This is a genomic window from Falsiroseomonas oleicola (assembly GCF_019029495.1).
In the GTDB taxonomy this organism is placed as follows: Bacteria; Pseudomonadota; Alphaproteobacteria; order Acetobacterales; family Acetobacteraceae; genus Falsiroseomonas; species Falsiroseomonas oleicola.
Genome location: NZ_JAERQM010000004.1, coordinates 56,600 through 113,553, shown reverse-complemented (window position 1 = coordinate 113,553; position 56,954 = coordinate 56,600). Strand labels below are relative to the sequence as shown.

General features: G+C 70.4%; 47 protein-coding genes and 1 pseudogene (2 of these 48 running past the window's edge). 32 read left to right on the top strand and 16 right to left on the bottom strand.

Annotated elements, in window-relative coordinates; genetic code table 11:
* The 4 genes from JJQ90_RS14285 to upp all read left to right on the top strand — a co-directional run.
* Positions 1-1,016 carry the 3' portion of a flagellar motor protein MotA gene (locus tag JJQ90_RS14285; RefSeq protein WP_216876520.1) on the top strand. The gene continues 124 nt to the left of window position 1, outside the view, so 1,016 of the gene's 1,140 nt are visible here — the last part of the coding sequence; the start codon falls outside the window, past its left edge; it ends in the stop codon at positions 1,014-1,016.
* Between the two features lie 444 nt (positions 1,017-1,460).
* Positions 1,461-4,418, top strand: coding sequence for a peptidoglycan -binding protein (locus JJQ90_RS27315; RefSeq protein ID WP_216876518.1), 2,958 nt, complete (start codon positions 1,461-1,463; stop codon positions 4,416-4,418).
* Positions 4,415-5,119, top strand: a complete 705-nt coding sequence (locus JJQ90_RS14275; protein WP_216876516.1) for an MOSC domain-containing protein — start codon at positions 4,415-4,417, stop codon at positions 5,117-5,119. The genes JJQ90_RS27315 and JJQ90_RS14275 overlap by 4 nt, the downstream gene beginning before the upstream one ends.
* An 85-nt stretch (positions 5,120-5,204) precedes the next feature.
* Entirely contained in the window at positions 5,205-5,831 is a 627-nt protein-coding gene (gene upp, locus JJQ90_RS14270; protein WP_216876514.1) for a uracil phosphoribosyltransferase, read from the top strand.
* A gap of 3 nt (positions 5,832-5,834) precedes the next feature.
* Here upp and JJQ90_RS14265 read toward each other — a convergent pair whose 3' ends face one another.
* A complete protein-coding gene (locus JJQ90_RS14265) occupies positions 5,835-6,170 on the bottom strand; it encodes a DUF1491 family protein (protein WP_216876512.1) in 336 nt (111 codons plus the stop codon).
* Positions 6,171-6,275: 105 nt separating this feature from the next.
* Between JJQ90_RS14265 and JJQ90_RS14260 the strand changes: the two genes are divergently transcribed.
* Positions 6,276-6,533: a hypothetical protein gene (locus JJQ90_RS14260; protein WP_216876510.1), complete on the top strand. Its 258-nt coding sequence runs from the start codon at positions 6,276-6,278 to the stop codon at positions 6,531-6,533.
* A gap of 91 nt (positions 6,534-6,624) precedes the next feature.
* On the opposite strand, the gene JJQ90_RS14255 is transcribed toward JJQ90_RS14260, so the two are convergent.
* A complete protein-coding gene (locus tag JJQ90_RS14255) occupies positions 6,625-7,212 on the bottom strand; it encodes a cytochrome b (RefSeq protein ID WP_216876508.1) in 588 nt (195 codons plus the stop codon).
* A gap of 53 nt (positions 7,213-7,265) precedes the next feature.
* Here JJQ90_RS14255 and JJQ90_RS14250 point away from each other — a divergent pair, with 53 nt between their 5' ends.
* Positions 7,266-8,228 carry a hypothetical protein gene (locus tag JJQ90_RS14250; protein ID WP_329959445.1) on the top strand — a complete coding sequence of 321 codons (963 nt, stop codon included), beginning with the start codon at positions 7,266-7,268 and terminating at the stop codon, positions 8,226-8,228.
* Here JJQ90_RS14250 and JJQ90_RS14245 read toward each other — a convergent pair.
* The 8 genes from JJQ90_RS14245 to JJQ90_RS14210 form a co-directional block, all read right to left on the bottom strand.
* On the bottom strand, positions 8,210-9,193 hold the full coding sequence (locus JJQ90_RS14245; RefSeq protein WP_216876506.1) for a ketopantoate reductase family protein: 984 nt from the start codon (positions 9,191-9,193) through the stop codon (positions 8,210-8,212). The two genes, JJQ90_RS14250 and JJQ90_RS14245, sit on opposite strands and share 19 nt — an antisense overlap.
* Before the next feature lie 29 nt (positions 9,194-9,222).
* Positions 9,223-10,317, bottom strand: coding sequence for a BsuBI/PstI family type II restriction endonuclease (locus tag JJQ90_RS14240; protein WP_216876504.1), 1,095 nt, complete (start codon positions 10,315-10,317; stop codon positions 9,223-9,225).
* Positions 10,314-12,065, bottom strand: coding sequence for an Eco57I restriction-modification methylase domain-containing protein (locus JJQ90_RS27495; protein ID WP_216876502.1), 1,752 nt, complete (start codon positions 12,063-12,065; stop codon positions 10,314-10,316). The genes JJQ90_RS14240 and JJQ90_RS27495 overlap by 4 nt, the downstream gene beginning before the upstream one ends.
* Before the next feature lie 170 nt (positions 12,066-12,235).
* A complete protein-coding gene (locus JJQ90_RS14230; RefSeq protein ID WP_216876500.1) occupies positions 12,236-13,537 on the bottom strand; it encodes a hypothetical protein in 1,302 nt (433 codons plus the stop codon).
* The gene (locus JJQ90_RS14225) at positions 13,537-14,718 is read right to left on the bottom strand and encodes a polysaccharide biosynthesis protein (protein ID WP_216876498.1); all 1,182 of its coding nucleotides are present in this window, start codon (positions 14,716-14,718) and stop codon (positions 13,537-13,539) included. The genes JJQ90_RS14230 and JJQ90_RS14225 overlap by 1 nt, the downstream gene beginning before the upstream one ends.
* 86 nt (positions 14,719-14,804) lie before the next feature.
* The gene (locus tag JJQ90_RS14220; protein ID WP_216876496.1) at positions 14,805-15,554 is read right to left on the bottom strand and encodes a WecB/TagA/CpsF family glycosyltransferase; all 750 of its coding nucleotides are present in this window, start codon (positions 15,552-15,554) and stop codon (positions 14,805-14,807) included.
* A gap of 2 nt (positions 15,555-15,556) precedes the next feature.
* A complete protein-coding gene (locus JJQ90_RS14215) occupies positions 15,557-16,300 on the bottom strand; it encodes a polysaccharide biosynthesis/export family protein (RefSeq protein ID WP_216876494.1) in 744 nt (247 codons plus the stop codon).
* Positions 16,300-18,387, bottom strand: coding sequence for a GumC family protein (locus tag JJQ90_RS14210; RefSeq protein WP_216876492.1), 2,088 nt, complete (start codon positions 18,385-18,387; stop codon positions 16,300-16,302). The genes JJQ90_RS14215 and JJQ90_RS14210 overlap by 1 nt, the downstream gene beginning before the upstream one ends.
* 263 nt (positions 18,388-18,650) lie before the next feature.
* Between JJQ90_RS14210 and JJQ90_RS14205 the strand changes: the two genes are divergently transcribed.
* Entirely contained in the window at positions 18,651-19,619 is a 969-nt protein-coding gene (locus JJQ90_RS14205) for an NAD-dependent epimerase/dehydratase family protein (RefSeq protein ID WP_216876490.1), read from the top strand.
* A gap of 195 nt (positions 19,620-19,814) precedes the next feature.
* On the opposite strand, the gene JJQ90_RS14200 is transcribed toward JJQ90_RS14205, so the two are convergent.
* Positions 19,815-21,491, bottom strand: a complete 1,677-nt coding sequence (locus JJQ90_RS14200; RefSeq protein ID WP_216876488.1) for a GMC oxidoreductase — start codon at positions 21,489-21,491, stop codon at positions 19,815-19,817.
* Between the two features lie 176 nt (positions 21,492-21,667).
* Here JJQ90_RS14200 and JJQ90_RS14195 point away from each other — a divergent pair, with 176 nt between their 5' ends.
* Both JJQ90_RS14195 and JJQ90_RS14190 read left to right on the top strand, forming a co-directional pair.
* Entirely contained in the window at positions 21,668-22,537 is an 870-nt protein-coding gene (locus JJQ90_RS14195; protein ID WP_216876486.1) for a hypothetical protein, read from the top strand.
* Positions 22,538-22,558: 21 nt separating this feature from the next.
* Complete coding sequence (locus JJQ90_RS14190) at positions 22,559-24,175, top strand: exopolysaccharide biosynthesis polyprenyl glycosylphosphotransferase (protein ID WP_230410688.1); 1,617 nt, start codon at positions 22,559-22,561, stop codon at positions 24,173-24,175.
* A 217-nt stretch (positions 24,176-24,392) separates the two neighbouring features.
* Here JJQ90_RS14190 and JJQ90_RS27035 read toward each other — a convergent pair.
* Together JJQ90_RS27035 and JJQ90_RS14185 are read right to left on the bottom strand one after the other, a co-directional pair.
* Positions 24,393-24,560, bottom strand: a pseudogene (locus JJQ90_RS27035) (IS3 family transposase); the annotation flags it as partial.
* 148 nt (positions 24,561-24,708) lie between these two features.
* Complete coding sequence (locus tag JJQ90_RS14185) at positions 24,709-25,578, bottom strand: IclR family transcriptional regulator (RefSeq protein ID WP_216876484.1); 870 nt, start codon at positions 25,576-25,578, stop codon at positions 24,709-24,711.
* A 145-nt stretch (positions 25,579-25,723) separates the two neighbouring features.
* On the opposite strand from JJQ90_RS14185, the gene JJQ90_RS14180 reads away from it, so the two are divergent.
* Genes JJQ90_RS14180 through JJQ90_RS14165 form a run of 4 tightly spaced genes read left to right on the top strand, consistent with a single transcriptional unit; the run spans position 25,724 to position 30,207 of the window.
* The gene (locus JJQ90_RS14180; RefSeq protein WP_216876483.1) at positions 25,724-26,629 is read left to right on the top strand and encodes a TauD/TfdA dioxygenase family protein; all 906 of its coding nucleotides are present in this window, start codon (positions 25,724-25,726) and stop codon (positions 26,627-26,629) included.
* Entirely contained in the window at positions 26,626-27,477 is an 852-nt protein-coding gene (locus JJQ90_RS14175) for a fumarylacetoacetate hydrolase family protein (protein ID WP_216876481.1), read from the top strand. The genes JJQ90_RS14180 and JJQ90_RS14175 overlap by 4 nt, the downstream gene beginning before the upstream one ends.
* Positions 27,474-28,583, top strand: coding sequence for an Ldh family oxidoreductase (locus JJQ90_RS14170; RefSeq protein WP_216876479.1), 1,110 nt, complete (start codon positions 27,474-27,476; stop codon positions 28,581-28,583). The genes JJQ90_RS14175 and JJQ90_RS14170 overlap by 4 nt, the downstream gene beginning before the upstream one ends.
* Before the next feature lie 37 nt (positions 28,584-28,620).
* The gene (locus tag JJQ90_RS14165; RefSeq protein ID WP_216876478.1) at positions 28,621-30,207 is read left to right on the top strand and encodes an ABC transporter substrate-binding protein; all 1,587 of its coding nucleotides are present in this window, start codon (positions 28,621-28,623) and stop codon (positions 30,205-30,207) included.
* Between the two features lie 5 nt (positions 30,208-30,212).
* Here the strand turns inward: JJQ90_RS14165 and JJQ90_RS14160 are convergent, their stop codons facing one another.
* A complete protein-coding gene (locus JJQ90_RS14160) occupies positions 30,213-31,055 on the bottom strand; it encodes a serine hydrolase (RefSeq protein WP_216876476.1) in 843 nt (280 codons plus the stop codon).
* A 334-nt stretch (positions 31,056-31,389) separates the two neighbouring features.
* Here JJQ90_RS14160 and JJQ90_RS14155 point away from each other — a divergent pair, with 334 nt between their 5' ends.
* The 12 genes from JJQ90_RS14155 (at position 31,390) to JJQ90_RS14100 (ending at position 45,251) form a co-directional block, all read left to right on the top strand.
* Positions 31,390-32,559 (top strand): thiolase domain-containing protein, encoded by a 1,170-nt coding sequence (locus JJQ90_RS14155; protein ID WP_216876474.1) that lies wholly within the window; start codon positions 31,390-31,392, stop codon positions 32,557-32,559.
* A 5-nt stretch (positions 32,560-32,564) separates the two neighbouring features.
* Entirely contained in the window at positions 32,565-32,957 is a 393-nt protein-coding gene (locus JJQ90_RS14150; protein WP_216876472.1) for a Zn-ribbon domain-containing OB-fold protein, read from the top strand.
* Complete coding sequence (locus JJQ90_RS14145; protein WP_329959444.1) at positions 32,954-35,044, top strand: 3-hydroxyacyl-CoA dehydrogenase NAD-binding domain-containing protein; 2,091 nt, start codon at positions 32,954-32,956, stop codon at positions 35,042-35,044. The genes JJQ90_RS14150 and JJQ90_RS14145 overlap by 4 nt, the downstream gene beginning before the upstream one ends.
* Entirely contained in the window at positions 35,044-36,252 is a 1,209-nt protein-coding gene (locus JJQ90_RS14140; RefSeq protein ID WP_216876470.1) for an acyl-CoA dehydrogenase family protein, read from the top strand. The genes JJQ90_RS14145 and JJQ90_RS14140 overlap by 1 nt, the downstream gene beginning before the upstream one ends.
* Positions 36,253-36,255: 3 nt before the next feature.
* The gene (locus JJQ90_RS14135) at positions 36,256-37,392 is read left to right on the top strand and encodes an acyl-CoA dehydrogenase family protein (protein ID WP_216876468.1); all 1,137 of its coding nucleotides are present in this window, start codon (positions 36,256-36,258) and stop codon (positions 37,390-37,392) included.
* 43 nt (positions 37,393-37,435) lie between these two features.
* On the top strand, positions 37,436-38,392 hold the full coding sequence (locus JJQ90_RS14130) for a tripartite tricarboxylate transporter substrate binding protein (protein ID WP_230410686.1): 957 nt from the start codon (positions 37,436-37,438) through the stop codon (positions 38,390-38,392).
* Positions 38,389-40,506: an acetate--CoA ligase family protein gene (locus JJQ90_RS14125; protein ID WP_230410685.1), complete on the top strand. Its 2,118-nt coding sequence runs from the start codon at positions 38,389-38,391 to the stop codon at positions 40,504-40,506. The genes JJQ90_RS14130 and JJQ90_RS14125 overlap by 4 nt, the downstream gene beginning before the upstream one ends.
* A 75-nt stretch (positions 40,507-40,581) precedes the next feature.
* Entirely contained in the window at positions 40,582-41,208 is a 627-nt protein-coding gene (locus tag JJQ90_RS14120) for a TetR/AcrR family transcriptional regulator (protein WP_216876464.1), read from the top strand.
* Positions 41,209-41,292: 84 nt separating this feature from the next.
* On the top strand, positions 41,293-42,489 hold the full coding sequence (locus tag JJQ90_RS14115; protein ID WP_216876461.1) for a CaiB/BaiF CoA transferase family protein: 1,197 nt from the start codon (positions 41,293-41,295) through the stop codon (positions 42,487-42,489).
* Positions 42,486-43,310: an enoyl-CoA hydratase gene (locus JJQ90_RS14110; RefSeq protein WP_216876459.1), complete on the top strand. Its 825-nt coding sequence runs from the start codon at positions 42,486-42,488 to the stop codon at positions 43,308-43,310. The genes JJQ90_RS14115 and JJQ90_RS14110 overlap by 4 nt, the downstream gene beginning before the upstream one ends.
* 4 nt (positions 43,311-43,314) lie before the next feature.
* A complete protein-coding gene (locus JJQ90_RS14105) occupies positions 43,315-44,148 on the top strand; it encodes an alpha/beta fold hydrolase (protein ID WP_216876457.1) in 834 nt (277 codons plus the stop codon).
* A gap of 128 nt (positions 44,149-44,276) precedes the next feature.
* Entirely contained in the window at positions 44,277-45,251 is a 975-nt protein-coding gene (locus tag JJQ90_RS14100; RefSeq protein ID WP_216876455.1) for a Bug family tripartite tricarboxylate transporter substrate binding protein, read from the top strand.
* A gap of 237 nt (positions 45,252-45,488) precedes the next feature.
* On the opposite strand, the gene JJQ90_RS14095 is transcribed toward JJQ90_RS14100, so the two are convergent.
* Entirely contained in the window at positions 45,489-47,096 is a 1,608-nt protein-coding gene (locus tag JJQ90_RS14095) for an ABC transporter substrate-binding protein (RefSeq protein WP_216876453.1), read from the bottom strand.
* A gap of 228 nt (positions 47,097-47,324) precedes the next feature.
* On the opposite strand from JJQ90_RS14095, the gene JJQ90_RS14090 reads away from it, so the two are divergent.
* The 6 genes from JJQ90_RS14090 (at position 47,325) to JJQ90_RS14065 (ending at position 54,271) form a co-directional block, all read left to right on the top strand.
* Positions 47,325-48,338, top strand: a complete 1,014-nt coding sequence (locus JJQ90_RS14090; protein ID WP_216876451.1) for a Bug family tripartite tricarboxylate transporter substrate binding protein — start codon at positions 47,325-47,327, stop codon at positions 48,336-48,338.
* Positions 48,339-48,372: 34 nt separating this feature from the next.
* Entirely contained in the window at positions 48,373-49,035 is a 663-nt protein-coding gene (locus JJQ90_RS14085) for a TetR/AcrR family transcriptional regulator (protein ID WP_216876450.1), read from the top strand.
* Positions 49,036-49,125: 90 nt separating this feature from the next.
* Positions 49,126-49,896, top strand: a complete 771-nt coding sequence (locus tag JJQ90_RS14080) for an enoyl-CoA hydratase/isomerase family protein (protein WP_216876449.1) — start codon at positions 49,126-49,128, stop codon at positions 49,894-49,896.
* A gap of 1 nt (position 49,897) precedes the next feature.
* Positions 49,898-51,070: an acyl-CoA dehydrogenase family protein gene (locus tag JJQ90_RS14075; protein ID WP_216876448.1), complete on the top strand. Its 1,173-nt coding sequence runs from the start codon at positions 49,898-49,900 to the stop codon at positions 51,068-51,070.
* Between the two features lie 4 nt (positions 51,071-51,074).
* Complete coding sequence (locus tag JJQ90_RS14070) at positions 51,075-52,145, top strand: acyl-CoA dehydrogenase family protein (protein WP_216876447.1); 1,071 nt, start codon at positions 51,075-51,077, stop codon at positions 52,143-52,145.
* A 29-nt stretch (positions 52,146-52,174) separates the two neighbouring features.
* Positions 52,175-54,271, top strand: coding sequence for an acetate--CoA ligase family protein (locus JJQ90_RS14065; RefSeq protein ID WP_230410684.1), 2,097 nt, complete (start codon positions 52,175-52,177; stop codon positions 54,269-54,271).
* Positions 54,272-54,433: 162 nt separating this feature from the next.
* On the opposite strand, the gene JJQ90_RS14060 is transcribed toward JJQ90_RS14065, so the two are convergent.
* Positions 54,434-55,468, bottom strand: a complete 1,035-nt coding sequence (locus tag JJQ90_RS14060; RefSeq protein ID WP_216876445.1) for a LysR family transcriptional regulator — start codon at positions 55,466-55,468, stop codon at positions 54,434-54,436.
* A 30-nt stretch (positions 55,469-55,498) separates the two neighbouring features.
* Between JJQ90_RS14060 and JJQ90_RS14055 the strand changes: the two genes are divergently transcribed.
* A protein-coding gene (locus JJQ90_RS14055; RefSeq protein WP_230410683.1) for an ABC transporter substrate-binding protein crosses the window boundary here: on the top strand, positions 55,499-56,954 show its 5' portion. It continues 137 nt past the right edge of the window; 1,456 of the gene's 1,593 nt are visible here — the first part of the coding sequence; the start codon lies at positions 55,499-55,501; its stop codon lies beyond the right edge, outside the window.

Below are 56,954 nucleotides of genomic sequence, written 5' to 3'. Positions count from 1 at the left end.
TCATCACCCTGGTGCTGCTGCTCGGCATCGCCTGGAACATCCGCCAGGTGCTGGTGCTGACCGCGGAAGTCGAATGGCTGGAAGCCTTCCGCAACCCCAACCCCGGCGCCCCCACCCGCAAGCCCCCCCGCCTGCTCGCCGCCATGGCCAGCATGCTCGCCGGCCGCCGATCCGAACGCCTGTCCCTCTCCGCCATGGCGATGCGCAGCGTGCTGGACGGCATCTCCTCCCGCCTCGATGAAAGCCGCGAACTTTCCCGATACGCCACCGGCCTGCTGATCTTCCTCGGGCTGCTCGGCACCTTCTGGGGGCTGCTGATGACCATCGCCGCGGTCTCCGACGTGATCGGCGGCATGTCGGTGGGCTCGGGCGACATCAACGCGCTGTTCAACCAGCTGAAGACCGGGCTCGCCCAGCCGCTGCGCGGCATGTCGATCGCCTTCTCCTCCTCCATGCTCGGCCTCGCCGGCGCCCTGGTGCTCGGCTTCCTCGACCTGACCGCCGGGCAGGCGCAGAACCGCTTCTACTCCGAGCTTGAGGACTGGCTGGCCGGCGCCACACGCCTGTCCTCCGGCGCCCTCGGCGGCGACGGCGAAGGCTCCATGCCCGCCTACGTCCAGGCCCTGCTCGAACAATCCGCCGAGAACATGGAAGAACTCCAGCGCGCCATCGGCCGCGGCGAAGACGGGCGCGCCCAGTCCAACCAGGCGCTGATGACCCTGACCGAACGCCTCTCCATCCTCGCCGACCAGATGCGCGCCGCCCAGGTGCTGATGAGCCGCATGGCCGAAAGCCAATCCCAGCTCGCCCCCACCCTGCAACGCATGGCCGACGCCAACGCCCAAGGCGCCCTCGACGACGCCTCCCGCAACCACATCCGCAACCAGGAACTCTACCTGGCCCGAATCCTGGAAGAAATGACCCAGGGCCGCATGCAAGCCACCACCGAAATCCGTAACGAAATCAAAATCCTCGCCCGCACCATCGCCGCCCTGGCGGAAGAACCGCCGCGATGAGGGGGGAGGTCGGCGTGGGCTGTCTGCAGGGGGCGCTGCCCCCTGCACCCCCGCCAAAGGGACAGTGGTCCCTTTGGAATCCCGTTAAGGGGCAGGATGGAGGAGGGGCACAGCGGGACCGCATGATCCGCGGTTGCGTCGGCCCCTCCTCCATCCTGCCCCTCATCCAAGGGTTCGAAGGGGCCACTGCCCCTTCGCGGGAGGGTGCAGGGAGGGCGGAGCCCTCCTTGCAAACCACCCACGCCACCCTCCCCTCCTCCTCCCGGCGGGTCTGACGCCATGGCGATGGGGGGGCGCAGGCGGCGGGGTGGGGGGGGGTTGGATGCTTGGCCGGGCTATGTGGATGCGTTGTCCACGTTGCTCATGGTCATCATTTTCGTCTTGTTGGTGTTTGTTTTGGGGCAGGGGTTTTTGTCGGTGGCTTTGTCCTCGCGGGACAGGGCGTTGGATCGGTTGAATCGGCAGGTCAGTGAGTTGTCGGAGTTGTTGTCCCTGGAGCGGGGGCAGGCGGAGGAGTTGCGCGGTTCGCTGGGCCGGCTGACGGAGGATTTGCGGGCGGCGATCGCGGCGCGGGATGGGGCGCTGGAGGGGTTGTCGGCGCTGCGCGAGGAGCGGGACCGTCTGCTGGGGGAGCGGGACGCGGCGCGGGGGGAGCGGTCGCGACTGTCGGCCCGGCTGGCGGATCTGGAGGTTTCGGCGCGGGACGGTGGCGCGCGGATTGCGGAGCTGGAGGCCCGGCTGGCGGAGGCCCAGGCGCGGGCTGAGGCGGCGGGCGGCGATACGGCGCGGACGGTGCGGACGCTGACCGATGCGCAGCGACTGCTGGCGGCGGAGCGTGCGGCGCTGGAGGCGGTGCGCCGCGACCTGGCGACGGCGCGGGGCGAGGTGCAGGTGCTCGGCCGCGATCTGGCGGGGGAGCGTGAGGCGCTGGCGACAGTGCAGCGCGACCTGGCGGAGACCCGCGCGGCGCGGGATGCGGCCTCGCAGGAATTGGCGACGCGGCGGCAGCAGGCGGAGGCTCTGGCGCGGGATCTGGCCGGGGAACGTCAGGCGCGCGGCGCGACGGAGCGCGAATTGGCGGAGGCCCGGGCGCTGTCGGCGGCGGAGCTGGCGGCGAGGCGCCGGGAGCTGGAAGCGCTGTCGGGCGATCTCGCGGCCGCGCGTTCGGCGCTGGAGGTGGCCCGGCGTGACCTGGAGGCACAGACCCAGGCGCGGGCGGCAACGGCGCAGGAACTGGCCGAGGTGCGGGCGCTGACCCAGCGGGAGCTGGAGGCGCGGCAGCGGGCGGCGGAGGCCCTCGCGGGCGAGCTGGCGGCGGCGCGCTCGGCGCTGGAGGTGGCGCGACGGGACCTGGATGCGCAGACCCAGGCGCAGGCCGCGACGGCGCAGGAATTGGCGGAGGTCCGCGCGCTGACGGCGCGGCAGTTGGAGGATCGGCGGCGGGAGGCGGAGGCGTTGGCGCGCGAATTGGCCGAGGCGCGGGCGACCTTGCAGGCGGCGCAGCGCGACCTGACGGCGGCGCAGGCCAATGCGACGGGCGTGGCGCGCGACCTGGCGGCGGAACGGGCGGCGCGCGCGGCGACGGCGCGGGAACTCGCCGAGGCACGGGCGACCGCCACGCGCGACCTGGAGGCGCGGCGGCGGGAGGCGGAGGCGCTGGCGGCACAGCTCGCGGAGGCGCGGGCGAGCCTGGAGGCGGCACGGCGCGATGTGGCGGCGCTGCGGGCAGAGGCGGAGCGGATGGACCAGACCGTCACCGCCGACCGCGCCACGATCCAGGCGCGGCTGTCGGATATCGCGCGGCTGGCCGCGCAGGTCCGCGGGCTGGAGGCGCTGCGCGACCAGTTGGAGCGGCAGGCGGAACAGGCCCTCGCCCGGGCCGGGGATGAGGCGCGGCAGCGCGCCACGGCGGAGACGGCGCGGCAGGAAGCGCTGTCGATGCTGGAGCAGATGACCGGCCGCGCCACCCAGGCGGAACGCGGGCGTGATGCCGCGGCGCAGCTCGCCAGCGAGGCCGGGCGGCGCGCGGCGGAGGAGGAACGCCGGCGGGCGGCGGCGGAGGCGCAGGCCGGGGAATATGGCCGGCTGTCCGAAAGCGCCCGGGTGGAGGTCGCGCGCCTGACCCAGCAGTTGGAATCCCTGCGGGCGGAGCTTTCGCGGGTTGCCCGGGCGCTGGATGCGGCGGAGGCGTCGGAGCGGGACAAGGACGCGCAGATCGTGGCCCTCGGCCAGCGGCTGAACGTGGCGCTGGCGGCGCGGGTGGAGGAGTTGCAGCGCTACCGCTCCGACTTCTTCGGCCGGCTGCGCCAGGTGCTGGGTGACCGGCCGGAGGTGCGGATCGTCGGCGACCGCTTCGTCTTCCAGTCGGAGGTGCTGTTCCCGGTGGGCTCGGCCGATCTGTCCCAGGCCGGCCAGCAGCAGATCCGCGACCTGGGCCATGTGCTGCTGGAGATCGCGCGGCAGTTCCCGGCCGATCTCGGCTGGATCCTGCGGGTGGATGGCCATGCGGATCGCAGCCCGATCCGGGCGGGCGGGCGCTTCCCCAGCAATTGGGAACTGTCCTCGGCGCGGGCCATCGCGGTGGCGCGGCTGCTGATCGATGCCGGGCTGCCCTCCAACAAGGTGGCGGCGGTGGCCTTTGGCGATACCCAGCCGCTGGATGACAGCGACAGCCCGGATGCCCTGGCGCGGAACCGCCGCATCGAGCTGCGGCTGGAACCGGCGCCGACCGGCGCCGCCCCGGTGGGCCCGGCCGGCGAGTTGCGCCGCATATTGGGCGAGGTGGTGGAGGGCCAGGCCTGTGCCCGCCTCTCCGTCACCGAAGCAGGCAATGCCGCCCGCATCACCGGCCTCGCCCGGCGCGGCACGGAGGCGGCGCTGCGCAACGCCCTTCAGGCGCGGGGCGCGCCGGCGGCGGGGATTGAACTGCGCGGCTTCGACGGCCCCTATTGCGAGGTGATCGAGGCGCTGCGTCAGGTGCCGCCGGCGGCGGGGCCTTCCGCGGCGCGGCTGGATCTCGTGGGGCGGGCGCCGCTGGTGCGCGGCACGCCGCTGCGGCTGGATCTCGGCCTGCCGGATTGGGGGGGGCAGGTGGCGCTGCACTACCTCTCCGGCTCCGGCAATGCCTATCGGCTGGAGCACCTGCCGGCGCAGCAGCCGGGGGCGCGGCTGCGGCTGGGTGAACCACGGCCGGGCTTCCCGGGCTGGCTGGTGGATGAGCCCTTCGGCACGGATGTGGTGCTGGCGGTGGTGACGGAGGGGCCGCTGTTCGCCACACCGCGCCCGGATGCCGAGCCCCTGCCCGCCTTCGCCGCCGCGCTCTCCGCCGCGATCGAGACGGCGCGACGGGAGGGTCGGCGCGTCGCGGTGCAACTGCTGCCGGTGGAGACCGTGGCGCGATGAGGGTGGTCGGCAAGGTCGTGGCGCTGGCGCGCTTCCCGGTGAAGTCCATGGCCGGGGAGGCGATGGAGGCGGTGGAGCTGCGCTGGACCGGGCTGGCGGGCGACCGTCCATACGCCTTCGTGCAGCAAGGCAACCACGGCCGCTTTCCCTGGCTGACCGGGCGGGAATTGTCCGAGCTGGTGCGCTATCGCCCGCGCTTCGCGGACCCGGCCGATCCCCGCGCCTCCGCCGTGACCGTGGAGGCGCCGGATGGCACGTCATTCGACCTGCGGGACCCGGCGCTGGCGGCGCGGCTTTCGGCGGAATCGGGCAGGGCCTCGGCGCTGATCCAGATCGGGCGCGGCATCTTCGATTCCATGCCGGTCTCTATCGTCACCACGCAAAGCCTGGCGCGGCTGGAGGTGGCGCATGGCGCGGCGCTGGACCCGCGCCGCTTCCGCATCAATGTGCTGATCGAGAGCGACGAGCCGGAAAGCGCCTGGGCCGGGCGTCGCCTGGCTTTCGGCGATGGCACCGAACTGCTGGTGAACGACCCGATTCCGCGCTGCGCCATGGTGACCATCTGCCCGGACACGGCCCGGCGCGATCCCTCCGTGTTGCGCACCGTGGCGCAGCTTTTCGACAATCACCTCGGCCATTATGCCGCCGCCGCGCGCCTCGGGGTGATCCGCCCCGGCGATACGGTGCGGCTGCTGGACTGAATGGTTTAAACGCATGATTCAGACCTTCGGTGCATTCGCACCTACGGTCATCATGCTTTGACCCCTGCCCCGGAAGTCGCCCCCCATGCTGCATGTCGTCGATCATGTGCTGCTCGCCCACCGGCTGGCGGAGCTGCGCGATGCCGCCACCACCTCCGCCCGCTTCCGCCGGCTGCTGGCCGAGATCGGCGCCATCCTGACGCTGGAGGCGACGCGCGGCCTGCCGGAGCGCATGGCCCGCATCACCACGCCGCTGACCGAGATGGACCACCGCATGCTGGCGGCGCCGGAGCCGGTGCTGGTCGCCGTGCTGCGCGCCGGGCTCGGGCTGATGGAAGGCGGCATGCAGATCCTGCCGGAGGCGCCGGTCGGCCATGTCGGCCTGGTGCGGGACGAGCACACGCTGCGGCCGAGCCAGTACATGCTGCGCATGCCGCCGGAAGTGCGGACCCGCGGCGCCATCCTGTTCGACCCTATGCTGGCCACGGGCGGCAGCGCGGTGGCGGCGGTGCAACGGGTGAAGGAGGCCGGCGCGCCGCATCTGCGCTTCATCTGCGTGGTCGCGGCGCCGGAAGGCGTGGCGCGGCTGGAGGAGGCGCATCCCGATGTGCCGATCTACACCGCCGCGCTGGATGAGCGTCTTGACCACCGCGGCTTCATCGTGCCGGGCCTCGGCGATGCCGGGGATCGCTGCTTCGGGACGGTGGAATAGAGGCTACAGGATTCGCGCCTCGAAGGCGGGTTTCAGGTCGGGGGCATCGAATTCCACCACCCAGAGGTCCGGGTCGCGCTTCACCTGGCGCTCGACATAGGAATCGGCGGTCTCCTGGTCCACCGGGGTGTCGCCGGTGCCGCGCATCCAGGCCGGGCGGCCTTCGGCGTCCCGCACCTGGCTGAGCACCACCAACTCGTCCCGCGCCCGTCGCAGCACGCAGAGAATGCCGCCGCTATCAGCATCGCCCTTGCGCAGCACCGCGCCGGAACGCCCGGCGATGTCGGAAAGCCGCAACGCCATCGACACCCAGATGCCGGCCTTGATCTTTGGATCCATGGCCGCAATGTCGCCGCCACGCCGGGCGGGCGCAAGCCCGGCGCATCCCACCTTGCGAAGCCGCCGCCGCCGCGCCATTCACCCGGCGGATGGAGAGACCGCGCCATGGCGAAGACCCCGGACAAGACTCAGGCGAAGCCCGTCGCCCAGCCGCCCCTGACCGAGGGCCAGCGCGCCTATGAGGCCAAGCGCGCTGCCAAGGCCGGGCTCAGCCTGGACAAGTGGCTGGCGGAGAAGGAGCGCCTGCGCCGCGCCGATGAGGCCGCCGCCGCCAAGCAGGCTGCCGAGGTGGCGAAGGCGGCGCCGGAGGCGAAGGGCTGGCTCGGCCGGCTGCTCGACCGGGCGCATAAGCCGATCAAATAAGACTCAGACCAAGGCCCTGGACAGCTGACCTGTGGGAGGGACCGCCCGGCGCTTGAGGGCCACCAACGCTCGATGAAGTCGAGCGTTGGTATCACAGCATCCGCAGCAGGGTGCCGTCGCGGCGGATGGCGTGGTGGTAGATGGCGCCGCCGATATGCGCGCCCAGCAGGAAGGGAAAGGCCCAGCCGATGAGGCTGTGCATCCAGTGCAGCACCCCGGCCAGGCCCGGCGCCGCCTCCATGAATTTCGGCAGGTCGATGAAGCCGAGGAAGGCCGTCGCGCCCTGCATGGGAAAGCCATAGGCATTGGTGGTGAGGAAGCCGAGCAGCGGCTGCACCACCAGCGCCGCATACAACGCGTGATGCACCAGGGCCGCCACGCGCTGCTGGCTTTCCGGGATATGCGCCGGCAGGGCCGGCGGCTTGCTGATGCCGCGAAAGGCCAGCCGCGCCAGGGCCAGCGCCAGGATCAGCAGGCCGAGGCTTTCATGCAGCGCGTAGAAGGGCATCTTGGCGTCATCCTTCATGAAGCGGATGACAAGCCCGGTGGCGAGCGCGGTGAACAGCAGCGGCACGGTCAGCCAGTGGAACCACTTGGCCAGCGATGCATATTGCCCATCCGGATGCAGCCCATCCTGGCCCTTGATCGGCGCCTGCGGCGTGGCCGTGGACAGCTCCATGTGGTGAAAATCCCTTCCCGCGCCATTCAGTATGCCATGATGTTCCATCCGGCGTGGAAGCGAAACAGGGTGGCATGATCGCGGCGCATGCGGATTGGAGCATGGTGCCCGGCAAGCGCTGGATCGCGCGGGCCGAGCGCCGGGGCGACCGCTGGCTGGCGCAGGTGCCGCGACTGGTCGGCGATGTCACGGACCTTCTGCCGGGGCTGCTGGCGGAGGGCCGGCCGGTGGCACTCGGCCTCGACCTGCCGCTGGGTGTGCCACGGGACTGGGCGCTGGGCCGGGCGGAGCCGGATTTTCCGGCATTCCTCGCCGGGCTGGTTGGCGACCCTGGCTTCTTCAACGTGGCGGCGACGCTCGATAGCGTTTCCCCGGCCCAGCCCTTCTATCCGGCGCGCGGCATCAAGGGCATGACCCGGGCGGCGCATGCGGCGGCGCTGGGGCTGGCCGGACCCGCCGGCCTTTCCCGCCTCTGCGACCGGGCCACGGCCCTGCGGCCGGCCGGCGCGCCGGTGTTCTGGACCCTTGGCGCCAACCAGTCCGGCAAGGCCGCCATCGCCGCCTGGCGGGACTGGATCGCGCCCGCGCTGGCCGCCGACGCGCCCATCTCCCTCTGGCCCTTCGCCGGGCCGCTGCACGGGCTGCTCGCCCCGGGCCGCGCCGCGCTGGCCGAGGTCTATCCGGCGGAGGCGCTGCGCCAGCTCGGCCTGAAGCTGGCCGGCAGCAAGCGGATGCAGGCGCCACGCCGCGTGCTGGCCGAGGCGCTGCGGGCCGCCATGGCCAGGCTGCGCGTGGACCCCTCCCCTGCCCTGGCGGACCTCATCGCCGATGGCTTTGGCGCCGATGCGACCGGGGAGGATCGGATGGACTGTGTGCTCGGCCTGCTGGCGCTGATCGCGGTGCTAGATGGCGCCCAGCCGGACCACATTCCCGACGACCCCTGGATCCGCCGCTGGGAAGGCTGGGTGCTGGGACAGACCGAGATGCCGAGAACGGGCTACGCAATCTCCGGATAGAGCCCCGCCGCCCGCGCCGTCTGCTTGGCCAGCGCCACCAGCAGGTCGAGCTGCGGCGTCGGCGTGCCGGTCAGCCGCGCGAGATGCAGTGGCATCTCGAACAGCCCGTCGATCTCCATGGGCCGTCCCAGCTCCAGATCCTGCAGGATGGAGGGCTTGTGCATCATGTTGGATTGCGACACGCGCTCGATATGCGCATCCGGCAGCGCCACGCCGAGGCTGGCCGCGATGGCCTGCGCCTCCAGCGCGCTGCGCCGACCGGCCTCCCGCAGCAGCGGGTCGGCGAAGCTGTCGCGCACACCACGCCGCGTCAGCACGCAGAGCGGACCATTGGCGAGGTTGCCCAGAAGCTTGGCCCAGACCTCCAGCCGGATCTCCGGCGTCACCGGGCTGGGCATGCCGCCCGCCTCCAGCGCCGCGGAGATCGCCTTGGCGCGGTCGGAGATGCGGCCATCGGGCTCGCCGAGGATGACGCGGATATTGCCGTGCTCGGAATGCACCACGCCGGGGGCGATCACCTCGCTGGCCGAATAGACCACGCCGCCGATGGTGCGTTCCAGGCCGATGGCGGATTCCAGCGCGCCACCGGGATCGACGGCGGGCAGCCGCATGTCGCGATGCGGGCCATCCTGGCCCAGGAAATACCACCAGGGAATGCCGTTCATGACGAAGGCGACGGCGGTGGCCGGCCCCAGCAGCGGCGCGATACCGGCGGCGACATCCGGCAAGGCCGGCGCCTTCACGGTGACGATCACCGCATCCTGCGGCCCGAGGTCGCGCGGATCGGCGCTTGCCCTGGGGCGGCTGTGATGCGTGCCGTCATGCGCCTGCACCGTCAGCCCATTGGCCTGGATCGCGGCGAGATGGGCGCCGCGCGCGACCAGCGACACCTCCGCCCCACCACGCGCCAGGCGCCCCGCCAGATGTCCGCCGATCGCGCCGGCGCCGTAGACGCAAATCTTCATGGAGAGGGAGTCCCTGATCGATGCCGCCGCTACAACAACGCGGCGAGCTTGCGCCTCGCCGTGCCGCTGTCATGCAGTTGCAGAAGCTTATCGGGTTCCGAGACGAACCATGCAAATGACCGCCAGGCGAGCGACGGCATGCCGCGCCGGGCCGGATCGGCGCCACGGTCGCGATAGGCGGTGACGAAGGCGGCGTCCTCGGGCCGGTAGGCGCGAGGGCTGGCGGCGATCAGATCGAGCAGGGCGCGCTGGCGCTGTTCGGTCATGGGACCGTCGGAGGCCACGACCTCCACGAAGACCAGCAGCACCTCCCCCGCACGGCCGGGCGGGTCGAGATCCACCAGCACCACATCCGGCAGCATCGTCGCGGCATCCAGGCTGATGCCGAGCGCGCGGGCCAGCGGCGCATCCCGGAAGGGCATCTTGTTGCCGCTGTCGCTGATCCAGGCGACGCGCGGATTGCCGAGGAAGGCCGGCGCGAAGACCTCCACCACCGCCTTGGTGATGATCGGGCTGGGGCCGGGCGGCAGGATGATGGAAGGGCCGCCGGGACATTGCACGGTGATGTTGTCGCTCGCCGTGCTGGCGCTGTTCCGCACCAGGGCGGCGCGGGCGAGCGCGGCGGGCGAGAGGTTCCGCCGCCGCCATTCCGCCGCCGCCGCCGCCAGCCGCACGGCGTCCAGGCCCGGCTCGAACAGCGCGGCGAAATCCGCCTGCAGGGCGTAGCGGCCGAGCGGCGACGTGGTGGCCAGGCCGCCGCGTTCCACCATGGCGTTGACGCGCACCAGGCCCTGCCGGATCACCTCGTCCCGCAAGGGCTCCCGCGTATTCTCCGCATACCAGCGACCTTCCGGCGACGGCGCCTTGGCCGCGGTCATCGCGACGTAGTAGGCACCGCGCGCCGTGTCGTCGTCCCGCGCGGCCTGGTCGTCGCTCATGCGCACCACATGGCGCGGTGCGATCCAGCGATCGGCACCGGCCACCGCGCCGACATAGAGCGCGGTGAAGACCGTGCGTGCCGTCATCTCCCGGATCAGATAGCCGCGATCCGGCGTGCCTTCGGGAAAGATGGCCAGAAGCCGCGTGCGCATCTCCTGCCAGGGGATCAGCGGCGGCAGGCTCATCCGACCGGCTCGTAGAGGCGCGCGATCGCGGCCTCCACATCCGGCTCCGCCAGCGCGGCCAGCAACTCCTCCGCCGTCGGCAGTGGCATGGCCTCCAGCTCCGAGGCGCTGACCGCGACCGATGCGTTGATACAGCGCAGCACGCGATCCGCCGTGCCGGTGGCGAGGAAGGCGGCGACGGCCGCCAGCGGGACCTTCGGGCCGGCATCGCGCAGCATGGGCAGCACCATGTTGAGATGGTTCTCGACCGTGACGCGGCCATGCCGCGCGATGACCTCGGCGGGCAGTTCGGCCGAGATCAACCGGCGATGCTGTTCCTTCGCCGTGGTCCGCTGCACCAGGATGCAGGGCCGCGTGACGATATTGGGGTCATCCGGCCCGCTCGGCTCGAACCAGGGCGCGTGGTTGCGCTTCGTCGCCCGCAGGATGAAGCGGCCATCCTGGGTGACCGCCTCCGCCCAGATGATGGGAATGCGGTGCCGCCCCGGCCGCGCATGCAGCCGCGCCTTGTGGCGGTTCCAGACCAGCGGGCCGGTCGAGACCGCATAGCCCCAATCGGCCAGGCGCGACGGCATCTGCCGCATGCGTTGGACGAAGGCCGCATCGGCGGCGCTGCGCGGCAGCACCCAGGGACCTTCCGGATCGTCGGGCAGCATCAGCACCCCGGTCGGCAGCCGGATCAGCGCGCCGTGCTCGGCCCGCATCACGGCACAGGTCGCATGGCGTTCCGCGCGGCCGCGCCGGAAGGTGGAGAGCGCCACTTCCTGAAGCACATCCGCGAAGGCCTCCCTGCGGCTTTCGAGCAGGTCGATCGACACGGGCGGGGCCTGTTCCTGCAAAAGCCGGCGCAGTGCCTTGAAGTAGTGCCCGGCCAGGAAGCTCGCGGGGGTGAGGTAGGCGATGATCCCGCCATCCGGCTTCGCCAGATGCACCGCCAGGTCGGTGAACAGCCCGTAGAGGTTGGGGTGGCCATACAGGCTGCGGCCGAAGCGTGCGCGCGTCCCGGGCGTATCCTTCACCTTGCCGAAGGGCGGGTTGCCCATGACGAGATCATGCAGCCCGGCGGCATCCTCGAACCCGCACAGCGCATCCCGCGCCTCGGCGACCGGCCCGAGGCGCCGGCGCGCCGCCGCCACCAGCGGCAGGGCCACCACCTCCACCGCGAGATGGGCCAGCCATGCGGCGAAGCCATCCAGGTCCCAGCCCCGCAGGCGGGAGCCGAGCGCCGCGAGGGCAATGGCGGGTGCGGCACCATCCATGGCGGCGCACATCCGCGCGGCGGCTTCCACGAGGAAGGCGCCGCCGCCGCAGGAGGGATCGATGGCCCGGCCGCTGCGCCAGTCATGGCCGGCGGCCTCCGCCTGGTCGAGCAGGCGCCGGACCAAAGCAGGCGGGGTGTAGAAGATGCCGTGGCTGGTGCGATGCGCCGGCGGCAGGGCCTGGGTGTAGAGCCGGCCGAGCGCCGCCACGGCCTCCGCCACCGGCAGCCGGGCAAGGTCGCGCCCGAAGGCGCGCGCCTCGGCGGTCGTGGGCGGCGACAGCTCGGCCAGCGCCAGGCCCGCGGGAAGGGTCGCGGCCGCGAGCCGGCCGGCAGCCTGCGCCCTGGCGCTGGCCTGCCACCAGGCGAGGGCGGCGACATGGGCGACCGCGCGCGCCGCCTCGACGCTCGCGGCATCGGCCACCGCGGACAAGGCGCGCTGACGGGACAGCAGCGCGGCGCCTGCCTCATCCGCCTTCGCCCTACCCACTGCCCCTGCCCGCGCCATGGATCCCGCCCGCGATTCGCGCGCGATGATGCCCTGCGAACACGCCCCGCGACAGCGGCCCCGGGTGCCGGTGCGGCGGAGGCTGGAGGTCCTTGGCGGGCCGCGGTTGCGGCTGCCTTTGGCGCGCCAGGACCTCGATCACGCGACGCGGCTCAGGCGGAGCGTGAGAAATGCCGGGGCACCGGCACGCGCCCTTGCGCCCAGGCGGGGGTCTCGATGCGGGCGGCTGCCGGCGCCCCCGGCCAGCCTGGCTGATCCCGGGCCATGCCCGCCGCGTCCCGCACCCGCAGCCAATAGGCGATGGCCGCGACGGTCACCACCGGGCCGGGCGCATACATCACCGAATAGACCGCCGAGCACATCAGCTCGAACATCACGTAGTTCAGCAGGGCACAGCGGAAGGGGTCGTCGTCGCGCACGGCGTGGGCCGTGGCCAGGGCCCGCAGATGGACGAAGGCGATCAGGGCGGTGCCGACCAGCCCGTATTCCATGACCACGCCCAGCCAGCCGATGTCGGCCAGGAAGAATTCCGCATTGCCGAGGAAGTCGGCCATGGTGATCGAGGAAAAGGACGAGATCGAGCCGGAGCCGAGCAGCAGCTTCACCGGGTCGCCACTCATCCAGTCCCAGGCCATGGCGACAGAGCGAAGGCGGATGAACAGGGATTCGTCGAAGGTCCGGGCGAGCAGTTCCGGCACCTGCGGCCCGACGATCATGATGACCCCCAGGGCCGGCACCATGGCCAGCGCGCCGAGCCCCCAGCGCCAACGCCCCGGCAGCCGTGCCAGCAGGACCCAGGTCAGGATGATGATCGAGACACCGGTCGGCAACCGCGCCTTGTAGATGGTAATCATGGCGACGATCGCGCCGATCAGCAGCAGGAACTGCCAGAGCCGCCATTCGCGGGCCAGCCGCTGGCCGAGCCAGAACAGCGCGACCTCCGCCAGCATCATCGGCATGCGGATGTAGTTGCCGCGCCCCTCATCCCAGGAGAACAGATTGGCGCCGAATGGGGTCGGCTGGAACGCCTCCGCCGGAACCACCACCCACATCAGCACCATGACCACGAAGGTCGCCACGCCGCAGCCCACCGCGGCGCGTGCCAGTGTTTCCTCCGAGGGCCGCAGCAGGATCAGCGCCGCGGCGAACGAGAAGTAGAAGGTCAGCGGCCATGCCTTCACGGTGGACAGCAGCGCATCCACCAGGCCGTTCGGCAGGTACAGCAGCGACAGCACCGGCGTCAGGAAGATCGTATAGGCGGCCAGCAGCAGATAGGCCGGCCCGTCCGGCAGCCGCAGCGCCAGCATGGCGTAGAGGATCAGCGGGAACAGCAGGACCGGCCAGAGCTTGGCCAGGTAGTAGATCGGGCCGGCTTCCTGCTTGTAGTGGAAGATCTGGAAGAACATCGGCAGCAGCAGCCACCACCACAGACCGCTGGTCCGCCATTTCGACATCATCGGGCGCCCGCGGCGGGGACCAGGTTGGGGGCCAGGTCGCGCAGTCCGCGGCGGACGCCGCTCGCCAGCAGCGTCACCTGCACCACCCCCCCCAGGGCGATGGCGAGCAGCGCCCCCGGCGCGTCCAGCAGCAGCAGCATCGGCGCCATCGCCAGGGCGCAGACCAGGGCGCCGCCGATCTCCGCCATGGCCAGGGCGCGCAGCCGCCCCAGCACCTGAAGGCCCGCGAGGCCGGCCACCCAGAAGCAACTGATCGCCATGACCACCGACCAGAGCAGCACCAGCTTCTCCAGCCCCGCATAGCGACCGCCGAAGACCCAGGCGGCGATCCAGGGCCAGAGGGCCGCGACGACGCCCCCCAGCAGCAGCGTGGCGCAGGCCGGCCCCAGGGCGCCGATCGTCAGCAGGCGCCAGAAGCCCGCCGCATCCCCCTCATGCCGCAGCCGTGCCAGCGGGCGCCGTGCCGCGGCACCGAAGGCGCCTGCCAGCAGCGTCGCCGGGCGCAGCATGGCCTGCGCCGCCGCCAGCCCGGCCAGCGCCGCCGCGCCGAACCAGGCGGGAACGACGAAGATGTACAGCCGGGTGAAGACCTCATTGCCCAGCCCCGCCGCCAGCGACCAGCGCGACCGCCGCGCCAGCGCCCGCCAGCGCCGCCGCGCCCCCGCGCCGAAATCCATCGGCCACGGGCCGCCCAGGCGGCGGATCACGATGGCACCCGCGACCCCCTGCGCCAGCCCGTTCAACGCCAGCAGCAGCGGCACCGAGGGCGTGCGACCCAGCACCAGCTCCGCCCCCATGCCACAGCCCACGGCCAGCAGCGGTGCCGCCGAGATCGCGGCGGCGGCGCCCAGCGCGCCATGCGTGGTCGCCAGGACGCGCGCATGCAGCGCCAGGATGGTGCAGGGCAGGAACAGCGCCGCGATCCACAGCCCGAGCGTCGCGCCCAGCCAGGGCACCACCAGCAGCGTCAGCAGCCCCATCAGCAGGGCCAGCAGCAGGTTGCCCGACAGCAGCACCCGTTCCGCCCGCCTCCGGCCCGGGGAGGGCGCGGGCGGCAGCCGGTAGAGGTGGACGGAGGTGAAGGCCGCCGCCAGCGTGCCCGCGACCAGCGCGGAATTGGCCCAGAACACGTAGCTGCCAAGCTGCTCGGCGCTGCCGCGGCGGATCAGCCACAGCACGGTGCCGAGCGACAGCAGCGCGGTCAGCCCCTGCTCCGCGCCCGCCAGCCCATAGCGCAGCCCGGCCGCGCGAAGGCGCTGCGGGTTCAGATGAGGCCCCGTTGGCGTCGCGCCTGGATGGCGAGGCGGAGCAGCGGCAGCAGGTCGGCGGCATAGCGGCGGCCGAGCCGGCGCGGCTCGGTCACGGCGCGGTGCAGCCATTCCAGCCCATGCCGGCGCATCCAGGGCGGCGCGCGCGGGGTCAGCCCGGCGGCGAAGAGCAGGCCACTGCCCACCGCCAGGCCGGTGCCGCGCGCCAGCCCCCGCGCCGCCACGGCCTGGAGCAGGCGTTCCGAGCGTGGCGCGCCGGTGGCCACGAAGACGAGCCGGGCCGGATGGGCCTCGATGAAGGCGATCGCCGCATCGCGTGCCGCCGGACTGTCCATAAAGCCCATCGGCGGTTCGTGCTGGGCCAGGTGGTGCAGGCCGAAACGCGCGGTCAGCGCCGCGACCAGAAGCGGTCCGCCACCGATGATGGTGACATGGTCCTCCGGCCGCAGCACGCCGCGGAGCAGTTCCAGGCACAGGTCGCTGCCCGCCGCGATCGGCACCGCCTGCCCGGTCGCCCAGCGATGCAGCCGGGCCAGGATGCCGCTGTCGTTCAGCCGCAGCCAGGCGCCGTCATGCGCAGCGCGCAGTTGGGTGGAAGGGTCCTCCGCCAGCACGAGGATCTGCGCATTGATGGTGGCGACATAGGCGAAGTTCGCCGCCGGGTCGCGCGCCGCGATGGCGGCGGTCGCGGCGGCGAGGTCCAGCGCGGCGACCGGCACCCGGCCGAGCAGGTTGATCTCCCGCATCGTCACAACCCGGCGCCGCTCGCCGGGTTGCGGTTCACGGCATAGGAGAAGCTGCGTGAGAAGGGGACGATGCGGTTGATCGCCAGATCGACCCACTGCCCGACCTCGCCCAGGCGCGAACGCGGCACGAAGACGATGTCGCCGGAGGCCAGCGGCACGTCGCCGGTCACCTCCGCCCCCGACAGGAAGGCGTTCAGGTTCACGGTGCGCAGCATCGGCCGGTCCGTCGGCGAACGCCGGATCAGCACCACCTGGTCCATCCGTCCCTCCTCGTCGAGTCCGCCGGCCAGGGCCACCATCTCCGCCAGCCCCTGCCGCCCGGTCAGCGGATAGGCGCCGGCGCGGCGGACGGAACCGCCGACGAAGACCATGGCGGAACCGGCCTGTTCCAGCCCCGCGGTGACGATCGGCGTGGTCAGGATGCGGCGGGAGGCCTCGGCGATGGCGACCTCCAGCTCCGCGGTGGTGCGCCCGCCCGCCTCCACCCGCCCGGCGACGCGCAGCGAGATGGTGCCGTCCGGGGCGACCAGCGCGATCTCATTCACCTCCGGCGTCAGCAGGAACTGCACCTTCACCCGGTCGCCCGCGCCGAAACGGTAGGGGGCGGGCGCGTCGGTCCAGGCGGCGAAGCCTTCCGGCATGCGTTCCTGCGGCCGCACCGATTGGGTCGTGGCGAAATTGGCAGTGCCCGGGGCACAGGCCGCGAGGCCGAGCAGCGCGAGCAGCAGGCCGGGAACCAGGCGCATCACGCCACCAGCCGGGCGAGCCGCGCCGGTACGGGCGCACGCTCCCCGCTCATGACGAAGCCGACCAGCCGTCCACCGGCCGCGAGCACCGCGTCGCGGGCGGCGCGGGCGACGGCCTTGTCCGTGCCATCGGCGCGCAGCGCCAGCACATTCGCATCCACCAGGGCGGTCAGGCGGCGCATGGCATAGCCCTCGGCATCCGTCGGGGCGACCAGGATCACGAGGTCGAGGTCGTGGCGCAACCGGTCGAGCAGTGCGACGGTGCGCTCCATCCCCGCATGCGGGTCGCCCAACAGGCTCTCCCGCGCGCCATAGGCGACCCAGAGATTCGGCAAGACGGTGTTGAAGGCGAGGAGCTGTTCCGGGTCCTGCGGCTCATGCACCGGGTGGGAACCCATGGCGGCCATGAAGTCCCGGCCATCGCTCTGCAGGTCCGCCAACAGGGTTCGCAGGCCGCGCGTGCGGGCGGCCTCCGCGGCCATGGCCAGGGCAATGGCGCCGCGGCCGTCATCCTCCCCGGTCGCGACGAACTGGATCAGCGAGAGCCTTTCCCCACTCTCCCGCGCATCGAGCAGCATGGCGGTGAGGTCGGTGATGGCGGGCGTGGCCTTGCCACCGGCCAGCCGTGCCTCGGGCGCGATCGAGGCGAGGCCGGGCATGCCGAGGCCGCGGGCGGCCTCATCCGTGGTGGCGAAGCTGCGGCGGAACAGGGTCAGCAGCACCGCCGTCGCGCCCGCCGAGACCACACCGCCAACCAGACCCATGACGATCAGGGCCAGGCTCAGGTCGCGCGGCCGTGCCGCGGCCAGCGGCTGCTGCGCGACGATCACGGAAGGCGAGCGGGAGCGCCGCGCATCTTCCCCGATCCGGGCGCCGGTCTCGCGCCCGGCGACCTGGCGGAAGGAGGCATCCAGCGCGTCGCGCCGCCGGCCCATGTCGTTCAGCGTGGCTTCGCTGCGCAGCAGGGCGGCGGCCCGCGCCTCCGCCTCGCCGGCCTGGCGTTCGAGTTCCGCCATCTGCCGGCCGGTCGCATCGGCCTCGACCTCCAGCGTCGCGATACGCAGGGAAAGCTGCTCCACGGCCGGGTTGCGCACCTGGCGCACCGTTTCGAACCGGGTGTTGCGGTTGGTGGCGATGCTCTGCTGCAGCGTGGCGATGCGCTGGTCCAGGTCGCGCAACGGTGGCCAGTCGGGGGCATATTGCGCGGCCATGCGGCGGCGTTCCAGCACCAGGCGGGTCAGCTCGTTGCGGCTTTCGTCATTGGGCGCGAGGTTCGTGGTCTCCGACGCCGCGACGACTCGGGCGGGATAGACGGCCAGCGCCGACCGCGCCGCCCGCAGCTGCGCATCCGTCGCGGCCTTGCGTTCGCGCAGGGTGTCGATGCGGCTGACGATGCTGGCGATCCGCGTATTGGCCAGTTCGATATCCTGCGGCAGGTGCAGGATGCGTGTCTCGGTGCGCAGCCTGGCGATGGCCTCGTCCAGCTCGCGCAGATCGGCCGCCATGCGCTCCGTCTCGACCGAAAGCAGTTGGGCATCGGCCTGCGCGAAGATCGACTGGCGATGCGCCAGATAGGCGTCGAAGACGCGCTGCATGGCGACCACCGCGCGTTCGCTGTCGGGCAGTGCCACCACGACGCGCAGCAGGTTGGAGGTGTTGGAGGACAGCACCATCATGGCGGCGCGGAGCCGCCGCGCGGTTTGCGGGATGGAGACCTGGGCCGCCGGCAGCAGGCCGAACAGGCGAGGCGCACCGGCATCGGGGAAGATCGCCTGCAGGCCGTCGCCGCTGAGGGCGCGGCGGAGCACGACATCGGAGATCAGCAGATCAACCTCGGACTGCACCACCTTGGGCATGTCGACGCTGACGACGTTGGGCCCCGTGCCCGTCAGATCCGTGGCGCCCACGCTCTCACGGCTGACCTGGACCAGCAGCAGGCCCTCCGCCGGCCAGCGCAGGGGTATCAAGGCGGCCGCGACCAGCGCGATGACGACCGGCGCCAGGAAGGCCAGCAGGATCAGCCGCCAGCGGATGAAGATCGTGGTGAGGATATCGCGCGGTGCCAGGCCGAGGCTGGATGGCGGCAAGATGCGCGGCGCCGCCTCCTGCAAGGCGGCACGCCGAGGCGCGCTCGGGACCAAGTTCATTAGCGGAAATCCCGGGACAATATCCCAAACCTAGGTCCAAGGTGAGGTTTCAAGAAATCGATCTGGCTCACCCAAGCTGCCGCATCGACATGTTACCGTAGCGAGCTGCACGCACACAGCTTTTTATTGTTGCCATGCGGCATCGCGATTGCCAATCCATAATTGGCGCCACCATCCCCCCGAAAGGCACGAACTTGCAGAAGATGGACGATCAAATTCTCATCCTGGGTGCAGGCGGCTTCATCGGCCGGCACATGCTGGCCGGACTGTCCCGCGCCGGCTTCGCGGTGGTGGCGGGGACGCGCAGGCCGCTCGCGGCCCCGGCCTCGACCACGGGTGCGACCCCGGCCTTCGAATGGCGCGCGGTGGATGCCGGCGACCCTGCCTCGCTGCGCGCCGCGCTGGCCGGTGTCCGCGCCGTGGTGAATTGCGTCGCGACCGAGCCTGCCGCCATGGCGGCGGCAACCCGGCATCTGGCGGCCGAGGCCGGGTCGCGCCGGATCGTCCATCTCAGCAGCATGGCGGTCTATGGCGCCGCGACCGGGCTGGTCGATGAGGACGCGCCGCTGACCCCCCAGGGCGCCTATGGCGAGAGCAAGGCCGAGAGCGAGCGCCTGCTGACCGCCCACGCCAAGGCGGGCGGGGAGGTGGTGATGCTGCGACCGGGCTGCGTGCATGGCCCGGGTTCCGAAAGCTGGACGGCAAGGCCCGGCCGACTGCTGCGCGCGGGGCGCCTGGGCGATCTCGGGCCCGGCGGCGACGGCATCTGCAACCTGACGGCGGTGGACGACCTGGTGGCCGCGACGGCGGCGGCGCTGCGCCTGCCGGCCGCGCCAGGCCTGGTCTTCAACATCTCGGACCCCGCGCCGGGCGACTGGAACAGCTATTTCCTGGCCCTGGCCCAGGCGATCGGCGCCACGCCGCTGCGCCGTATCGCGGGCCGGCAGATGACCATCGAGAAGCTGGCCGCCTATCCCCTGAAGGTGTTGGAAATCGCCGGGCGCAAGGCGCGGCTGCGCATGCCGGACCCCATCCCGCCCTCTCTGCAACGGGTGTTCCAGCAGGACATCACGCTGGACCACCGCCGGGCGGATGCCGGTTTGGGCTTCGCGCGCACGCCGCCCGCCGCGGCGCTGGCCGCCGCCGCCGCCTGGTTCAACGCCGCGGGATAATACCAGCGGACCGGTCTCTTGACCGGTCCGAGCGCCCGAATGGGCGCCGCCGCTTATGCATCGCGCCAGAGGCGCGCCTCCGGCGCGACGAAGCCAAGGAAACCGGAGGTTTCCGCCCGTCACGCCTTGGGCGTGCCTCCGGCACGACTGAGGGGGCCCAGAGCGGTCACGCGATAGGGCCATCAGTATAGATCATCAGCCCGCCGCGATCGGCGGCGGCGCCAATTCCCGCTTCAGCCGCGCCGCCAGCCGCAGCGCCAGCGCCACCACGGTCAGGGTCGGATTCGCCTGGCCGGAGGTGGGGAAGACCGCGGCGCCGGCGATCCACAGATTCGCCATGCCATGCACCCGGCATTCGGCGTCCACAACGCCCTCGGCCGGCGTGGCGCCCATGCGCGCCGTGCCGATATGGTGCCCGCCATAGGCGCCGTCGCGCAGCATGTCATGCGCCACCTCCGCCGGGTCCGCCTGAAGGCTGCCATGCCCCCAGCGCGCCAGATCCTCGGCCAGCAGCCGGAAGCAGGTCTGCGCCGTGCGGATATCCCCCTCCGTGCAGCGCCAGTCGACGCGCAGCCGCGGCATGCCCAGCGCATCCCGGGACTCCGCCAAGGTCACGCGGCTGTCCGGATTGGGTTCCTGCTCGCCGTGATAGTCGAGGGAATAGACGTTGCGCGGCGGGCGCACGATGATCGACGGGAACTTGCGCGCGGCGAGCCGGCGCTTGCGCAGCATGGTCCAGGCGAAGCCCGTGGCGCTGAACGGGTCGGTCAGCAGGTTGCGCACATGGCGCAGCGCCACACCCTTGCCGCCGGCCGGCTCGGCCAACCGCTTGCGGTATTCATAGGGCAGCAGCCCCCGCGCCAGGTAGAGCGCCGACAGCACGCCGCTGCCATGGGCCGGATCCGGAATCCGGGGGAAGTGCAGCCGCATCACCGCATTGCCGATGCGGTGCTTGCTCTGGGCGGCCTCCGTCACCTGAAGCCGGCGGCGGAGATAGGTTCCGTCCTCCGCCACCTCATAGCCAGGCCGCACCCGGTCGGGCGGCACATGCAGCCGCAGCCGGCCGGAGGTGCCGGCGATGTGCGACATGTAGTAGCGCCCGACCAGGCCCTGGCGATTGCCGATGCCGTCCTGATGCCCCGCCCCGCGGGACGCCAGCATGAGGCGCGGAGTCTCAAGCCCACCCAGGGCGAGAACCACCTGGGTTGCCCGCACCGCCACCCGCCGCCCATCCAGGGTGCGCAGGTGCAGGGTTCGCACCGAATGCGCCCCCTCCCCCAGCTCGATCGCGGTGCAATTGGTGCCGAGCAGAACGCGGAGGGCCTCGCTCGCGGCCAGGCGGTGGCGGTAGCGGGCGGCGAAATTGGTGGGCAGCGAGAATCGCTCGATGGCGTCGGTGGTGAAGTCCCGCGGTGTGAAGCCGGCGACCATCGGGCGCATGCCGCCCGGCACCGCGCTGGCGGCGTTGTAGTCGAAGGCGCCCGCCTCGCAGATCGCGTTGGCCTGCGGATACCAGGCCGTGAGCGCTTCATGGCCGAAGGGCCAACCGGAATGCGGAATCCAGGGCCGCGCCCGCAAATCCAGCGGATCGAGCGGGATGCAACGACCGCCCCAGAGGGTGGTGGAGCCGCCGAACTGCCGCTGCCGATAGGTGTCGGTGGGCGGATGCAGCGCGGTGTCGGCGACCTCTCCGGCATAGAGCGCCTGCGTGGCCGCCTCCGCCTGGTCACGCCCGGACTCGACGAGCACCACGCGTATCGGTCCGCGCAGGAATTGCAAGGCGAGAGTCACGCCGGCCGCACCGGCACCGACGATGCAAAGCTCGGCATCCAGCGCCGTGTCTTGTTCCAGCGTCGCGGCATCAATGATCATGACGTCAGGATGGCCCGATGTGATTCGTTAAGAAATAGCTACGTCTCCTGTTCAGGAGAAGCGCGCCGCGATATGGATAAGTCATGGAAGCACGCCGTGCCATTGCCCAGTTTGTACGCGACCATCCCATTTTATGGGATTTGTTGCACCCGACTTATGATCGATGCCGTCAGTTCATGCGGGATGCGCGAATCCGCCGTCTTGCCGATCGGCTCGCGCCCTCCGATGCGGCCGGGCAGACGCTGCTGGCTGAGGCGATGCAGCGCGGCGGGCCACTCGGCGTCGGCAAGATCGGCGGGCTGGAGGCGGAGGCGGCCGGCTTTTTCCTGACCGGCCGGCCGCGCGGCAAGCCCTATCCGGAACGGCTGCGCCAGCAGATGTTCCTGAATGTCGGGCTGTTCCCCGTGGATGACGGGTCGCTGGACCGCTTCTGCACGGCGCTGATCGAGGCGGCCGGGCAACTCGATATCCTCGGCCTCATGGGGTATCCGGGGGAGACGGAGGTCATCACGCGGCATGCGAAGACGGCGCGGCTGATTTCGCTCCGGGCGCTCGACCCCTGGTATTTTCCCGATCCCTGGTCGCGGCATCTGCAGGGCCGACGCGTGACGGTGCTGTCCCCCTTCGCGGCGACGATAGCACGACAGTTCCAGCGCCGAACGGAGATCTGGCCGGGCCGGGACGTGCTGCCGGATTTCCAACTCCGCACCGTGGCCATGCCGCTGTCGCCAGGGTTGCAGCCGCCCAGTGAGCCGAGCTGGGAGGCGCGGCTGGACGCCATCAAGGCCGCGATCGATGCCGAGCCCTATGAGGTGGTACTGGCCGGCGCGGGTGGCATCTCCATTCTTGTCGCGGCGCATGCGAAGCGTGCGGGGGCCATCGGTTTCCACATGGGCGGGCCGACCCAGGTCCTCTTCGGCGTGCGTGGGCGCAGGTGGGACAAGGACCCGTTCTTCACCTCCGCCATGAACGCGGCCTGGGTGCGCCCGAGTGGAGAGGAATCGCCCCCGACGGCGGGCAGGATCGAGCGCGGTGCCTACTGGTAGGTGTGGCGACCGTCCCAGTGGTTGAAAAAAAGAGATAATTTTTTACTAACAAGACGCCTGCATTGTGTGCATATTGTACGTCGCGTTTTGAAGTGCCTATTTTTGAAGCATTTTGTATCGAACCCTTGCGTCCGCTTGGTGGCGGCAGGTAGCGGCAGATCGATGGCGACAGGCACGATGGCAGTGGCAGGAATGATCGACGATCAGAGGCGCGTGTCGTTGGTCCGCTGGACTTTTGGACTCATCAACCGCCTGGTGGGTACGTCGGATATCGTGCTGATCGGTATTGCGGCAGTGCTCTCGGCGCATATCCCCGCTGTTGGCTATGCCAATCCCCTTTCGGCACTTCAGATACTGCTGCTCGCCTCGGCGCAGGGCATGATCTACCTGGCGGTATTGACCCGGATGCAGGCCTACCGTGTCGAACGCTACACGGACCGTCTGGCAGCCAGCATCTATATGCTGTCGGGACTGGTGCCCGCCTGGATGGCAGGCTTCCTGGTGCTCGTCGCCTTCCGGCCCGAGACCTTGTCCGCCCCGCAATGGCTATTGGCCTGGAATGCCTTGACCTTCTGCCTGTTGCTGGCCAGTCGGCAGGTGCAGGCCACGCTGCTGCGGGACGAAGCGAGACGGCACCTGCTGCGTCGGCGCGTCGTGATCATCGGCGCGAATGCGGTGGCGGAGCATGTCATCCGGGACCTTTCGAGCCAGGCCAAGGGCGAGACCTACGAGATCGTCGCCCTGTTCCGCGCCGAATCGGAATCGCCCGGCATGGCAAGCGTTGGCGGGGTGCCGGTCTCCGGCAGTCTGGCCGATCTGCGGAACTACGCGCAGAGCAACACCATCGACACCCTGGTCATCGCCCTTCCATGGTCGGCGCGCGAGTTGCATGGCCTCGCGGAGCAGGTCAGTTGGATCGCGGCCGATATCATCATCCCCTTCGAGCAGAAAAGCCTGAACACCAGCTTCGCCCGCGTCATGCGCCTGGGCGACATGCCGGCCCTGCTGCTGATGAGCCGCCCGTTCAAGGGCTCCCAGGGCGTCCTCAAGGTGGTCGAGGATTATGCGGTGGCCAGCCTGGCGATCATCCTGCTGACACCCGTCATGCTTGTGGTGGCTTTGGCGATCCGCCTGGAAAGCCCCGGGCCGGTCCTGTTCCGCCAGCAGCGGCCGGGCTTCGGCACCAGGCCCTTCACCATCCTCAAGTTCCGCACGATGTATGTGGATCCCCAGGATGATGCGACCATCGGCACCACTGGGCCAAACGACAGGCGCGTGACGCGCGTGGGTGCGATCCTGCGGCGGTTGAGCCTGGACGAGTTGCCGCAGATCCTCAACGTGCTGCGCGGCGAGATGTCGATCGTCGGACCGCGGCCCTATGTCGCGGATATGCTGGTGGGCAATGAGCGCTATTCCGACCTGGTCCGCGACTATGCGGAGCGGCACAGGGTGAAGCCCGGGATCACCGGATACGCCCAGGCGCATGGCCTGCGAAGCTACGCGCTGCGTGAGGAGGCCAATGCGCGCAAGAGCATCGAGATGGACCTGCATTACATGCGGAACTGGTCCTTGTGGCTCGACATCGTCATCATGATCAGAACCCTGGTCGTGGGGATGGCGGGGCGGAACGTCTTCTAGCTTGAGGTCGGCCAGCGCGTGGCCGCATCGCTTTGCCACGCGGGCACCGTCGAGGCGATGGAGCGCGGCTTGGAGGCCTGGGGCGGCAAGCGGCGGTCTGCTCGTCCCGGCCGATCACATGTGCCTCAACCTTGCCCTGTTGATACGCAGCGAACAATCGAGTGCAATGTGGACTTGCCCCGCTTTTGTGGAGAGGCATTGGGTCAGGCAGCGCTATCTTCTCGAACTGCGCAGCGCTTGTGAAGTCGAGCGCGGAATGGCGCCGGACAGGGTTGTGGAAGCCGTCGATATATCGGCCGGTAGCGGCTGCGGCGTCGGTGCCTGTCTCGAAAGCGGTGCGCCAGACGAGCCCGGATTTCAGCGCCTTGAAGAACGTCTCGACCAAAAGTCGCAACCGAGTGGATCCTGATCGCGCTCGCCTACAACTGCCGCAGGCTACACCGCCTGCGGCTCGCCTGACGCCACCACCATTGTCGGCGTCATTCGCCGCGCATGATCCCTTCCAGGCAGGGCGTGGTGCGAGGGGCTCCGCCTCAGGCCAGCTTCGATGAGAGCTGGACTGCACCGGCCTGCAGCCGCTTCACAAGACGCTCCGCATCCTGCCCCGCAAAGTCATCCGCCGCCATGATGCGCGTGAGGCTGCCCACAACCTGGGAGCCGTCGCGTGATCGCACAGGCACCGACACCGCCGCCAGATGGCGGTTGAAGCGGCCGACGGTCGTCACCTGCCCGTCCCGCCGGATGCGCTCCAGCCGCTGTCGCACGGCGGCCAGGTCCTTGCCCAGCCCGGCTGCCGCCATCTCCGCCTGACGTTGCAGGAACAGGGCACGGATGCGCGGCGCCGGCAGGCTGGCCAGGATGGCGAGCGAGGCGGCGCCCTGGAACAGGGGCAGCGGCAGGCCACGGGCGCGCAGGATGCTGATGCGGCCGCCGCCGGCCACGATCGCCTCCGGCCCCTCCCGGTGCACGCACAGCACCTTGTCGCGGTACAGGCTGCACAGCAGGACCATGCTGTTGGGCACCTCCGCCGCCAGTTCCGGCAGCACCGCCTCGCCCGCCTGCAGCAGCGGGTCCGCGATGCGCATCAGCCGTTCCAGCTCCACGATGCGCGGGCCGAGCGAATAGCGGCCCTGGGAGGCCTGGGCGAGGAGGCCGGCGTCGCAGAGGGCCTTCACGTAGCGATAGGCGGTCGATTTCGTATAGCCGAGCCGCGCCTGCAGATCGTCCACGCGGATCACCGGTAGATCCGGCGTGAACTGGTCCAACACCTCCAGCATCCGCACCAGGCTGCCGGCGCCGGCCCGGTTTGCCTCGGCAGCGGTCGCCTCGGCAGCGGTCGCCTCGGCGGCCGGGGCAGCTTGTGCCGGGTCCGGCAGGGGCGGGCGGGTCGGATCGAGGGGCATGAAGGTGACCATAGCGTGAAAGTGGGTTGCGGGCGACGAGGAGTCAGGCCTATTTTTCCCAAAATACGGGAAACCGCCATGTTCCCACCTGATGCGAATCAGGCTGGTTCGGGCTGAAACCCGCGCCATTTCTGAGGAGGAAGCCATGCTCGATATCCGCCCCACGGGCGATGTGCTCGGCGCGACCGTCACCGGCATCGACCTGTCCCAGCCCATGTCCGCCCCGGATTTCAGCGCCATCCTGCGCGCGCTCGGCGAGCATGGGGTGCTCCGCTTTCCGGACCAGCTTCTGCAACCGGCGGCGCTGCGCGACTTCTCCGCCCGCTTCGGCAGCATCCAGGCTTCGGTCACCGGCAAGTTCCAGGACCCGGAGGTGCCGGAGGTCGGCATCCTCTCCAACATCGTGGAGAATGGGCAGCCGATCGGCATCGCCGATGCCGGCCAGGACTGGCACACGGACATGTCCTACCGGGACACGATGGGCTTCGTGAACGTGCTGAACGCCCACAAGGTGCCGGTGCGCGACGGCAAGCCGCTGGGCAATACGCTCTTCGCCAATATGCATGCGGCCTATGAGGCGCTGGACCCCGCCCTGAAGCGGCGGCTGGAAGGCATGACGGCGACGCATGACTTCAACAAGTTCTGGGAAGGTATGCTCGCCAAGGGCAGCGGTCGCGGCCCGCTGACCCCGGCGCAGCGCGCCAGCCGCCCGCCCTCGGTTCATCCGGTCTTCCTGACGCATCCGATCACCGGCCGGAAGGTGCTGTACTGCAACCCCGGCTACGCCGTGCGGATCAACGAGCTGGACGAGGCCGAGAGCGACCGGGTGCTGGACCAGCTCTTCGCGCATCAGCTGGAGCCGCGCTTCATCTACACCCATGTCTGGGCGGAGCGTGACCTGCTGATCTGGGACAATATCGGCACGTTGCACAATGCCCTGCCGGATTACCGGGCCGATGAGCCGCGCATGATGAAGCGCTGCCAGGTGATGGCGGACCGCGTCTTCCAGCCGGGCTTCGTGCCCGAGCGCGCCATGGCCGACGCCCGATGAGGCTGCTGAGCTTCGAGACCGCCGCCGGCGCCAGCTATGGCGCCGCGGTTCCCTCCGGCGTGGTCGATCTCGGCCGCCGCCTGGGCGCGCGATACCCGACGCTGCGCGCGCTGCTGGCCGGCGGCGCGCCCGCGCTGGAGGCCGCGCGCGCGGAGCAGGGCGTGGATCATGCGCTGGATGCGGTGACCTTCCTGCCGGTGGTGCCGGATGCGCGGAAGATCATCGGAATCGGCCTCAACTACCGGTCCCATGTGGCGGAGGAAGCGGGCCGCGCGCCTCCGCCCTTCCCGCGCGTCTTCGGCCGCTGGAACGATTCCGTGGTGGGCCATGGCGCGGCGCTGTGGCGGCCCCAGGCCTCCGAGCATTTCGACTATGAGGGCGAGCTGGCGCTGGTGATCGGCAAGGCCGGGCGGCACATCACCAAGGACCGCGCCTTCGACCACATCGCGGGCTATGCCTGCTTCACCGATGGCAGCCTGCGGGACTGGCAGAAGCACACCACGACCGCCGGCAAGAACTTCTACCGCTCCGGCGCCTGTGGCCCCTATCTGGTGACGGCGGATGAGGTGGGCGATGCGACGCAGCTGACGCTGGTATCCCGGCTGAACGGCCGCGAGGTGCAGCGCGCCTCCACCGGCGACCTGATCTACGACATCCCGACGCTGCTGGCCTATGTCTCCGCCATGACGGTGCTGGAGCCAGGCGACATCATCGCCACCGGCACGCCGGAAGGCGTCGGCTCCCGCCGCACGCCGCCACTCTGGATGCGCGCCGGCGATGTGTTCGAGGTGGAGATCACCGGGCTCGGCACGCTGCGAAACCCGGTGGTGGAGGAGCGGGCGGCATGAGCGCCGTCGCGACGGATGCGATGCTGATGGTGCCGGCGGCGCGCGTGCATGCGCAGATCCTGGCCATCCTCCACAGCTGGGGCATGGCGACGGATCTGGCGGCGACGACGGCGGAGATGATGGTCGAGACCGATCTTCTCGGCGTCGATTCGCACGGCCTCTCCATGCTGATGACCTATGAGCAGCGGTATCGGGAGGGCAAGTTGGACCTGCAGGCCCGACCGCACGTCGTGCGGCAAGGGCCGGCGACGGCGCTGGTTGATGCAGGCGCGGGGCTCGGCCATCCGGTCTCGGTCTTCGCCATGAACCTGGCCGTCGACAAGGCCATGCAGACCGGCGTGGCCGTGGTGGGCGTGCGCAACTCGCACCATTTCGGCGCGGCCGGAATCTATGCGCGCATCGCGGCGAAGCGCGGCGCCGTCGGCATGGTCACCAGCGCCACGCGCGGCATCGCCATGGTGCCGACGGGGGGCGCGGTGCCGGTGCTGGGCACCAACCCGCTGGCCTTTGCCGCGCCGACCGAACGCAACCCGCCCTTCGTGCTGGACATGGCGACCACCACCGTCGCCGCCGGCAAGGTGAAGGTCCACCATCTGAACGACCGCCCGGTGCCGGCCGGCTGGGTGATGGACGGCGCGGGCGCCAGCGTGACGGACCCGCACCTTGCGCATGACTATGTCATGAAGCGGCCGCAGGGCGGGCTCACGCCGCTCGGCGGCACGCCGGAGATGGCGAGCCACAAGGGCTATGGCCTGGCGATGATGGTGCACATCCTGGGCGGCACGCTGGTCGGTGCCAGCTTCTCCCCCATCCGCAACCGCACGCAGTCGGAGAAGGACCCCGACGGGCTCGGCCATTTCTTCATGGCGCTCAACCCCGCGGCCTTCCGCGAGGAGGGCGAATTCGAGCACGACCTCGACGAGGCCATCGACGTGCTGCGCGCCACGCCCGCATGCGATCCGGCACGCCCGGTGCAGGTGGCGGGGGACCCGGAGGAAGCAGCCCGCGCCAGGCGGCTGCGCGACGGCATCCCGGTGCCGCCCGCGCTCGATCGCCATATCCGCGCCATCTGCGAACGCGGAGGCGCCGACTACCTGCTGGGCTGAAAGACGCCCGACCAAGAAAAGAAAAGGGAGAGAAACAATGAAAACCGGAAGCCTGAAGGCCCTGCTGCTGGCCGGCTGCCTGGCGGGTGCAGGCCTGCCGCAACCAGCCGCCGCGCAGACGCTTCGCATGGCGGTCGGTGCGCAGGTCACATCGCTAGATCCACACTATCACAACATCTCCCCCAACAACGCCTTCGCCGCGACGATCTTCTCCAACCTGATGGAGATGGATCCCAATTCGCGGCCGGTCGCCGCGCTGGCCGAAAGCTGGCGCCCGGTCGGCGAGGATGTGTGGGAGTTGAAGTTGCGGGCCGGCGTGACCTTCCACGACGGCACGCCCTTCACGGCGGACGACGTCGCCTTCACGCTGGACCGCATCCCGAAGGTGGCGAACAGCCCCGGCTCCTTCCGCACCTATACGCATGCGATCATCGGGGTGGAGGTGGTGGACCCGCTGACGGTGCGGCTGCGCACCCAGGGCCCGGACCCGGTGCTGCCGGCCAACCTGTCCCAGGTGCCGATGCTGTCGCGCAAGATCCATGAAGGCGCCAGCACCGAGGACTTCAATTCCGGCCGAGTCGCCATCGGTACCGGCCCGTATCGCATGAGCGGCGGCCGGTCGGTCGACCGGATGGAGCTGCAGCGGAACGACAGCTACTGGGGCGGGCGGGAGCCGTGGGAGCGGGTGGAATACCGCATGGTGACCAACGCCGCGGCGCGCACCTCCACGCTGCTGGCCGGCGATGTGGACTTCATCGACCAGGTGCCGACCGCCGACCTGGCGCGGATGCGGCAGGACGCGAATATTCGCATTTCCGAGATCGACAGCCTGCGGCTGATCTATTTCCACTTCGACCACATGCGTGACGGGCCTTCGCCCTTCATCACCGACAATGCCGGCCAGCCGCTGCCACGCAACCCGCTGCGCGACGTGCGTGTCCGCCGGGCGCTCGCTTTGGCGATTGACCGTGCTGCGATCGTCGAGCGGGTGATGGAGGGCAATGCGGCGCCGATCAACCAGTTCATGCCGGCGGGTGGCTTCGGCCATGTGCCGGAACTGGCGCCGCCGCCGCCGGCGGACCCGGCCGCCGCGCGCCGCCTGCTGGCGGAAGCCGGCTATCCGGAGGGCTTCCGCATCACCCTGCACGGGCCGAATGACCGCTACCCGAATGATGCCCGCATCGTGCAGGCGGTGGCGCAGATGTGGTCCCGGATCGGCGTGCGTACCGCGGTGGATGTGCAGCCCTTCTCCAACTTCGTCACCCGCGCATCGCGCCAGGAATTCTCCTCATTCCTCGTGTCCTGGGGAAGTTCCACCGGCGAGCCCTCGGGCGGGATGCGCTCGGTGCTGGCCAGCTATGAGCGCACCCGGGGCATGGGCGCGGTCAATCGCGGCCGCTACGCCAACCCGCGCTTCGACGCATTGCTGACGCGCGGCATGCGAGAGCTGGACGACGCGAAGCGCGAGGCGGTGCTTCAGGAAGCGATGCGCCTGGCGATGGACGATCAGGCGATCATCCCGATGCATGTCCAGCGCAACGTCTGGGCGATGCGCCAGGGCTTCACGCACACGCCGCGCACCGATGAGCGGACCCGGCCGCAGGATGTGCGGCCGGCCGGCTGAAGCGCCTACCGCAAGGCATCCCAGCAGCCGCGCGCGATGCGGCCGATGCTGGCGAAGGAGGCAGCGAAGCCGGGCAGACCGTCCGGCATCGTCTCCGGCACCCAATCCGTCGCGGCGGCCAGGATGAACAGGGGCCGGCCGCCGTCGAAGACGATGCCCGCATCCATCCGCCCACGCCGGCCGCGCCCGGTCTTGTGCGCGACCTTCGTGCCATAGGGCAGCAGCGAGGGAATCAGATTCCGCAGAATCTGCCAGCTCAGGATATCCATCGCCAGGCGGCACAATTCCAGCGTGCTGCCGAGGCGCTTCGCCGCGGCCGCATCCTCCGTCCCCCGCAGGATCAGGTCCAGCAACAGGACCTGGTCGGATTGCGTCGTCGTCGCCACCGCCTCCGGCGGATGGTCCCAGCCGATGCCGAGCGGCGGGATCAGGCCGCGGTGGTCGGTGCCGACCATGCCGATGCCGTGGCAATAGCCCGTCATCGTCTCCGGCCCCAGCCGTTCCAGCACCGCCTGCGTGCAGACATTGTCGCTGGTGATCATCATGTTCACCAGCACGTCCCGGAAGGGGATGACGCAGCCTGGCGTCATGTAGCGATAGGTGCCGGAGGCGACGTCCTTCTGCAGCCGCGCCTCGATCTCCACCGGATCATCCAGCCGCAGGCGGCCTTCATGCACGGCGGCCAGCGCCGCCATCATGATGGAGATCTTGCGCACGCTGGCGGAGGGCATCGGCACGTCCCCCTCATGATGCGCCTCCGCGCCGCGGCGCAGATCCTTCACATGCCAGCGTGTCGTGAAGGGATAGAAATCACTGATGGTCCGAAGGCGCGCGGCCAAGTCCTGCATGTCTGTCTCCTCCGAGCCGCAGTCTATCGCCGCCTTCGATCGGCGCCAGGGTGATTGAGAGCCGGCTGTCGAAAACATGAGGTGGCTTGCGACCGGCATTTCCGCGATGCCCCGCAGGCCGTCCGGGCACATCATTTCGCAGCGAAGCGGACGGATCAAACAGGCTTGCCGCCGCGGGGCATTGCTGCTTACCTGCTCTCGACCGACCGGCCGGTCGGCCTGTGTTCGGAAACACGATCGAAAGGTGATGCGACCTGATGCCGTCGGAAGCGGGCAATCCCCTGCGCAGCAACGCGCACCAATCGGCCGTGCGCGCGCTTCATGGGGCCTGGCGGTGAGCCTCCGTGGCGCGGCCTGCATCGTGGGCGCCTACGAGCATCCGACGCGGAAGGCGCCGGACACCTCGCTGGCGCAGTTGCATGCGGAGGTGGCGCTCGGCGCGCTGTCTGACGCCGGGCTGACGCTGCGCGACGTCGATGGCTATTTCTGCGCCGGTGACGCGCCGGGCCTCGGCCCCCTGTCGATGGTGGACTACCTCAACCTGCGCGTCCGGCATGTGGATTCCACCGATGTCGGCGGCTCCTCCTACCTTCTGCATGTCGCGCATGCCGCACAGGCCATCGCCGCCGGGAAATGCGACATCGCGCTGATCACGCTGGCGGGCCGTCCGCGCAGCGAGGGGGTTGCCACCGGCACCACGGCGCGCGCCGGCAATCCGGCGCAGCCGGATGTGCAGTGGGAATACCCCTACGGCCCCACCATCGCGAACATGTACGCGATGTGCGCGACCCGCCACATGCATGAATTCGGCACCACCTCCGAACAGCTCGCCTGGATCAAGGTCGCCGCCAGCCACCATGCCCAGCACAACCCGCATGCCATGCTGCGGGAGGTGGTGACGGTGGAGGATGTGGTGAATTCCCCGCTGGTCGCCGCCCCGCTGCACCGTCTCGATTGCTGCGTCATCAGCGATGGCGGCGGTGCATTGGTGGTCGCGCGGCCGGAGATCGCGCGCAGCCTCCAGCGCCCGGTGGTCATGCTGCGTGGTGCCGGTGAGGCGGTGAAGGGCCAGATGGGCGGGGATGTGGACCTCACCTTCACCGGCGCGCGCTGGTCCGGCCCGCGCGCCTTTGCCGAGGCCGGCGTGACCCCCGCCGATATCCGCTACGCCAGCATCTATGACAGCTTCACCATCACCGTGCTCATGCATCTGGAGGATCTGGGCTTCTGCGAGAAGGGCCAGGGTGGCCGCTTCGTCGCCGATGGCAACCTCATCTCCGGCGTCGGGCGCCTGCCCTTCAACACGGATGGCGGTGGGCTCTGCAACAACCATCCCTCGAATCGCGGCGGCATGACCAAGGTGATCGAGGCCGTGCGGCAATTGCGCGGGGAGGCGCACCCGGCGGTGCAGGTGAAGGATTGTGCGCTGGCGCTGGCGCATGGCACCGGCGGGTCGCTCGGCACCCGCCATGGCAGCGCAACCCTGATCCTGGAGCGGATGTAACCCGCATGGCTGGCCGCAGCATTCCCTTTTCCCCGGCCTCGCCGGATTCGGCACCCTTCTGGCAGGCAGCCGGCGAAGGCCGCCTGCTGCTGCGCCGCTGCGACGCCTGCAAGCGCGTGCATTGGTATCCCCGCCCGATCTGCCCGCATTGCGGCGGCGCCACGGCATGGCAGGAAGCCTCCGGCCGCGGCACCATCTACAGCCACAGCGTGATGCGTCGCGCGCCGGAACCCTATGCCATCGCCTATGTGCGGTTGGAGGAGGGCACGACGATGATGACGAACATCGTCGATTGCGAATTCGACGCCATCCATGTCGGCCAGCCCGTGCGCGTGATCTTCGTGCCGCGGGACGGCGCGCCCCCGATGCCGATGTTCACGCCGGAAGCCGCCGCGTGAGCGAGCCGGTGCGGATGCGCATGGCGGCCGATGGCATCGCCGTGCTGACCCTCGACAACCCGCCCGTGAACACGCTGGCGACGCCGCTGCGCACGGCGCTGGACTCGGCGCTGCGCCGCTGCGGTGCCGATCCGGCGGTGCGCGGCATCGTGCTGGCCAGCGCCGGACGCATGTTCAGCGCTGGCGCGGAGATGCGCGAATTCGGCAAGCCCCGCATACCGCCGCTGCTGCGCGACCTGATCGAGCTGATCGAGACGCTGGGCAAGCCGGTGGTGGCCGCGCTGCATGGCCGCGTGCTCGGCGGCGGGCTGGAACTGGCGCTGGGCTGCCATGCCCGCGTGGCGGCGCCCGGAACGCTGCTCGGCCTGCCGGAGGTCAAGCGCGGCATCCTGCCCGGCGGCGGCGGCACGCAACGCCTGCCTCGGCTGGTGGGTGCCGAGGCCGCGCTGCGGATGATCGCGAGCGGCGAGCCGGTGACGGCGGAGGCGGCGCTGGAGATGGGGCTGGTGGAGGCGGTGGCCGATGGCGATCTTCCGGACGCCGCCTGCCGCTTCCTCGCCACCGCCCTGGCGGAAGGCCGCCCCCTGCCCCTGGCACGCGACCGCAGCGCTCCGCATGACCCGCAGTCGCTGGCCGCGGCGATCGCGGAGGTCCGCAAGCGCGCGCGCGGCCAGGCCGCCCCGCTGGCCTGCGCCGAGGCGGTGCGCCTCGCCACCGAATTGCCGCTGGAGGAAGGCCTGGATCGCGAGCGCGCGCTGTTCCAGGAGTTGGTGCAGGGCGAGCAGTCCCGCGCCCTGCGCCACCTGTTCTTCGCGGAGCGGGAGGCCCAGAAGGTGGCCGGCATTCCGGCGGATATCGCGCCGCCGCCGGTGCGCCGTGCTGCGGTGATCGGGGCCGGCACCATGGGCGGCGGCATCGCCATGTGCTTCGCCAATGCGGGCATCCCCGTCACCGTCATCGACATGGATGCGGCCGCCCTGCAACGTGGCCTCGATCGCTGCGCGCAGAACTGGCAGCGCAGCGTGCAGGGTGGCCGGCTGGATCAGGCGGAGATGGAGCGGCGCCGCGCGCTGCTGTCCGGCAGCACCGATCTCGCAGCCCTGGCCGGCGCGGATGTGGTGGTGGAGGCGGTGTTCGAGGATATGGCGCTGAAGCAGCGCATCTTTGCCGAGATCGACCGCCTGGCCGGTGCGGGCGCGCTGCTCGCCTCCAACACCTCGACGCTCGACATCGACCGTATGGCCGCGGCGACGGCACGGCCGGGCGACGTGCTGGGCCTGCATTTCTTCAGCCCGGCCAATGTGATGAAGCTGCTGGAAATCGTCCGCGGCAAGGCGACCAGCGGCCTGTCGCTCGCCCGCGGCGTGGCGCTCGGCGGGTTGCTCGGCAAGGTGCCGGTGGTGGTCGGCAATTGCGACGGCTTCGTCGCCAACCGCATGACCGGACGCCGCGGCGCGCAGGCCGAACGCCTGTTGCAGGAAGGCGCCCTGCCGCAACAGGTCGATGCCGCGATGACGGAATTCGGCTACCCGATGGGCCCCTTCGCGGTGGGCGACCTGGCCGGCCTCGATATCGGCGCGGCGGCCCGGCGACGGCGCGGCGCGGTCTTCCCGGTTGCAGATGCGCTGGTGGCCGAGGGGCGGCTCGGCCAGAAGACCGGCCGCGGCTACTACCGCTACGCGGAGGGCAGCCGCAAGGCGGAGCCGGACCCGGAGGTGGCGGCGCTGATCGCGCGCGTGGCGGCCGGGCTGGGCGTGCCGCAGCGCCGCCATGACGCGGCGGAGATTCGCGAACGCCTGATCCTGCCCATGGTGAATGAGGGTGCGCGCATCCTGGAGGAGGGCATCGCCGCCCGCGCCTCCGACATCGACGTGATCTTCGTGCATGCCTTCGGCTGGCCCGCCTGGCGCGGCGGGCCGATGCTCTGGGCCGACGGGCTCGGGCTGGCGACGGTGCGCGACCGGCTGGCGCATTACGCGGCGCTGACGGGGGATGAGACATTGCAACCCGCGCCGCTGATCCAGCGCCTGGCCGCCGCCGGCGGCAGCCTGCTGGGCGGTGCGCCGCGCGCCGGGGAGTCCGCCTGATGGATCTGCGATTCACCGCGGAGGAACGCGCCTTCCGCGCCGAGGTGCGCGACTTCATAGAGGCCAACCTGCCGGCCGAGACGCGCCAGCGCATGATCGAGGGCCGCGTGCCGACCAAGGCGCAGACCGTCGCCTGGCAGCGCATCCTGAACGCCCGCGGCTGGGCCGTGCCGGACTGGCCGGAGGAACATGGCGGCACTGGCTGGACCGCCGTGCAGCGCTACATATTCCGCGAGGAATTGCAGCAGACCCCGGCGCCGCAGCCGCTCGGCTTCAACACCAACATGGTCGGCCCCATCATCATCGCCTTCGGGACGGAGGCGCAGAAGCGGCACTTCCTGCCGCGCATCCGCAACATCGATGACTGGTGGTGTCAGGGCTTCTCCGAGCCCGGCGCGGGCTCCGACCTCGCCTCGTTGAAGACGCGGGCGGTACGGGATGGTGACCATTACGTGGTGGATGGCCAGAAGACCTGGACCACCTATGCCCAGAACGCCGACTGGATCTTCTGCCTGGTCCGCACCAACCCGCAGGCCGCGAAGCGGCAGGAGGGAATCTCCTTCCTGCTGATCGACATGCGAAGCCCGGGCATCACCGTGCGACCCGTCATCACCATTGATGGCGGGCATGAGGTGAACGAGGTCTTCTTCGACAATGTCCGCGTGCCCGTCAGCAATCTGGTCGGCGAGGAGAATCGCGGATGGGATTGCGCCAAGCTTCTGCTCGGCCATGAACGCACCGGCGCGGCGCGCGTCGGTGTCAGCAAGGAACGGCTGCGGCGGCTGAAATTCATGGCCGGCGAGGCACAGGAGAACGGCCGCCCACTGATCGAGCAGCAGCGCATCCGGGAAAAAATCGCCGCCATCGAGGTGGAGCTGAAGGCGCTGGAGATGACAGTGCTGCACGTGCTGGCCGGCGGCCGCCGCGCCGGGGAATCGCGCCAGGCGGACCCGGCCTCCTCCATCCTGAAGCTGCGCGGCTCGGAGATCGCGCAATCCATCACGGAGCTGATGATGGAAGTCGCCGGCCCCTACGGCCTGGCGGCGCCAGGTGACCCGGATGCGGAAGGCAGCAATGCGCCGGAACTGATGCCCGAATGGGCACGCAGCGCCGCGCCGCTCTATTTCAACTGGCGCAAGCTCTCGATCTTCGGCGGCACGAACGAGATCCAGCGGCAGATCATGGCCAAGGCCTTCATGGGACTCTGACGCATGGATTTCGACCTGACGGAGGAACAGCGGCTGCTGCAGTCCAACCTGCGGCGGTTGTTGGCCGATCACTACGCCTTCAACCGCCGCGCCAACTACCAGACGGAGGCGCCGGGCTGGAGCCGCGCGATGTGGGGCCGCTACGCCGAGCTCGGCCTGCTGGGCCTGCCCTTCGCCGAGGAGGATGGCGGATTCGGCGGTGGCCCGGTGGAGACGATGCTGGTGGCGGAGGCGCTGGGCGAGGTGTTGGCGCTGGAGCCCTGGCTGAGCACCGTCGTGCTCGGCGGCGGGCTGCTGCGCCACGGCGCCGATGCGGCGCTGCGCCAGCGCATGGTGCCCGCCATCGCCGCCGGCGAGGCGCTGCTCGCCTTCGCCCAGGCCGAGCCGCAATCCCGCTACAGCCTGTCCGACATCACCACCACGGCGCGGCGCGACGGCGATGGCTGGGTGCTGGAAGGCCGCAAGAGCGTGGTGCTGCATGGCGACACGGCGGACTGGCTGCTGGTGACCGCGCGCAGCGCCGGGGCGCGGCATGATCGCGGCGGCATCGGCGTCTTCCTGCTGCGCGGCGATGCGCCGGGCGTGCTGCGGCAGGGCTATGCCATGGTCGATGGCCAGCGCGGCGCGGAGATCACCCTCTCCGCCGCCCGGGCCGAGGCTGTGCTGGGCAATGCCGAGGATGGTCTGGCCTTGGTCGAGCGCGTGGTGGATGAGGCGATCGCGGCGCTGGCGGCCGAAGCGGTCGGCACCATGTCCGCCCTGCATGCGATGACGCTGGACTACCTGAAGACGCGCAAGCAGTTCGGCGCGCCGATCGGCAGCTTTCAGGTGCTGCAGCATCGTGCCTCCGACATGATGGTGGCGCTGGAACAGGCGCGCAGCATGGCGATGTACGCGACCATGATGCTGGAGGAACCCGCGGCGGCGCGGCGCGCGGCGCTCTCGGCCGTGAAGGTGCAGATCGGCCGTTCCGCGCGGCTGATCGGCCAGCAGGCGGTGCAGATGCATGGCGGCATCGGCATCGCCACGGAATACGCCGCCGGCCACGCCTTCAAGCGGCTCGCCGCGATCGACACGACCTTCGGTGATGCCGACCACCATCTGCGCGCGCTGGCGGCGGAGGTCTCCGCCGCCGCCTGACGCATTGAGCAAGGAGGAAACAATGAAGAACAGCAGAACAACCTTGACGCGACGCGCTGTGTTGGCCGCGGCGGCCGGCGGTCTTGCCCTGCCAGCCCTGGCCCAACCGCGCGCTGGCTTTCCCAACCGTCCGGTCCGCATCTTCGCCGCCTGGGCGCCCGGCCCCAATGTCTATACGCGCGTGCTGGCGGATCTGGTCGGGCCGAAGCTGGGCCAGCCGGTGGTGATCGAGAACCGCGCCGGCGCCAACGGCACGCTGGCCGCCCGTGCCCTGTCATCGGAGCCGGCGGATGGTCACACGCTGGCGCAGATCCCCGGCTCCGTCTTCCGCGTGCCCTATATGATGCCGCGCATGCCCTATGATCCGGTGGAGGATTTCACCTACATCATCTGCCTCACGGGCTACACTTTCGGCCTGGTCGTGCGCGCGGATTCGCCCCACAGGACCTGGGCGGATTTCCTGGCGGCGAGCAAGCGCCAGCCCGGGCGCATCTCCTACGGCTCGCCCGGCGTCGGCACCGAATCGCATGTGGTGATGGACCGCATCGCGGAGATCGAGAAGGTCGAATGGCTGCATGCGCCGTATCGCGGCGGCAGCGAACTGACCAGCGCGCTGCTCAGCGGCACGATCGATGCGGTGGCAACGGCCAGCCATTGGTCCTCCCTGGTACTGGATGGCCGGCTGCGGCTGCTGAATGTCTGGACGCCGCAGCGCATCGCCCGCTACCCTGATGCGCCGACGCTGAAGGATCTCGGCTACGATATCGTCGCCACATCGCCCTATGGCCTCGCCGGGCCGAAGGGCATGGACCCGGGCGTCGTGAAGGTGCTCCACGACGCCTTCAAGGAAGCGCTCTACCACCCGGACTCCCTCGCCTATCTGCAGGGGCTCGACCAGCCCGTGATGTATATGGACAGCGCGGCCTATGGGGACTTCGCGCGCCAGCAGGTGGTCAAGGAACAGGCCATCGTGCAGCGCCTGAACCTGCGGATCGAATGAGCATGGACACCATGGCGGAGCAGGCGGCACGGCCGCAGGGGCTGGACGCGCTGTTCCGGCCGCGCAGCATCGCGGTGCTGGGCGCTTCGAGCGACCCGCGCAAGATCGGCGGCAGGCCGGTGGACTATCTGCTGCAGGGCGGCTTCACCGGCGCCATCTATCCGGTGAACCCGGCGCAGCCGACGGTCCAGGGCCTGCCCGCCTATCCCAGGCTGGAGGATCTGCCCGTCCCGGCCGACCTCGTCGTCATCGCCCTGCCGGCGCGCATGGCGGAGGAGGCGGTGGAGTCCTGCATCCGCTGCGGCGCCGGCGCCATCCTGATGTTCACCTCCGGCTTCGGGGAGGTGGATGAGGTGGGGCGCGCGCGGCAGGACGCGATGGCGGCGCGCTGCCGGCAGGCCGGCATCCGCATGCTGGGGCCGAACTGCCTCGGCCTGTTCAATCCGGCGGATGGCGTGTTCTGCACCTTCTCGGCGTCCCTGCAGGGCACCTGGCCGAAGCCGGGCGGCATCGCCATCGCCAGCCAGAGCGGCGCCTTCGGCACCTATTGCTACACGCTGCTGCACCAGCGCGGCGCCGGGATCAGCCATTTCGTCGCAACCGGCAACGAGGCGGATGTCGATGTCGCCGCCTGCATCGCCTGGTTCGCCGAGGATCCGGCGACGCAGGTCATCGTCATCTCCATAGAGGGTTGCCGCGACGGTGCGCGGATGCGCGCGGCGCTGGCCCTGGCGTCGGCGCGCGGCAAGCCCGTGGTGGCGATGAAGGTGGGCACCTCCGCGCTCGGGGCTGATGCCGCGGCGTCCCACACCGGCGCGCTTGCCGGCACCGATGCGGCCTATGACTCGGCCTTCGCCGAGGCCGGCGTGCATCGCGCCCAGTCGATCGAGGAAATGGTCGATGTGGCGCTGGCCTGCGCCGCCGGGATCCTGCCGCCGGGCAACCGGCTCGGCGTCATCACGATCTCGGGCGGCGTCGGCGTGCTGCTGGCGGACCATGCGGAGGCTCGTGGGCTGGCCATGCCTGCGCTGCCCGCCGCGGCGCAGTCCCGCATCCTGGAACTGGTGCCCTTCGCCAATCCGCGCAATCCGGTGGATGCCACGGCGCAGGTGGTGAACGACCGAACGCTGCTCGGCCGCATGATCGACATCATGATGGAAGGCGATGGCTTCGACATTGTCATCGCCTTCCTGGCGCTGATGGGGCTGAGTGAGCGGGCGATGGAGACGCTGCGCCCGATGCTTGCCAGGTTGCGGGCCGCGCATCCGGACAAGCTGTTCATCCTGTGCTTCGTCTGCCCGCCAGCGACGCGGCTGGATCTGGAGGCGATGGGCTTCCTGGTGATCGAGGATCCGAGCCGCGCGATGACCGTGGCCGGCGCCCTGGCCCGGTTGCGCGCCCGCCCTGCCCCGCTGCCGGCCGCGCCACTGCCGCCGGCACTGTCCCTGCCGCCCGGCCCGCTGGACGAGGCCGCAGCGAAGCGCCTGCTGGGGGAGGCCGGAATTCCCTTCGCCCCGGAACGTACCGCCCGCAGCGTGATGGAAGCGGTGGCGGCGGCCGAGGCGCTGGGCTTCCCGGTGGCGCTCAAGGTGCTCTCGGTCGATCTCGCGCATAAATCCGACGTCGGCGGCGTGCGGTTGAACCTGCGCGACGCAACGGAGGTCGCGGCCGCCTGGGAAGCGATGATGCGGGAGGTCGCCGCCAAGGCGCCACAGGCCCGGCTGGACGGCGCGCTGGTGGCGCCGATGATCACCGGCGGGGTGGAGACGGTGCTGGGCGTCACCATCGACCCGGTCTTCGGCCCGCTCGTGATGTTCGGCCTCGGCGGTGTCTTCGTCGAGGTGTTCCGCGACGTGGTGTTCCGCCTGACACCGCTGACGCGGGAGGCGGCGCTCGCGCAGTTCCACGGCATTCGCGGCCTGCCGCTGCTGCAGGGCGCGCGCGGCCGTCCACCGATGGATTTGCAGGCTCTGGCGGATGCGCTGGTGGCGCTGGCCGGCTTCGCCCTGCGGCACCGGGATTCGCTGGCCAGCGTCGAGATCAACCCCTTCATCGCGCTGCCGCAAGGCGGCGTCGCGGTGGATGCGGTGATCCTGCGGCGCGAAGCCGGTTGACAGGGCCGGCCCGCCGCCGCAAGGGTCCGCGCCGGGCCGGCCGACATCGGTCAAGGCCGGATGACCGGAAAGCCCATGGAAGACCTCAGCGAGCTTCTCAGCTTCAGCACATCGCAAGGCCCGCCGCCGGAACGGATGCTCCAGATCCTGACCGCGGCGGCGAAGCTGTTCGCCACCCAGGGCTTCGACCGCACCTCGATGCGCGACATCGCGCAGGAATGCGGAATCTCCAAGGCCACGCTGTACCACTACTTCCCGGACAAGGATTCCATCATCCGCCCGATGGTGATGGGCACCACGCGGTCCATCTTCCAGCACGTCTCCGCGCTGGATGATCCGGAACGACCGCCGCTGGAGCGCCTGCGCACGCTGATGGTGGAGACGGCGACCTTCTTCGAGCGCTATCGCTGGGCCTGGATCGCCGGTTCCGCCATCTTCTGGAACGATCCGCAGGTCCGCCGCCGCAAGCAGCGGCTGGAGTGGCGCGACCGGTATGAGACGCTGCTGCGCAGCATCATCGAGGAAGCCATCCGCCGCGGCGACATGCGGCCGATGGATGTGGCGCTGGCCGGGCGGCTGGTGGCCAGCACGCTGAGCTGGCTGCCCCGCTGGTACAACCCGGAGGGTCCGCTGACTGCGCCCGAGATCGCCGACCAGTTCTACGGCATGATCGTCGCCGGCTTCATGCCCCGCCCTGGCTGAACACGCCCCTCTTGCCAAGGTGGCGCGGCTGCGCGCCTAATCGACCGACCGGTCGGTCGACGGCCGAGGCAAGGGAGGTTGTTGATGCCGGAAGCCCCTCATGAAGCACCCGCCGCGGGGCCGCTCGCGGGCCTTCGCGTGCTGGACCTGACGCTGGCCCGCGCCGGTCCGACCTGCGTGCGCCACCTGGCCGACTGGGGCGCGGATGTGATCCGGATCGAGCCGCCGGCGGGGCCGGGCGAGGATGTCGCCGGGCGCCGTCACGGCGCCGATTTCCAGAACCTGCACCGCAACAAGCGCGCCATCCAGCTCGACCTGAAAAGCCCCGCAGGCCACGCCGCCTTCCTGCGCCTGCTGCGGGATGCCGATGTGGTGGTGGAAAACATGCGGCCCGCCGTGAAGCGGCGCCTGCGCATCGCCTGGCCGGATGTCCATGCCGTCAATCCGCGCATCGTCTATGGCAGCATCAGCGGCTTCGGCCAGGACGGCCCCTATGCCGATCGCGCCGGTGTGGACCAGATCGCGCAGGGGATGAGCGGCCTGATGTCGATCACCGGCCTGCCGGGCCAGGGACCGGTGCGGGCCGGCATCGCGGTGGCGGACCTCACCGCCGGCAACCTGCTTGCGCTCGGCATCATAATGGCGCTGTTCGAACGCACGCGGACGGGGCTGGGCCGCTGGGTCACCACCTCGCTGCTGCAGGCGCAGGTCTTCATGCTGGATTTCCAGGCGGCGCGCTGGCTGGTGGACCAGGAGGTGGCCGGCCAGGCGGGCAACGACCACCCGACCGGCATCCCGACCGGCGTCTTCCCCACCCGCGACGGCCACATCAACATCGCCGCCAGTTCCAGCCGCCTGTTCACCCGCTTCTGCGCCGCCATCGGCCGGCCCGACTGGGCGGAGAAGCCTGGCTGGACAACGCAGGCCGGCCGCAGCGCCGATCGCCTGGCCATCAACGCCGCCATCGCGGAGGTGACGCGCACCCAGCCCGCCGCGCATTGGATCGAGCTGTTCGAGGAAGCCGGCATTCCCTGCGGGCCGATCTACGCCATCGACCAGGTCTTCGCCGATCCGCAGGTGCAGCATCTCGGCCTGGCGATGCCGATGCAGAGCCCGGCGCTCGGGCGCGTCGATGTGGTGAGCTCGGCGCTCGACGTCTCGGGCCATGCGCGCGCCGTCCGGCGGCCGACGCCCGAGGCCGGCGAACATACGCGGGAGGTGCTGCGCGAGGCCGGGCTGAGCGAGGCCGAGATCGATGCCGTGACCGGAGCCGCGCCATGAAGCGCTTCACCGATCTCGGTACGCCGCGCGCCTTCGCGGAGGGGCGGATGCTGGCGGCGCAGGCCGGCGGCATCGGCCTGGTCACCTTCAACCAGCCGGAGAAGCGCAACGCCATCTCCGTCGAGATGTGGCAGGGGCTGGCAGAGATTCTGCAGGGCATGGAAGCGGATCCCGCGGTGCGCGTCGTCATCCTCACCGGCGCCGGCGACCAGGCCTTCGTCTCCGGCGCCGATATCAGCCAGTTCGACAAGCAGCGCGGCGACCATGCGGCGCAGCGGGACTATGCGGCGCGCATCCAGACGGGCCGCGATGCGCTGCGCCGCTTCGGCAAGCCGATGATCGCGGCGATCCGCGGCTACTGCCTGGGCGGCGGGCTGGCCATCGCCATGGCGGCGGATCTGCGCCTGGCCGGCAGCGGCAGCCGCTTCGGCATCCCCGCCGCGCGGCTCGGCATCGCCTATGGCTTCGAGGGGCTGCGCCTGCTGGTCTCCCTGATCGGCCCGGCCCGCGCCCGCATGCTGTTGCTCAGCACGCGCCGCATCGGGGCGGAGGAGGCGGAGCGGATCGGCCTGATCAACCAGGTCGTGCCCGATGATGCGCTGGAGGCGGAGGCGCTGGCCCTGGCAGCCGAGATCGCCCAGAACGCGCCGCTGGCCATCCAGGCGGCCCGGCTCGGCATTGCGGCGGTGCTGCAGGACCCGGCGCAGCGCGACCTGGCGCGGCTGGAGGCCTTGGCCGCCACCTGCGCCGACAGCGCGGATTACCGCGAAGGCCGCACCGCCTTCATGGAGAAGCGCCTGCCACGCTTCACCGGGTGCTGAGCCGATGGAGCGCGAGGAGGCCGCCACGCTGCTGGACCGGCTGGACCGCGAGGCCGCGCGCTGGTCCACGCCCTGCGGCGAGGGGGTGATGATCTGGCGCGGCTGGGGCGAAGGGCCGCCCTTGCTGCTGCTGCATGGCTGGGGCGGGTCCTGGATGCACTGGGCGCGCAACATCCCGGTTCTCGCGCGACGCCATCGCCTGCTGGTGCCGGATCTGCCCGGCATGGGGGATTCGGACCTGGCGCCGCCCGGCACGCTGCATGCGGGCCTTGCGGCGATGCTGGGCCAGGGGCTGCGGCGGATCCTCGGTGCCGATGCGCGTTATGCGGTCGTCGGCTTCTCCTTCGGTGGCGCGCTCGCCGTGCTGCTGGCGGCGGCGGAGCGGGAGGCCGTGCACCGCCTGGTGCTCGCGGCGCCCGGTGGGCTCGGCGCGTTCACCCCGCGGCCAACGCGGCGCCTGCGCGGATTGCCGCCGGAAGCCCGCGCCGAGGCGCTGCGCGCGAACATCCTGAGCCTGATGCTGGCGGATCCCGATTCCGTGGATGGGCTGGCGATGGAGATCGAGGACCGCAACGCCAGCAGGCTGCGCGCCACGCCGCTGCCGCGCGAGGGACTTGACCTCGGCGCCGCTCTGCCACGCCTTGCGGTGGCGCCGCTGGTGGTCTGGGGCAGCCGCGACAATTTCTGCGCGGACATGCTGCCGGAGCGGATGACGCGGCTGCATGCGCTGCGCCCCGATGCCCGGATTCACCTGCTGGATGGCGCCGGGCATTGGGTGGCGCATGAGGCCGCGGCGGATTTCGACGCGCTGCTGCTGAGCCTGCCGCAGATCGCTTGACCGCTGCCGGAACCCGGGTTTAGCGTTTCGACCGACCGGCCGGTCGAAGCGTCGTCAAGGACGCCGGGTCGGTGGAGGAACGCGCCGATGCGCGCCTGGGCGCCTTCGGCCATGCCAGGGAGGAAGCCATGATCACACGTCGTCTGCTGACAGGTACCGCGCTGTCGCTCGCCGCCACCGCTACGGCCCGTGCGGATCCCGCCTGGCCGACGCGGACGATCCGCATGCTGGTCGGTTCCGCCGCGGGCGGATCACAGGACCTGACGGCGCGGCTCGTCGCCCCCGGCATCTCTGCCCGCCTCGGCCAGAATGTGGTGGTCGAGAACAAGGGCGGTGGTGCCGGCATGCTGACCTTCGAACCGGTCGCCCGCGCCACGGCCGATGGCTACACCATCTGCACCGGGAACATGGGCTCGTTGATCATCAACACGATCACCGAGCCGAGCCTGCCGATCAAGCCGATGGACGACCTCGCGCCGGTCTCGCTGGTGGCGGATGTGATGACGGTGCTGGTGGTGCCGGCAAGCCGCCCCTGGCGCAGCGTGGCGGACCTTGTGGCGGCGGCACGGGCCCGGCCGGGTCAGCTGTCCTGGGCGCATCCCGGCGTCGGTTCCAGCCCCTGGCTCGCCGGGTTGCTGCTGGATAAGGATGCGGGGATCGAGACCATCCAGATACCCTACCGCGGCGGCGCGCCGGCGCTGGTCGATGTGATGGCCGGCCGCATCGATTTCTGCTTCGCCACCACGCCAACCGCATTGCCGCAGATCCGCGATGGTACCCTGCGCGCCCTGGCGGCGCCGACGCCGGAGCGGCTGGCATTGCTGCCGGATGTAGCGACGATGCAGCAGCAGGGCTTCCGCGACTTCGTGGTCAGCGGCTGGTTTGGCATCATGACAACGAAGGGCACGCCGCCGGCGGTGATCGAGAAGCTGAACCGCGCGATCAACGCCACCACCGCCGACCCTTCCGTGGTCGCGACCTTCGAGCGCGAGGGCATGGCCCCGCTGCACAGCACGGCCGAGGAGTTCGCGCGGCGCGGCGCGGCGGAACGGGCGAAATGGGCGCCGATCGCACTGGCGGCGATTGAGCGCAGTCGCCGCTGAGGCGTGGCCCTGCGCACGCGGCATGGGGGTCGGGGTGAGGCGGTCGTATCCGCGCACCCCAACCTCCGCTCCAGGCCCCCGGCCGGCGCCAGGCCGAAGGGCGTTGCCCTGCCGGGCCGTCCCGCCACGGCACAACCAGTCCTAGTGTTCTCTATTGGAGCAACACTGTGGCCAGAGCGCAGGAGGCTGCGGCGCCGAGATCCGGCGACCGCAAACCTCCTGCGACCTGCGGCAGCCTCAGCGGGTGGTGCGGCGCACCGCGGCGGGCTCGTTCCGCTCATCGGCGCGGGCCGTATAGGTCAAGTCGCGGCGCATCGCCCACAGCGCGTTCTGCAGGTACAGCGGCACCAGCGCGACGTCATCGATCGCGGCCAGGCTCGCCTGCTGCAGCAGGCGGTCGCGCTTCGCATCATCCATCTCGCGCTCCGCCTCGCCGGTCAGGCGATCCACCTCCGCATTGCTGTAATGGGTGCGGTTGGCGGCGCCGTGGCCACGCTCGCGGTCTCGACTGCGCAGCACCGAATTCAGCAGGACGGAGGCATCGCCGGTGGAATTGCCCCAGGTCAGCAGCGCCGCCGGAAACTCCCGACGCGTGGCGCGGCCTATGAAGGTGGCATAGGGCTGCGCCTCCACCGTGGTGCGGATGCCGATGCGGGTCCACATCTGGCCGATCGCCTGCACGACGCGCGAATCATTCATGTAGCGGTCGTTGGACCCCGCAAGCGTCATCTGGAAGCCCTGCGGGTAGCCGGCCTCGGCCAGCAGGCGGCGCGCGGCTTCGGGATCCGCCGCCGGAACCGGATGGTTGTCGATATGGCTGAAGGCACCGGGCGGCATGAACTGGCCGGTGGCGAGCGCGGCCTTCTGCATCACGCGGTCCACGATCATCCGCCGGTCGATTGCCAGCGACAGCGCCTGCCGCACGCGGCGATCCGCCAGCGGGTTGCGCGCCAGCGCGCCGCCATCCGCCGCGGCCATCTGCGGCACCGGCGGTGTACGCTCCGCATCCAGTGTGATGTACATGACGCGCAGGCTCGTCGTCTCCGCCACGCGGAAGCGGCTGTCGGCGCGCAGGCGGTCGAGATCCGCCGTCGGGATCTGGTCGATGAAATCGACATCCCCGGCCAGCAGCGCCGCGGTGCGCGCGCCGTCATTCGAGATCATGCGGTAGTTCACGCTGGCCCATTCGGGCTTCTCGCCCCAATAGCCCTCATTCCGCGCCACCTGCAGCCGGTCGCCGGGCGTGTAGCTGCCGAAGCGGAACGGGCCGGTGCCAATGGCGACGCGGCCGCTGTTGAAATCGGCCGTCGTCGCATCCGCATGCAGGCTTCGGCCGAGCATCGGTACCTGGCTGAGATAGACCGGAAGCAGCGGCGCAGGGGCGCGCGTGTACAGGCGGATCGTGCGGGCATCCACCACCTCCACCCGGCTGACCGGGCGGACATGGGTGGTGAAGGATGCGCCGGGGCCGGTGATGGTGGGGATGCGTGCCAGCGTGAAGGCCACGTCATCGGCGGTGAAGGGCGTGCCGTCATGGAAGCGGATCCCCTCCCGCAGCCGGAATTCCCAGCCTTCCTCGCCCATGGCGCGCCAGCTCTCGGCCAGCCCCGGGCGCAGCTGCGCCTGCGCATCGGTCATCAGCAGCGTGTCGAACAGCATCTGCGAGACTTCGCTGTTGCTGCGCAGCAGATGGTAATGCGGATCGATGGAGGATACTGGCGAGCCGACGCCCATGGTGAGCGTCTGCGCGGCGGCCAGCCCGACCCCGAGCGGCACTGCCGCCAGCCCTGCGACGATCCGGCGCAGGGCACCGAGGCCCTTCCTGCGACGAGCATGTTGGAGCATCTGCAGTTTCCTCCCACGGCGCCGTTCCGGCGCTCATCCATACCGACCGATCGGTTGGTTGCCGGAGACTATGCGCGTGCCGCGGCTGCCGCAAGCCGTCACGGCGCGCGGCCTGGCGACTTGCGTCGCCGGGCGTGATGGCGCTATGCGGTCCGGGACCGACCGCTCGGTTGGTCCGAATGCGGCGCCGGTGAAGGAGCGTCGCCGGAACGGGGAAGGAACATCAACATGACCGCGCAGGACCGCAACCGGGACAAGGGCGACCTCGGCCGCCGCGGCGCTTTCGCCGCCGCCGTCACGCTCGCCACCGCAGCCCTGCTGCCGCGCGGTGGCCTGGCGCAATCCTACCCCACGCGGCCGCTCCGCATGATCGTGCCCTTCGTGCCGGGCGGCGGCGCGGACCTGACGGCGCGCTTCGTGGCGGAACCGCTGGGCGCGGAGCTGGGCCAGACCGTGGTGGTGGAGAATCGCGGCGGCGCCGGCGGCACCATCGGCACCGCCGCGGTGGCGCAGGCACCCGCGGATGGCTACACGCTGCTCTACGGCACGCCGGGGCCTCTGGTCACCAATCGCTTCCTGATGGCCAACCTGCCCTATGACCCGGACCGCGACTTCGCCCCGGTCAGCCTGCTGACGCAGGGCGCCTACCTGATGGTGGTGAACAAGGACGTCCCGGCCCGCAGCGTGGCGGAACTGATCGCGCTGGCCAAGGCGCGGCCCGGGGAGCTCACTTTCGCCAGTTCCGGCATCGGCGCGGGCAGCCATCTTTCGGGTGAATTGCTGTGCATGCAGGCCGGAATCCGCATGTCGCACGTACCCTATCGCGGCACCGGCCTGGCGCTGCAGGATGTGGCGGCCGGGCGGGTCGATATCTCGATCGACACCTACGGGCCGATGATCCCGCTGATCGAGGCCGGCAATCTGCGCCCCATCGCCGTGACCAGCGCCCGCCGTTCGCCCGACCTGCCGGAGGTTCCAACGGTGGCGGAGACGCTCCCGGGCTTCGAGGTCACGGTGATGAACTATGTCTGCGTCCGTTCCGGCACGCCGCGGCCCATTATCCAGCGGCTGAACCAGGCCTTGGTGAAGGTGCTTGCAGACCCGGCGCTGCGTGAGAGAATGCGGGCGGCCGGCGCATCTCCGCCGGTTTCGAGCACGCCGGAGGAACTGGGTGGCCTACTCCGAAACGAAGTCGCGAAGTGGGGCGAAGTCATCCGCCGCGTCGGCATCACGCCGCGCTAGCCCGCGCAAGCGCGAGGTCGCGCCGCCCCCGCCAGTGGACGACCTGGCGGGCCTGCTGGGGCTAGACGGCAATGGGGAGGTGCCGAGCGGCCGCATCATCCAGATCTACGAGGTGGCCTGCCGGCAATTCGCCCAACGGGGGTTCGATGGCGTCTCCATGCGCGACATCGCGGCGGAGTGCGGAATCTCCAAGGCCACGCTGTACCACTACTTCCCGGACAAGGATTCGATCCTGCGGCCGCTGGCCATGGGCGCGACCAAATCGATCTACCTGCATGTCGCGCGTCATGATGATGCCACGCTGCCGGCCGTGGACCGGCTGCGGCGCTTCATCGTGGAGACGGCAACCTTCTTCGAGGCCTTCCGCTGGGCCTGGATCGCGGGCTCCACCGCCTTCTGGTCGGACCCGGAAGCGCGGGCACGCAAGGAACGCGTCGCCTGGCGCGACCGCTACGAGCAGTTGCTGCGGGACATCCTGCAGGCGGGCATCGATTCGGGCGAGTTGAAGATCGGCGACGTGAAGATCGCCGGCCGGCTGGTGCTCGGTACCATCAACTGGATGCCGCGCTGGTACAACCCGGCCGGGCCATTGAAGGCGCCCGAGATCGCGGGCCAGTTCTGCAACCTGCTGCTGGACGGCCTGCGCGCGGCGCCACCCGCCAAGGCCGTTCGCCAGAGGAAGAAGGCCGTAGAGTAGTCCTCGCATTTTCGCCACTTGCGCCCTGGCTGGCCTGCGCATAGCCTCCCGACCGATCGGTCGGCTGCCGAGCCAGGAGGAACCAACGCCATGTCGTCGGATGTCGTGAAGCTGGAAGTCTCGGACTACGTGGCAGTGGCAACGCTGAACCGGCCGCCGGTCAACGCGGTGAACGCCGAGATGCGCAACCGCATCATCGAGATCTTCGACGAGGTGACGGACCGCGACGACATCCGCGTGGTGGTGCTCACCGGCCAGGGCCGGATCTTCTGCGCCGGCGCCGACCTGAAGCAGCGGCCCGACCCGAGCAAGGCCGGCACCTTCTGGCACCACAACCGCATCACGCGGGAGACGGGGAACGCCATCAAGGAATGCGCGAAGCCGGTGATCGCGGCGGTGAATGGCGCGGCGCTCGGCGCGGGCTTCGGGCTGATGGCCGCCTGCGACATCATGCTGGCCTCCGACACCGCGGTGTTCGGCATGCCGGAGATCGATGTCGGCCTGGCCGGCGGCGCCGCAATGATCAACGAGCTCTTCGGCAAATCCTATGCGCGCCGCCTGATGTTCACCGGGGACCGGCTGCCGGCCAGCGAGTTGTACCGCCTCGGCGTCATCGATTCCGTCTGGCCGGTGGAGGAGCTGATGACCGCCGCCATGGCGATGGCCACGCGCATCGCGCAGAAAAGCCCGCTCGGCATCAAGTACGCCAAGAACAGCTGCAACATGGTGGAGCTGATGCCGGCGAAGGACGCCTATCGCTTCGAGCAGAACTTCACCTACGAGCTGGCGAAGACGGAGGATGCGAAGGAGGCCCGCGCTGCCCAGCTCGAGAAGCGCAAGCCCGTCTTCAAGGGCCGCTGAGATGGAAGTGGACTACGCGGCCTTCCGGCGCGAGGTGACGGAATTCGCGCGGACGCGCTGCCCGCCCGAGATCCGCGCCGTCGTCGCCACCTATCGCAAGCTGTCGCGCAAGATCTGGCAGCCCTGGCAGCAGATCCTGCATGCGCATGGCTGGGGTGCGCCGAGCTGGCCGAAGCGGTTCGGCGGCACCGGCTGGGACCCGCAACAGCGGCACATCTTCGACGAGGTGATGGCGGAGAATGATTGCCCGCCGCAGTACCATCACGGGCTGCGCCATATCGGCCCCGTCATCATCGAATTCGGCACGCCGGAACAGCAGGCGCGCTTCCTGCCCGGCATCCTCAGCGGCGAGGATTGGTGGTGCCAGGGCTATTCCGAACCCGGCGCCGGATCGGACCTTGCCTCGCTGCGCACCGCGGCGCGACGCGAGGGCGATGACTACATCGTGGACGGCCAGAAGACCTGGACCTCCCACGCGCATGAGTCGGACTGGATGTACACGCTGGTCCGCACCGCCAAGGAGGCGAAGAAGCAGCAAGGCATCACCATGCTGCTGATCCCGCTGGACTCGCCCGGCATCACCATCCGGCCGATCCGTACCATTGATGGCTGGCACCATGTGAACGAGGTGTTCCTCGACAAGGTGCGCGTGCCCGTCGCCAACCGCATCGGCGAGGAAGGCGAGGGTTGGACCTATGGCAAGTTCCTGCTGGAACGCGAGCGCCTCGGCGGCGCCAATGTCGCGCCGGCGCTGAAGAACCTGGAACGCACGCGCGAACTGGTCGCACAGGAACTGACCGGCGAAACGCATCGTGCGAAGCGGGCGGCGCTGGAGCTGCGGCTGCTGCTGGCGGAGGCGGAGCTGCGCGGGGCGCTGGCGCTGGGCAAGGAAGCGGTGGCGGCGGTGATGGAAGGCCGGCCGCTCGGCCTGCTGCCTTCCGTGCTCAAGCTCTCCACCAGCGTCACGCATCAGCATGTGGCGGAGGTGGCGATGGATGCCGTCGGCGAACGCCTGGCGCCGCGCTTCCGCCGCATCGATGGCAGCGGGCCGAATGCCGAAGCGCCCGGCATCGAATGGGTGCAGAACTACATGTATATGCGTGTGCGCACGATCTATGGCGGCAGCAGCGAGGTGCAGAAGAACGTGATCGCCAAGCAGCTTTTCGGATCCTGACGCCATGCCCTTCACCGCGAGTCCGCTGGTCGGCGGCGATGCCTATGAGATGGCGCAACGCCTGGCGCTGGAGGCTGATGCGGAACTTTCCGCCCTGTCCGAGGCGGGCGAGCAGGCGGCCTGCCTGCGCCGGCATTGGGATGCGATCGCCGGCCTCGGCTGGATGGCGACCATGGTCGCGGAGGATGCGGGCGGCGCCGGCGGCGACCTGTCCGATGTCGCGGCGCTGGCCTGTGGTGCCGGGCGCGGCGGGCTGCCGCTGCCCATCGCGACGGCCTGCGTCGTGACCCCTGCCCTGCTGGCCGCCGCGAGTGCGCGCGACATGCTCGCACAGGTGGCGGAGGGATCGGCGCGGATCTGCTTGATCCTGCCCGATGCCGCGCAGGATCCCGGCGCGGCCGGGCTGCGCTTCGACCGGACGCTGGAAGGCGGCGTTGTGGGCGTGGAGACACCGCCGGATCCCACGCATCTGTTGCTGGCCACAGCCGCCGGCGAACTCCTGCTGCTGCCGGTCGACTCGTCCGGCATCACCCAGAACCTGTCGCTGCGGATCGACGGGCGGCTCGCCGCCGATTGGCATTGCGCGGGCGTGGCGGTGGCGCCGGATCAGGTGCTGGCGCGCGGCATCGCCGATCACGTGGCGCGTGCGCGCGACCTCGGGGCGCTGCTGACCTGCATCGAGGGTGTCTCCGCCATGGGCGCGATCATCGAGCAGACAATCGCCTTTCTCTCCGATCGCGTACAGTTCAACGCGCCGCTCGCCTCCTACCAGGCACTGCGGCATCGCGTGGCGGAGATGTATGTGGAGTATGAGAACCTGCGGGGGCTGGTGGCGCATGCGCTGCGTGAGGCAGCGGCGGCGGATGCGCTGCCCTGGCGCGACATCGCCTTCGCCAAGCTGCGGCTCGGCGAGGCCGGGCGTCTGGTGGCGCATGAGACCATCCAGATGCATGGCGGCATGGGTCTGACTGAAGGTGTCGCCGCCATCCGCCTGGCACGCCGCGTGATGATGGCGGAGTTCGAATTCGGCGACCGCAGCTTCCAGGCGAGCCGCCTGCTGGCGCAGGCCGCGTGACGGAGGCCGGGATGCACCCGCTGGAGAAGATGTTTCGCCCCGCCTCGGTCGCGGTGATCGGCGCCTCGAACGACCCGGACAAGCTGGGCGGTCGCACGCTGCTGCATCTGCGGGAACTCGGCTATCGTGGCCGCATCTATCCGATCAACGTCACCTCGAAGCAGGTCCAGGGCCTGCCCGCCTGGCCAAGCGTGCGCGACCTGCCGGAAGTGCCGGACTCGGCATTGATGCTGCTGCCCGCTCCGCTGGTGGAGCCGGCGCTGGAGGATTGTGCGGCGAAGGGCATCCTGCATGTGCAGGTGTTGTCCTCCGGCTTTGCCGAGGAAGGCGCCGAGGGGGCCGCGATGCAGGACCGCGTGGCGGCGCTGGCGCGCCGGCATGGCATGCGGATCACGGGCCCGAATGCGCTGGGCAGCATCAGCCCGCCGGATGGTTTCTTCGGCACCTTCTCCTCCCTGCTCGCCACCGCGCAGCCGGGGCCGGGCGTGATCGGCGTCGCCACGCAGAGTGGCGCCTATGGCAGCCACATCTACGCCGCGGCCCATCTGCGCGGCATCGGCATCAGCCGCGCTATCGCCACGGGCAACGAGGCCGATATCGATGTGGCCGCGGCCATCGACTACCTGGCGGAGGATGCGGGCACGCGGGTGATCTGCGCCTCGCTCGAGGGCTGCAAGGATGGTGCGGCGCTGCGGCGCGCGCTACTGAAGGCAGCTGCGGCACGCAAGCCGGTGATCGTCATGAAGGTTGGCACCACGGAGGTCGGCGCCGCGGCGGCCGCGACGCATACCGGATCGCTGGCCGGGGAGGATCGCATCTTCAGCGCGGTGTTCCGCGAATGCGGCGCCTATCGCACCCAGTCGATCGAGGAGATGATCGACATCGCCTATCTCTGCGCCATCGCGCCGCTGCCGCCGAATGATGCGGTGGGCGTGCTGACCGTCTCCGGCGGCATCGGCGTGCTGATGGCCGATGCCTGCATCGAGGCAGGGCTGGCCGTGCCACCGATGCCCGATGCGACCATGGCGCGCATCCGGGAGATCCAGCCTGTGGCGGGCGGCCGCAACCCGATCGACACGACCGCGCAGATCAATGGCCGCATGCATGTATTCGAGGCGATCAGCCAGGAGATGCTGCGCGGCGCGGAACTGGGCAGCTTCCTGTTCTATCTCGCGCATCTCGGCCGCAACGTCCCGCGCTTCCCGCCGCTGGAGCAGACCTTGACCAGGTTGCGGCAGGCGGCGCCGGACCGGCTCGTGGTCGCGGTGATGACCTCGGTCGAGGAGATCCGCGCCAGGCTGGAGGCGCTGGGTGTGCCCGTCTTCGAGGATCCGACGCGCGCTGTGAAGGCCGTGACCGGCGCCGCACGGCTGCAGGCACTGCAGCAGGCGGCGGCCGCTGCACCGGAGAAGACCATGACGATGGCGCCGCGGCGGATCATCGCGGGGAACGAGGCCGCGGCAAAGGCGCTGCTGGCCGGGATCGGCGTGCCGGTGCTGCCCGAACACGCCTGCGGCTATGCCGATCAGGCCGTGCGCGCGGCGGAGGCGGTGGGTTTTCCCGTGGTGATGAAGATCCTGTCGGATGACATCGCCCACAAGACCGAGATCGGCGGCGTGCTGCTGGACGTGGCGGATGCGACCGCGGTGCAGCAGGGTTTCGGCACGCTGATGGACCGCGCCCGCCTCGCCTGCCCGGAAGCAAAGCTCGATGGCGTCCTGGTCGCGCCGATGGTGCGCGGCGGCGTCGAGACGATCATCGGCGTTCAGCGGGACCCGATCTTCGGACCGATGGTGATGTTCGGCCTTGGCGGCGTCTCGGTGGAACTGTTTCGCGACGTGGCCTTCGCCTCCGCACCGTTGAGTGCCGCCCGGGCGGCGGCGCTTGTGCAATCCGTTCAGGGAAGTCGGCTTCTGGACGGCTGGCGCGGCGCGCCGGCGCTGGACAAGGCGGAGCTGATTGCCGCGCTATGCACGGTTTCAGCCCTCGCCGCGGCGCAGACGGACATCGACAGTATCGAGATCAATCCCTTCCTGGTGAGGGCGCAGGGGAGTGTGGCGCTGGATGCCCTGGTGCAGCTGCGCGCGCCGCAAGTCCAGCCTTCAACGCCGGCAACGATATTCTGACGCGCCGATTGATTCGGGCCGGCTCCTGCGCCTCTTCCGTCAATGGGACGCCCTCCGGCGCCTCGCGCTTCGTCTGGCTGCAACAGCAGCATGTTCGTAAGCTTGTCGACGAGGCCCCTGGCGCGCGGGCGTGACGGTGAGGTCCTGCCTGGATCCGGAATTTCACCCACCGCTGGGACCGCCGGCCTCGATCGACGATCCCGTCGCCTGGCGCAGCACCGTTTCCGCCACGATGCCGCGTAGCCAGGCGAGCCCGGCGTCACCATCCACCGCCTTGAGCCACGCCATGTCGAGACGATGCAGACGCTCCGGAAGAGGAGATGGCAGGATGTGCAGGCGCAGTGCCTTCGCGAAAGGGGCCACGGCACCCAGCGGCAGGGTGGTTATCAGGTCGGTCGCCGCGACGAGATGCAGTGCCGCCATGAAGTGGGGCACCGTCACGGCGATCCGCCGGCTCAATCCCTGCGCCTCCAGCGCCTGGTCCATCCAGCTCCGGCGCTCCGGGAAGGAGGAGATGCGGATGTGGCGGTGGGTGAGAAAGGCGGCCATGTCGAAGCGATGCTTCGCGTCCCAGCACCGCCGCGCCAGCACGCAGACATGCGGATCCTGCCTCAGGCTCTGCCGATGGCAACGTTGTGGCACCTCGTCGATCTGGCCAAGCGCCATATCCGCCCGGCCCTCATCCAGCAGCCGGGGCAACACCGGGCCATCCTGGCTCTGGCCGCGTGGGAGGTGGATCGCTTCCAGCGAAACCCCCGGGGCGGATCTGTCGAGCGTCTGGAGCACCAAAGGCAGCAGCGTCGCGGACACATAGTCGTTCATGCCAATGCGAAAGTGCCGCGCGCTGTACTCCGGACGAAAGGGCTCCGGCGGAAGGACGGCTCTCTCCAAAGCCGCAAGGGCCGCCACAGCAGCCTGGCACAATTCGGTGCCGCGCGGTGTGGGCACCAGAACGCCCGGCCCCCGCACGAAGAGCTGGTCCGCAAAGGCGAGGCGAAGACGCTGCAGCGCATGGCTCATCGCCGGCTGGGAAAGGCCGATCATGCGGCCGGCCGCGGTTATGCCGCGACATTGCCACAGCGCGTTCAGCGCCTTCAGCAGGTTGAGGTCCAGCGCCAGGAGCGACCGGACAGGAGGTGGTTCATTCATCCGCTGCATGCTCCGCATATCTAGCATCGATTTGACGGATTGCGCCAAGCCGATGACAGTTTCGCCAGGATCGAGGAGATGCCCACGATGACAGAGATCTGGCGCCGAATGCTGCTCGCGGCCGGCCTCGCCTCCCTGGCGGCCGTGACCGCCGGCCCGGGCCGGGCCGAGACCTTGTCCATCGGCATGGCCGGCGCCGTGACCTCGGTGGATCCGCATTTCCACAATGCCTCGCCCAACAACAGCATCGCCATGCAGATCTTCGATCGGCTGGTGGAGCGCGCCGCGGATGGCAGCCTGGCGCCGGGCCTGTCCGAGTCCTGGCGGCCGGTCTCGGAAACGGTGTGGGAATTCCGCCTGCGACCTGGCGTGACCTGGCATGATGGAAGCCCCCTGACCGCCGACGACATCGCCTTCAGCTTCACGCGCGCGCGCAACGTGCCGAACAGCCCCGGCGGCTTCGGCGGATTCCTGCGCAGTGTCGCCAGTGTCACCGGCATCGACGCGACGACGCTGCGGATCGAGACGAACGGCCCCGCGCCGGGCCTGCCGGGCGACCTCGTCAATGTCGCGGTGATCGCGCGCCATGTCGGCAGCGATGCGACGACCGCGGATTACAATGCCGGCCGTGCCGCCATCGGCACCGGCGCCTTCCGCCTGCGTGCATTCCGGCCCGGCGAGCGCGTGGAGCTGGAGCGCAACCCGGCGTGGTGGGGCACGCCACCGGCCTGGGATGCGGCGACCTACCGCATGATGCCGAATGCCGGGGGCCGCACCGCCGCGCTGCTGGCCGGCGATGTGGATATGGTCGAGATGCCCGGCGCTTCCGACCTGCCGCGGCTGCGTGGCTCGGCGGACCTCACGGTGGTCAGCGCCCCGGGCCTGCGCGTGATCTATCTGGCGCCGCAGCATGGCGCGGCGGTGCCGGCGCCCTTCGTCACGGCGGCGGATGGCGGTCACTTGGCCGGCAACCCCCTGGCGCGGCAGGAGGTGCGGCAGGCGCTGTCGCTTGCCATCAATCGCGGCGGCCTTGCCGAGCGCGTGCTGCAAGGCACCGCGGTGCAGACGGCACAGATTCTGCCGCTGGGCACCTTCTCGGCGGTGCCGGCGTTGACCGTCGATGCGCCCGCGCCGGATCGGGCCCGGACGCTGCTCGCCGCCGCCGGCTATCCGAACGGCTTCCGCCTGACCCTGCATGTGCCAACCGACCGCTACCCCGGCGCCACGGCGGTGGCGCAGGCGGTCGCGCAGATGTGGACGCGCATCGGCGTGCGCACCAGCGTCGCCTCCCTGCCATGGAGCGCCTATGCGGCGCAGCGCGGCAGCTTCGCGATCCACCTCGTGGGCCTCGGCAATGCGACCTTTGACGCCACCTCGATGCTGGTGAATGTGCTCGGCACGCCGGATCGCGCGCGCAACATCGGGGCCGGGAACACCACCGGCTATGGCAATGCCGAGCTCGACAGCCTCGTCGCGCGTGCCGCCGGCACCTTCGACAACGCAGCGCGGGAGGAGATGCTGCGGGAGGCCACGC

Excerpts from the sequence above, each read along its gene's own strand:
- JJQ90_RS14275 (WP_216876516.1), top strand. The coding sequence starts at position 4,415 with ATGAGGGTGGTCGGCAAGGTCGTGGCGCTGGCGCGCTTCCCGGTGAAG.
- upp (WP_216876514.1), top strand. The coding sequence starts at position 5,205 with ATGCTGCATGTCGTCGATCATGTGCTGCTCGCCCACCGGCTGGCGGAG.
- JJQ90_RS14265 (WP_216876512.1), bottom strand. The coding sequence starts at position 6,170 with ATGGATCCAAAGATCAAGGCCGGCATCTGGGTGTCGATGGCGTTGCGG.
- JJQ90_RS14260 (WP_216876510.1), top strand. The coding sequence starts at position 6,276 with ATGGCGAAGACCCCGGACAAGACTCAGGCGAAGCCCGTCGCCCAGCCG.
- JJQ90_RS14255 (WP_216876508.1), bottom strand. The coding sequence starts at position 7,212 with ATGGAGCTGTCCACGGCCACGCCGCAGGCGCCGATCAAGGGCCAGGAT.
- JJQ90_RS14245 (WP_216876506.1), bottom strand. The coding sequence starts at position 9,193 with ATGAAGATTTGCGTCTACGGCGCCGGCGCGATCGGCGGACATCTGGCG.
- JJQ90_RS14240 (WP_216876504.1), bottom strand. The coding sequence starts at position 10,317 with ATGAGCCTGCCGCCGCTGATCCCCTGGCAGGAGATGCGCACGCGGCTT.
- JJQ90_RS14230 (WP_216876500.1), bottom strand. The coding sequence starts at position 13,537 with ATGTCGAAATGGCGGACCAGCGGTCTGTGGTGGTGGCTGCTGCTGCCG.
- JJQ90_RS14220 (WP_216876496.1), bottom strand. The coding sequence starts at position 15,554 with ATGCGGGAGATCAACCTGCTCGGCCGGGTGCCGGTCGCCGCGCTGGAC.
- JJQ90_RS14215 (WP_216876494.1), bottom strand. The coding sequence starts at position 16,300 with ATGCGCCTGGTTCCCGGCCTGCTGCTCGCGCTGCTCGGCCTCGCGGCC.
- JJQ90_RS14205 (WP_216876490.1), top strand. The coding sequence starts at position 18,651 with ATGGACGATCAAATTCTCATCCTGGGTGCAGGCGGCTTCATCGGCCGG.
- JJQ90_RS14200 (WP_216876488.1), bottom strand. The coding sequence starts at position 21,491 with ATGATCATTGATGCCGCGACGCTGGAACAAGACACGGCGCTGGATGCC.
- JJQ90_RS14195 (WP_216876486.1), top strand. The coding sequence starts at position 21,668 with ATGCGGGATGCGCGAATCCGCCGTCTTGCCGATCGGCTCGCGCCCTCC.
- JJQ90_RS14185 (WP_216876484.1), bottom strand. The coding sequence starts at position 25,578 with ATGCCCCTCGATCCGACCCGCCCGCCCCTGCCGGACCCGGCACAAGCT.
- JJQ90_RS14180 (WP_216876483.1), top strand. The coding sequence starts at position 25,724 with ATGCTCGATATCCGCCCCACGGGCGATGTGCTCGGCGCGACCGTCACC.
- JJQ90_RS14175 (WP_216876481.1), top strand. The coding sequence starts at position 26,626 with ATGAGGCTGCTGAGCTTCGAGACCGCCGCCGGCGCCAGCTATGGCGCC.
- JJQ90_RS14170 (WP_216876479.1), top strand. The coding sequence starts at position 27,474 with ATGAGCGCCGTCGCGACGGATGCGATGCTGATGGTGCCGGCGGCGCGC.
- JJQ90_RS14165 (WP_216876478.1), top strand. The coding sequence starts at position 28,621 with ATGAAAACCGGAAGCCTGAAGGCCCTGCTGCTGGCCGGCTGCCTGGCG.
- JJQ90_RS14160 (WP_216876476.1), bottom strand. The coding sequence starts at position 31,055 with ATGCAGGACTTGGCCGCGCGCCTTCGGACCATCAGTGATTTCTATCCC.
- JJQ90_RS14150 (WP_216876472.1), top strand. The coding sequence starts at position 32,565 with ATGGCTGGCCGCAGCATTCCCTTTTCCCCGGCCTCGCCGGATTCGGCA.
- JJQ90_RS14140 (WP_216876470.1), top strand. The coding sequence starts at position 35,044 with ATGGATCTGCGATTCACCGCGGAGGAACGCGCCTTCCGCGCCGAGGTG.
- JJQ90_RS14135 (WP_216876468.1), top strand. The coding sequence starts at position 36,256 with ATGGATTTCGACCTGACGGAGGAACAGCGGCTGCTGCAGTCCAACCTG.
- JJQ90_RS14125 (WP_230410685.1), top strand. The coding sequence starts at position 38,389 with ATGAGCATGGACACCATGGCGGAGCAGGCGGCACGGCCGCAGGGGCTG.
- JJQ90_RS14120 (WP_216876464.1), top strand. The coding sequence starts at position 40,582 with ATGGAAGACCTCAGCGAGCTTCTCAGCTTCAGCACATCGCAAGGCCCG.
- JJQ90_RS14115 (WP_216876461.1), top strand. The coding sequence starts at position 41,293 with ATGCCGGAAGCCCCTCATGAAGCACCCGCCGCGGGGCCGCTCGCGGGC.
- JJQ90_RS14110 (WP_216876459.1), top strand. The coding sequence starts at position 42,486 with ATGAAGCGCTTCACCGATCTCGGTACGCCGCGCGCCTTCGCGGAGGGG.
- JJQ90_RS14105 (WP_216876457.1), top strand. The coding sequence starts at position 43,315 with ATGGAGCGCGAGGAGGCCGCCACGCTGCTGGACCGGCTGGACCGCGAG.
- JJQ90_RS14100 (WP_216876455.1), top strand. The coding sequence starts at position 44,277 with ATGATCACACGTCGTCTGCTGACAGGTACCGCGCTGTCGCTCGCCGCC.
- JJQ90_RS14095 (WP_216876453.1), bottom strand. The coding sequence starts at position 47,096 with ATGCTCCAACATGCTCGTCGCAGGAAGGGCCTCGGTGCCCTGCGCCGG.
- JJQ90_RS14090 (WP_216876451.1), top strand. The coding sequence starts at position 47,325 with ATGACCGCGCAGGACCGCAACCGGGACAAGGGCGACCTCGGCCGCCGC.
- JJQ90_RS14080 (WP_216876449.1), top strand. The coding sequence starts at position 49,126 with ATGTCGTCGGATGTCGTGAAGCTGGAAGTCTCGGACTACGTGGCAGTG.
- JJQ90_RS14075 (WP_216876448.1), top strand. The coding sequence starts at position 49,898 with ATGGAAGTGGACTACGCGGCCTTCCGGCGCGAGGTGACGGAATTCGCG.
- JJQ90_RS14070 (WP_216876447.1), top strand. The coding sequence starts at position 51,075 with ATGCCCTTCACCGCGAGTCCGCTGGTCGGCGGCGATGCCTATGAGATG.
- JJQ90_RS14065 (WP_230410684.1), top strand. The coding sequence starts at position 52,175 with ATGTTTCGCCCCGCCTCGGTCGCGGTGATCGGCGCCTCGAACGACCCG.